The organism is Chryseobacterium sp. CS2K3, assembly GCF_059515185.1.
On record NZ_JCAKRW010000005.1, the window covers coordinates 345470 to 403140 of the forward strand.

49 protein-coding genes and 1 tRNA gene (2 of these 50 running past the window's edge) are annotated in these 57671 nt (G+C 35.1%); 17 read left to right on the forward strand and 33 right to left on the reverse strand.

Going from position 1 to position 57671, the window contains the following annotated elements; translation table 11 throughout:
- Positions 1–316, forward strand: partial view of a hypothetical protein gene (locus tag AC5YGG_RS11155; RefSeq protein ID WP_496144571.1) — the 3' portion only. The gene continues 167 nt to the left of window position 1, outside the view; 316 of the gene's 483 nt are visible here — the last part of the coding sequence; the start codon falls outside the window, past its left edge; its stop codon occupies positions 314–316.
- 877 nt (positions 317–1193) lie between these two features.
- Here AC5YGG_RS11155 and AC5YGG_RS11160 read toward each other — a convergent pair.
- The 3 genes from AC5YGG_RS11160 to AC5YGG_RS11170 all read right to left on the reverse strand — a co-directional run bounded on the left by AC5YGG_RS11160 (position 1194) and on the right by AC5YGG_RS11170 (position 4478).
- A tRNA-Phe gene (locus tag AC5YGG_RS11160) sits at positions 1194–1266 on the reverse strand.
- Positions 1267–1375: 109 nt separating this feature from the next.
- The gene (locus AC5YGG_RS11165; protein WP_496144572.1) at positions 1376–3217 is read right to left on the reverse strand and encodes a bifunctional lysophospholipid acyltransferase family protein/GNAT family N-acetyltransferase; all 1842 of its coding nucleotides are present in this window, start codon (positions 3215–3217) and stop codon (positions 1376–1378) included.
- A 22-nt stretch (positions 3218–3239) separates the two neighbouring features.
- Positions 3240–4478 (reverse strand): aspartate kinase, encoded by a 1239-nt coding sequence (locus tag AC5YGG_RS11170; RefSeq protein ID WP_496144573.1) that lies wholly within the window; start codon positions 4476–4478, stop codon positions 3240–3242.
- A 517-nt stretch (positions 4479–4995) separates the two neighbouring features.
- Here AC5YGG_RS11170 and fbp point away from each other — a divergent pair.
- Positions 4996–6012, forward strand: coding sequence for a class 1 fructose-bisphosphatase (gene fbp / locus AC5YGG_RS11175; RefSeq protein ID WP_045499772.1), 1017 nt, complete (start codon positions 4996–4998; stop codon positions 6010–6012).
- Positions 6012–7016 (forward strand): o-succinylbenzoate synthase, encoded by a 1005-nt coding sequence (gene menC / locus AC5YGG_RS11180; RefSeq protein WP_496144574.1) that lies wholly within the window; start codon positions 6012–6014, stop codon positions 7014–7016. Before fbp ends, menC begins: the two co-directional genes overlap by 1 nt.
- Positions 7017–7025: 9 nt before the next feature.
- On the opposite strand, the gene AC5YGG_RS11185 is transcribed toward menC, so the two are convergent.
- Together AC5YGG_RS11185 and AC5YGG_RS11190 are read right to left on the reverse strand one after the other, a co-directional pair.
- A complete protein-coding gene (locus AC5YGG_RS11185) occupies positions 7026–7178 on the reverse strand; it encodes a bacteriocin-like protein (RefSeq protein ID WP_496144575.1) in 153 nt (50 codons plus the stop codon).
- A 507-nt stretch (positions 7179–7685) separates the two neighbouring features.
- A complete protein-coding gene (locus tag AC5YGG_RS11190; protein ID WP_496144576.1) occupies positions 7686–8816 on the reverse strand; it encodes an alpha/beta hydrolase in 1131 nt (376 codons plus the stop codon).
- 154 nt (positions 8817–8970) lie between these two features.
- Between AC5YGG_RS11190 and AC5YGG_RS11195 the strand changes: the two genes are divergently transcribed.
- Positions 8971–10644 carry a glutamine--tRNA ligase/YqeY domain fusion protein gene (locus AC5YGG_RS11195; RefSeq protein ID WP_496144577.1) on the forward strand — a complete coding sequence of 558 codons (1674 nt, stop codon included), beginning with the start codon at positions 8971–8973 and terminating at the stop codon, positions 10642–10644.
- 862 nt (positions 10645–11506) lie between these two features.
- Here AC5YGG_RS11195 and AC5YGG_RS11200 read toward each other — a convergent pair.
- Both AC5YGG_RS11200 and AC5YGG_RS11205 read right to left on the reverse strand, forming a co-directional pair.
- On the reverse strand, positions 11507–13447 hold the full coding sequence (locus tag AC5YGG_RS11200; RefSeq protein ID WP_496144578.1) for an oleate hydratase: 1941 nt from the start codon (positions 13445–13447) through the stop codon (positions 11507–11509).
- An 89-nt stretch (positions 13448–13536) separates the two neighbouring features.
- A complete protein-coding gene (locus AC5YGG_RS11205) occupies positions 13537–14415 on the reverse strand; it encodes an AraC family transcriptional regulator (protein WP_496144579.1) in 879 nt (292 codons plus the stop codon).
- 306 nt (positions 14416–14721) lie between these two features.
- Between AC5YGG_RS11205 and AC5YGG_RS11210 the strand changes: the two genes are divergently transcribed.
- Positions 14722–15900: an MFS transporter gene (locus AC5YGG_RS11210; protein ID WP_496144653.1), complete on the forward strand. Its 1179-nt coding sequence runs from the start codon at positions 14722–14724 to the stop codon at positions 15898–15900.
- Positions 15901–15972: 72 nt separating this feature from the next.
- Here the strand turns inward: AC5YGG_RS11210 and AC5YGG_RS11215 are convergent, their stop codons facing one another.
- The 12 genes from AC5YGG_RS11215 to AC5YGG_RS11270 form a co-directional block, all read right to left on the reverse strand.
- On the reverse strand, positions 15973–16491 hold the full coding sequence (locus AC5YGG_RS11215) for a hypothetical protein (protein ID WP_496144580.1): 519 nt from the start codon (positions 16489–16491) through the stop codon (positions 15973–15975).
- Positions 16492–16522: 31 nt separating this feature from the next.
- Positions 16523–17299 carry a hypothetical protein gene (locus AC5YGG_RS11220; RefSeq protein WP_496144581.1) on the reverse strand — a complete coding sequence of 259 codons (777 nt, stop codon included), beginning with the start codon at positions 17297–17299 and terminating at the stop codon, positions 16523–16525.
- Positions 17300–17302: 3 nt separating this feature from the next.
- Entirely contained in the window at positions 17303–18022 is a 720-nt protein-coding gene (locus AC5YGG_RS11225; RefSeq protein ID WP_496144582.1) for a hypothetical protein, read from the reverse strand.
- Positions 18022–20226 carry a hypothetical protein gene (locus tag AC5YGG_RS11230; protein ID WP_496144583.1) on the reverse strand — a complete coding sequence of 735 codons (2205 nt, stop codon included), beginning with the start codon at positions 20224–20226 and terminating at the stop codon, positions 18022–18024. The genes AC5YGG_RS11225 and AC5YGG_RS11230 overlap by 1 nt, the downstream gene beginning before the upstream one ends.
- Before the next feature lie 9 nt (positions 20227–20235).
- A complete protein-coding gene (locus AC5YGG_RS11235; RefSeq protein WP_496144584.1) occupies positions 20236–20727 on the reverse strand; it encodes a DUF4280 domain-containing protein in 492 nt (163 codons plus the stop codon).
- Between the two features lie 42 nt (positions 20728–20769).
- Positions 20770–21726, reverse strand: a complete 957-nt coding sequence (locus AC5YGG_RS11240; RefSeq protein ID WP_496144585.1) for a hypothetical protein — start codon at positions 21724–21726, stop codon at positions 20770–20772.
- Between the two features lie 42 nt (positions 21727–21768).
- Positions 21769–22641, reverse strand: a complete 873-nt coding sequence (locus tag AC5YGG_RS11245) for a DUF7738 domain-containing protein (protein WP_496144586.1) — start codon at positions 22639–22641, stop codon at positions 21769–21771.
- Positions 22642–22788: 147 nt separating this feature from the next.
- Positions 22789–23760, reverse strand: coding sequence for a DUF7738 domain-containing protein (locus AC5YGG_RS11250; protein ID WP_496144587.1), 972 nt, complete (start codon positions 23758–23760; stop codon positions 22789–22791).
- Positions 23750–26839: an HET-C-related protein gene (locus tag AC5YGG_RS11255; protein WP_496144588.1), complete on the reverse strand. Its 3090-nt coding sequence runs from the start codon at positions 26837–26839 to the stop codon at positions 23750–23752. The genes AC5YGG_RS11250 and AC5YGG_RS11255 overlap by 11 nt, the downstream gene beginning before the upstream one ends.
- A gap of 2 nt (positions 26840–26841) precedes the next feature.
- Positions 26842–28776, reverse strand: coding sequence for a type VI secretion system Vgr family protein (locus tag AC5YGG_RS11260; RefSeq protein WP_496144589.1), 1935 nt, complete (start codon positions 28774–28776; stop codon positions 26842–26844).
- Positions 28777–28985: 209 nt separating this feature from the next.
- Positions 28986–29390 (reverse strand): type VI secretion system tube protein TssD, encoded by a 405-nt coding sequence (gene tssD / locus AC5YGG_RS11265; protein ID WP_047434135.1) that lies wholly within the window; start codon positions 29388–29390, stop codon positions 28986–28988.
- A 189-nt stretch (positions 29391–29579) separates the two neighbouring features.
- Positions 29580–30548 carry a YpdA family putative bacillithiol disulfide reductase gene (locus AC5YGG_RS11270; protein ID WP_496144590.1) on the reverse strand — a complete coding sequence of 323 codons (969 nt, stop codon included), beginning with the start codon at positions 30546–30548 and terminating at the stop codon, positions 29580–29582.
- Between the two features lie 160 nt (positions 30549–30708).
- Here AC5YGG_RS11270 and AC5YGG_RS11275 point away from each other — a divergent pair, with 160 nt between their 5' ends.
- Entirely contained in the window at positions 30709–31350 is a 642-nt protein-coding gene (locus tag AC5YGG_RS11275; RefSeq protein WP_496144591.1) for a hypothetical protein, read from the forward strand.
- 137 nt (positions 31351–31487) lie between these two features.
- Here the strand turns inward: AC5YGG_RS11275 and AC5YGG_RS11280 are convergent, their stop codons facing one another.
- The 7 genes from AC5YGG_RS11280 to AC5YGG_RS11310 all read right to left on the reverse strand — a co-directional run bounded on the left by AC5YGG_RS11280 (position 31488) and on the right by AC5YGG_RS11310 (position 39806).
- Entirely contained in the window at positions 31488–32783 is a 1296-nt protein-coding gene (locus AC5YGG_RS11280) for a glycosyltransferase family protein (RefSeq protein ID WP_496144592.1), read from the reverse strand.
- A gap of 115 nt (positions 32784–32898) precedes the next feature.
- The gene (locus tag AC5YGG_RS11285) at positions 32899–35439 is read right to left on the reverse strand and encodes a YfhO family protein (RefSeq protein WP_496144593.1); all 2541 of its coding nucleotides are present in this window, start codon (positions 35437–35439) and stop codon (positions 32899–32901) included.
- Positions 35440–35470: 31 nt separating this feature from the next.
- Positions 35471–35701 carry a hypothetical protein gene (locus AC5YGG_RS11290; protein WP_496144594.1) on the reverse strand — a complete coding sequence of 77 codons (231 nt, stop codon included), beginning with the start codon at positions 35699–35701 and terminating at the stop codon, positions 35471–35473.
- 70 nt (positions 35702–35771) lie between these two features.
- On the reverse strand, positions 35772–36821 hold the full coding sequence (locus tag AC5YGG_RS11295) for a DUF6263 family protein (protein ID WP_496144595.1): 1050 nt from the start codon (positions 36819–36821) through the stop codon (positions 35772–35774).
- A gap of 37 nt (positions 36822–36858) precedes the next feature.
- Positions 36859–37596, reverse strand: a complete 738-nt coding sequence (rlmB, locus tag AC5YGG_RS11300; RefSeq protein ID WP_065393313.1) for a 23S rRNA (guanosine(2251)-2'-O)-methyltransferase RlmB — start codon at positions 37594–37596, stop codon at positions 36859–36861.
- A gap of 103 nt (positions 37597–37699) precedes the next feature.
- Entirely contained in the window at positions 37700–38170 is a 471-nt protein-coding gene (locus AC5YGG_RS11305; RefSeq protein ID WP_047095244.1) for a DinB family protein, read from the reverse strand.
- Positions 38171–38468: 298 nt separating this feature from the next.
- The gene (locus AC5YGG_RS11310) at positions 38469–39806 is read right to left on the reverse strand and encodes a peptide-N-glycosidase F-related protein (RefSeq protein WP_496144596.1); all 1338 of its coding nucleotides are present in this window, start codon (positions 39804–39806) and stop codon (positions 38469–38471) included.
- Between the two features lie 230 nt (positions 39807–40036).
- Here AC5YGG_RS11310 and AC5YGG_RS11315 point away from each other — a divergent pair, with 230 nt between their 5' ends.
- The 11 genes from AC5YGG_RS11315 to AC5YGG_RS11365 all read left to right on the forward strand — a co-directional run bounded on the left by AC5YGG_RS11315 (position 40037) and on the right by AC5YGG_RS11365 (position 50364).
- The gene (locus AC5YGG_RS11315) at positions 40037–41338 is read left to right on the forward strand and encodes a hypothetical protein (RefSeq protein ID WP_496144597.1); all 1302 of its coding nucleotides are present in this window, start codon (positions 40037–40039) and stop codon (positions 41336–41338) included.
- A gap of 269 nt (positions 41339–41607) precedes the next feature.
- Positions 41608–42612 (forward strand): AAA family ATPase, encoded by a 1005-nt coding sequence (locus tag AC5YGG_RS11320; RefSeq protein WP_496144598.1) that lies wholly within the window; start codon positions 41608–41610, stop codon positions 42610–42612.
- Positions 42612–43067, forward strand: a complete 456-nt coding sequence (locus AC5YGG_RS11325; RefSeq protein ID WP_496144599.1) for a GNAT family N-acetyltransferase — start codon at positions 42612–42614, stop codon at positions 43065–43067. The genes AC5YGG_RS11320 and AC5YGG_RS11325 overlap by 1 nt, the downstream gene beginning before the upstream one ends.
- Before the next feature lie 58 nt (positions 43068–43125).
- Positions 43126–43989, forward strand: a complete 864-nt coding sequence (locus AC5YGG_RS11330; RefSeq protein WP_496144600.1) for a DUF58 domain-containing protein — start codon at positions 43126–43128, stop codon at positions 43987–43989.
- 55 nt (positions 43990–44044) lie between these two features.
- A complete protein-coding gene (locus AC5YGG_RS11335) occupies positions 44045–44941 on the forward strand; it encodes a BatD family protein (protein WP_496144601.1) in 897 nt (298 codons plus the stop codon).
- Positions 44934–45926 (forward strand): VWA domain-containing protein, encoded by a 993-nt coding sequence (locus AC5YGG_RS11340; protein ID WP_496144602.1) that lies wholly within the window; start codon positions 44934–44936, stop codon positions 45924–45926. Before AC5YGG_RS11335 ends, AC5YGG_RS11340 begins: the two co-directional genes overlap by 8 nt.
- Entirely contained in the window at positions 45926–46933 is a 1008-nt protein-coding gene (locus AC5YGG_RS11345) for a vWA domain-containing protein (protein WP_496144603.1), read from the forward strand. Before AC5YGG_RS11340 ends, AC5YGG_RS11345 begins: the two co-directional genes overlap by 1 nt.
- 98 nt (positions 46934–47031) lie before the next feature.
- Positions 47032–47775 carry a tetratricopeptide repeat protein gene (locus AC5YGG_RS11350; RefSeq protein ID WP_496144604.1) on the forward strand — a complete coding sequence of 248 codons (744 nt, stop codon included), beginning with the start codon at positions 47032–47034 and terminating at the stop codon, positions 47773–47775.
- Entirely contained in the window at positions 47775–49514 is a 1740-nt protein-coding gene (locus AC5YGG_RS11355; RefSeq protein WP_496144605.1) for a BatD family protein, read from the forward strand. Before AC5YGG_RS11350 ends, AC5YGG_RS11355 begins: the two co-directional genes overlap by 1 nt.
- Before the next feature lie 44 nt (positions 49515–49558).
- Positions 49559–50161 (forward strand): MarC family protein, encoded by a 603-nt coding sequence (locus AC5YGG_RS11360; RefSeq protein WP_496144606.1) that lies wholly within the window; start codon positions 49559–49561, stop codon positions 50159–50161.
- Positions 50162–50166: 5 nt separating this feature from the next.
- Complete coding sequence (locus AC5YGG_RS11365) at positions 50167–50364, forward strand: hypothetical protein (RefSeq protein WP_076549088.1); 198 nt, start codon at positions 50167–50169, stop codon at positions 50362–50364.
- Positions 50365–50653: 289 nt separating this feature from the next.
- Here AC5YGG_RS11365 and AC5YGG_RS11370 read toward each other — a convergent pair whose 3' ends face one another.
- The 7 genes from AC5YGG_RS11370 to AC5YGG_RS11400 form a co-directional block, all read right to left on the reverse strand.
- Complete coding sequence (locus AC5YGG_RS11370; protein WP_496144607.1) at positions 50654–51625, reverse strand: chorismate-binding protein; 972 nt, start codon at positions 51623–51625, stop codon at positions 50654–50656.
- Between the two features lie 23 nt (positions 51626–51648).
- Positions 51649–52548: a hypothetical protein gene (locus tag AC5YGG_RS11375; protein ID WP_496144608.1), complete on the reverse strand. Its 900-nt coding sequence runs from the start codon at positions 52546–52548 to the stop codon at positions 51649–51651.
- Complete coding sequence (locus AC5YGG_RS11380) at positions 52535–53608, reverse strand: RNA polymerase sigma factor (RefSeq protein ID WP_496144609.1); 1074 nt, start codon at positions 53606–53608, stop codon at positions 52535–52537. Before AC5YGG_RS11380 ends, AC5YGG_RS11375 begins: the two co-directional genes overlap by 14 nt.
- Positions 53609–53808: 200 nt before the next feature.
- Positions 53809–54876, reverse strand: coding sequence for a hypothetical protein (locus AC5YGG_RS11385; protein ID WP_496144610.1), 1068 nt, complete (start codon positions 54874–54876; stop codon positions 53809–53811).
- A gap of 102 nt (positions 54877–54978) precedes the next feature.
- Positions 54979–55407 carry a PaaI family thioesterase gene (locus tag AC5YGG_RS11390; RefSeq protein ID WP_496144611.1) on the reverse strand — a complete coding sequence of 143 codons (429 nt, stop codon included), beginning with the start codon at positions 55405–55407 and terminating at the stop codon, positions 54979–54981.
- A gap of 22 nt (positions 55408–55429) precedes the next feature.
- On the reverse strand, positions 55430–56026 hold the full coding sequence (locus AC5YGG_RS11395) for a 1-acyl-sn-glycerol-3-phosphate acyltransferase (RefSeq protein ID WP_496144612.1): 597 nt from the start codon (positions 56024–56026) through the stop codon (positions 55430–55432).
- 316 nt (positions 56027–56342) lie between these two features.
- Positions 56343–57671: the 3' portion of a PspC domain-containing protein gene (locus AC5YGG_RS11400; RefSeq protein ID WP_496144613.1), read on the reverse strand. Its footprint extends 393 nt past the window's final position; only the last 1329 of its 1722 coding nucleotides appear in the window; its start codon lies off the right edge, out of view; its stop codon occupies positions 56343–56345.

A 57671-nucleotide genomic window follows, 5' to 3' on the forward strand; every position in this document is an offset into this window, starting at 1 on the left:
TCTTGCAGGAAAACGATGTTATGTATTAACATATAATATATTTGAAAATCAGCATGAGCTCCAAGAAGAGCCTAGATTATGGCTTCAAGAAAATAATAAAATAATAAATCGCCCCTTCTATGTTATTGAAGCAAGAAATATTGAAGAGTCATTTTTATTTGTTTATTTAGATGAAGGAGATGATCCAATAGTTCGACAAGCATATTTATTTGATAGAAGTGATATGCAATTTATTAGCAGTTTATTAGAGAAAAAATTATCTCAATTGATAAAATATCATATTGATATAAAGAAGGAGGGATATAATCCTTTTTAATATACTTATTGGTTTATTTATTAGAAATAAGGTAGGGTGAATAAATCTAACAACCTACTTAATAAGGCTTTTGTTTGCCTAAACCAAAGCCTTCCACTCACCCAAACACAAAATTATTTTATGTCAAATCAGAAAAAGTTGGGAACTACTACAAAATCTATACTTTTTATTAAACCATAGATCATTCTCTAATGGCAAAAAAAGATGATTCAAATGCTTTACTTTAGGAAACTAAGAAGTCCGAGATTATCGATAAAGAAGTTTCATATAGATGCATTCGCTTCAAAAGAATCAATTTGATTGATTCCGTTCTTAGTACCCTTAAAAATATGGATAAAATCCTAAAAACTATGCGTTAAATTAACACAATATTATACTTTTGGGATCAAGCACAAAAGTTAGGGACTAAGAAAAAAGTTTGGTTAATCTGAAAAAAAAATAAATTATCTTTTTACTCCTCTAAGCTTTATACTTAAATTTTCTATAAACGCAAAGACATGATGGAATTGATTATTGATAAGGGGGCTAAGAAAGCGACAAAAGTCGCTGATGAAGCGATGTAGATACGCGTATGCTTAGAAAGAATCAATACAATTGATTCAAGCTTTGCTTCCTAAAATACAACACCAGATAATATAAATCCTTTGCGTTAAATTTTAAAATTAAACTGATCTAAATATTTTAAGCCCCACAACTTTTGCGCTTGATCCCTTAGAAGTTAATATATTTTGTAAAGAAGGTATGCTTTATTAAAGATTGAAATCTTTTTTAACTTTGTAAAGAGAGGTTAAGCTTTATGTTGCTCTCACTTCTGCATATTCTTTTAGAAGGTATTATTAAAAACAAAAAAACCTCTGAATAATCAGAGGTTTTAAAGTGGTTTCTCCAGGAATCGAACCAGGGACACATGGATTTTCAATCCATTGCTCTACCAACTGAGCTAAGAAACCATTGTATTTTTGTTTGTCTTACTTCGTTGTTTTAAAGTGATGCAAAAGTACTATGTTTTGCTATACAAAGCAAGTATTCATCGTACTTTTTTTACTTTTGGTGAAAAACTTATTGATTATCAGTCTGATTATTTTCCTGCTCTTTTCGAATCTGTTCACTCATTTCTTCCAATACAGGTTTGATCGTACTTTCCGGAAGATCACTAATTCGAATATACATCAATCCGTCGATGGCATCATTAAAATTTGGATCCACATTAAAAGCAATTACTTTCGCATTTTGCTTAATATATTTTTTGATCAAAACCGGTAATCTTAATTCTGGCTCAAGATCATCAATAATTTTATCCAGCTTATTAAGATCAGATTCCATTTCTTCAAAGAAAATATTCTTATCTCTGTCACGCAGTTTTACCTTATATTCATTCCTTGGAGTGATATACTGAGCTACTGCAGAGTCAAAATAATTGGAACGCATAAATTCAATCATCAGTGATTTTGAAAACTCTGAGAACTTGTTGGAGATACTTACCCCTCCCATCAGGAATTTATGATCCGGATTTCTCAGGCAGACATGTACAATTCCTCTCCATAAAAGGAAAAGTGGAAGAGGCTTCTGCTGATATTCCTGACAAATATAAGCACGTCCCATTTCAATAACCTTTTTAAAGAAAGGGTGAATATCCTGTTCAAATTCAAAAAGAGAACTTGTATAAAAGCCTTTAACACCATATTTTTTCATTACCTCTCTACCCAATGCCATTCTGTAGGCACCAGCCAGTTTTTTCTCACCATTATCCCAAAGGAAAAGATGATGGTAATGTTTATCATACTCATCAAGGTCAAACGGAAGATTACTTCCTTCACCCACAGCACGGAAAGTCAATTCTCTCTGACGTCCGATTTCCCTCATAATAGAAGGGATTTCTTCGTAGGTAGTAAAGTAGATCTCATAGTTTCCATTGCTGAAAAGCATTTTATCCGTTCCTCGTAATTTGTCAACATCCTTCACGATATCTTCCAAAGGAGTTTCGTCAATAATGTTCTGAACAATATTTTCTTCTTTTAATAAAGGGAATTTTACCGATAAATTCTGAAGATTGATGCTTTGTGCAAGGGATTTTCTCTTTTCATAATAAGATTTCATCATATACACCTTACGTTTCAGAAACTCACCAAGCTCTTCAATCGTTTCCATATCATCCATTGCCTTTACAGTGATAGGTCTTCCGATTCTGATTCTGATAGGTTTTTCCCTGTCATTCATCATTTCAGCCGGAAGCATCAATGTTTGTAAATTCGGATGAAGTTTTGCCACCTGATAAAATAAGCGGCTGTTTTTCGCATGGAAATACATAGGAACTACAGGTACTTTAGCCATTCTGATGAGCTTAAGTGCCGTTTTTTCCCATTCTTTATCTAAAATTTCTCCGTAAGGATTATTTTTATTAGAAACCTCTCCAGCCGGAAAAATACCCACGCAGCCTCCGTTTTGCAGATGCTTAAGCGTTTCACGCATTCCTGAAGAACTGCTGTATGCTTCTTTTCTGTTTTCAAAAGGATTTACAGAAATTACGAAGGGTTCCATAGGTTTTATTTTCTCCAAAAGGAAATTACCCATCACCTTAAAATCCGGACGAACTTCCGATAAGATTTTGCACATCAGAATTCCGTCAATAGCACCCAGAGGATGATTGGATACCAAGATAAATGGTCCTGTTTTCGGGATTTTTGCCAGATCCTCTTCAAAAGCTACATAGCTTAGGTTTCTTTCTCTTACAAATGAGTCGAAAAAGTCTTTGCCTTCCTTATCTTTTAATTTGTCGTATAATTTATTTACTTCGTTTATTTTGGCAATGCTCATCACGGCAGATGCTACTGGATTCTTTAGAAACCCAATTTTACTTAAGCCGGAAGCTTTGATCAGATCGTTTTTCGAAATTAAACTCATGTGTGTTTAGTCGCAATTAATATTATTGTGTTACCATTTGAAGCGTATTCTTAGAAATTTGTTCCAATAATACATTTTTTTCGTGGTAAAATCTATCAATGTGATCCATCTTCGCATTTCTTACTGTGAATAAAGATACATTTTTAATTGCTTTAGTTTTAAAAATTTTTTGAAGCTCTTCATTAAGTTCTTCAATATGATTAAATTTATCCTCCAGACATAATGCCAGTGAAATAGCAGAATTCTGCATCAGAGAAACTTTGATTTTATACTTGGATAAATACCCGAATATTAAGCTCATATGATCTTCTGCAATAAAAGAAAAGTCTCTGGTAGAAATTTTTAACAGAGCCTGGTTTTCTTTTAAAATATAAGATTCCTCCTGCTGATTTTTGTCTGAAGCGCCCACTTTTGTTCCTTCTTTTGTAGGATCCACGAAGGATTTAACGTAGAAAGGAATGTTTTTTTGTTGTAATGGCTGTAACGTTTTCGGGTGGATAACACTTGCACCGTAATACGCCATTTCAATAGCTTCTTCGTAAGAAATATTAGAAAGAAGAGATACATCACTGAATTTTCTGGGATCTCCTGTCATTACTCCAGGTACATCTTTCCAGATTGTCATTGTTTCTGCATTTAAACAATAAGCAAAAATAGCAGCAGAGTAGTCTGAACCCTCTCTTCCTAACGTTACGGTAAAGTTATTCTCGTCTGATCCGATGAAACCCTGAGTTACATAGCAGATTTCAGGATTTAATCTTGAAATAAACTCCTCTGTTTTTACCCAATCTACCGTACCTTCTCTGTATGAATTATCCGTTTTGATATAATCCCTGGCGTCAAGCCACTGGTTGGTAAATTGAATTTCGTTTAAGTATTCACTCACAATTTTGGTAGAAATCATTTCTCCACAACTTACTACCTGATCATAGACAAAGTTGTAATTAGGAGACTTGTTTCTTCTTAAAAAAGAATCAATGTCATCGAAAAACACATTGATTTCAGCAAAAACTGCATGGTTTTCAGGAAACAGACCGTCCGCAATCTCGATGTGTTTTTGTTTTATCTTTTTTATTTCAGGCTGATAATTATCTTTACTGAAATAAAGCTCTACAACCTTTTCTAATTCATTTGTTGTTTTTCCCATTGCTGAAATGACCAACAAACATTTGGCGAATCCCTGGCTTTTTAGAACCATTGACACATTTTTTACGCTCTCGGCATCCTTTACAGACGCTCCACCAAACTTGAAAATTTTCATTAAATTGTTAAAAATAAAATTGTTAGATAAAAAATGACATGAGTTTTTTACGGACGTCAAAATTATAAATTTACAACGAGATATGAAATAGCCCGACTCGCAGTTGAAATTAAGATTTCCTTAAAATAATCTAAATGTAGAAGGAAAGCAACAGTGGAAATACTAAAGCTTGCTGGCTTATAACACTCTAAGTAAAGATCTTTACGAATCCAATAATTAAAATGAAATGACGAAAAAAAATACATTTTTTATGCTATATTGATTAAAATCAGTTTCTTGTACTGTTTTCTGTAAAAAGAATTTTAAATTAAAGTTGAGCGTATTGTCTCAAAGTGAGTTTTAAAATTTTCATTCTTTTGAAACGATAAATTTGTAAAAAGAATTAATGGCACGTCTTTAATATTATGTTGAGTTAAATGTGTATTGTGTTGATAAACAGGTGTTAGTGTGTTTTGTAATTAAATTTTCTTAATGTGATAAATTTTCCGAAATTTGGGGAAAACGTAAAAAGAAAAATATGTCAAATCAGCCATTACAGACTTTAGGAGAATTTCTTATCGATAAACAGGACGATTTTCAGTATTCAACAGGGGAGTTTTCCCGTCTTTTGAGTGCAATAAGATTGGCTTCCAAAGTTGTAAACAGAGAAGTAAATAAAGCCGGAATTGTAGATATTACAGGAGCTGCAGGAAATCAGAATGTACAAGGTGAAGAGCAGCAGAAACTTGATGTAATTGCTAATGAGATTTTTATTACAGCTTTGTCTCAAAGAGAGGTTGTTTGTGGTATTGCTTCGGAAGAAAATGATGATTTCATTGATATCAAATGTGGCGAAAACGGACACCTGAGCAAGTATGTTGTATTGATTGATCCTTTGGACGGATCTTCAAATATTGATGTAAACGTTTCTGTAGGAACTATTTTCTCTATCTACAGAAGAGTTACCGAGCCGGGAACACCAGTACAGCTTGAAGATTTCTTACAAAAAGGAGTAAATCAGATTGCTGCAGGATACGTGATTTATGGTTCTTCTACCATGATTGTTTATACCACAGGAAACGGAGTAAACGGATTTACACTGGACCCATCGTTAGGAACATATTATCTTTCTCACCCCAATATGACTTTCCCTAAAACGGGTAAAATCTATTCTATTAACGAAGGAAATTATATCAAATTCCCTCAGGGAGTTAAAAATTATCTTAAATATTGCCAGATGGAAGAAGGTGATCGTCCATACACTTCCAGATATATTGGTTCATTGGTAGCTGATTTCCACAGAAATATGCTGAAGGGAGGAATTTATATTTATCCTTCCTATTCACAAGCTCCAAACGGTAAATTAAGATTATTGTATGAATGTAATCCAATGGCATTCCTGGCAGAACAGGCTGGGGGAAAAGCTACAGATGGTTTCAGAAGAATTCTGGAAGTAGAACCTACAGAACTTCACCAGAGAATTCCGTTTTTCTGCGGAAGTATTGATATGGTGGAAAAAGCAGAAGAATTTATGCGTATTGACAGCGTAAAATAATGAAAGCATCGTATTTAAAATATTTATTAGAATTCAAACGCCCGAGTGGAACATCTCGCGGCGTTTTGCTTGATAAGGAAACCTTTATTCTCGAAATTTCGGAAAACGGAAACAAAGGAATAGGAGAGTGTGCTATTTTCAGAGGACTGAGTTTTGATGATAGACCGGATTATGAAAAAAAACTGAAGTGGCTTTGTGAAAATATTACCCATAATCCAGAGATTTTAAAAGAAGAATTGAAAGATTTTCCGTCGATATGGTTTGGATACGAACAGGCTATTCAAAACTTGAAAAATGGAGAACATCTTTATTTTCCAAGTGAATTTACCGAAGGAAAAGCTGCTATTACAATTAATGGGTTGATCTGGATGGGAGATGCTGTTTATATGGAAGAACAGATTCAGGAAAAGCTGGAGAAAGGATTTCACTGTATTAAACTTAAGATCGGTGTAGACTGGAACTCGGAACATATCATTCTTCAAAAGCTGAGAGAAAAATTCTCTAAGGATCAACTCGAATTAAGGGTGGACGCTAATGGAGGATTCAATAGAGAAGAAGCGGTAACCGTTTTACAACAGCTTGCAGATTTACATATTCATTCTATAGAACAACCTATCAAAGCCGGGCATTGGGATGATATGGCTGAACTATGCACGACAACTCCCACTCCAATTGCTCTGGATGAAGAATTGATAGGAATTACCGATTTAAAAGAAAAGAAAAAGCTTTTAGAAACAATTCAACCACAATATATTATTCTAAAACCAGCTCTGGTAGGTGGATTTGCCGGTTCTGATGAATGGATTGCACTGGCTGAAGAACAGAATATTGGCTGGTGGATCACTTCTGCATTGGAAAGTAATATTGGTTTGAATGCCATTGCTCAATATACTTTTACTAAAAAAAATCCAATGCCTCAAGGATTAGGCACTGGAGCTTTATTTGTCAATAATTTTGAATCCAGCTTAGATCTTCGAAATGAGCTGCTTTGGTTCAAAAAATAAATAAATGAATTAACAAGTTGGGTTATTTGAATGCTCCCAATCCCATTCCCTGCAGCATCTGGCTTTCGCATCCCAGCTGTTGCAGCCTATAGGGACTACAGGAATATTTCCTCCATTGATTGTTTTCAATTCTCTTTTTTCTAATTTTCTTAAATTTTTCATAGTAATAATTTTTAGATTGGATATGTAAAATTTGAATGATCTTTCAATACCTTATTTTGCTTATATTGTGAATAGTAAGCAGTGAAAAATATGGCTTGTTTATTGAAATAAATCTGGAAAAAATAAAGGCCGAAATATAAAATGTGGTACTATTCCCAACTTGTACGTTTTATGTTGAATTCTGATCTATTTAATTTTAGCGTGTCCCTAAATAAATTCCTACAACTGATGCAGGAATTTTACTCTTTCCGCTTTGTTTTTTAAGGGATTAAATAGTCATAGTACCGAATGATCATAATTCTTTGGATTTGTGTTAATACTAAATTTCATCTTTTACAAAAATAGCTTTCTTTATATAGGTTAGTACATAAGAAAACTTTTCTTTAATCTTTTCCATGATAAAAAATTGTAATTCTCTAACATTTGAAATAGCAATATTTGTGCCATTTCAAAAATGGGTGAATAATTTTAATATGAGTTTGTTTTATAACGTTATTTTATGAATTGTTAAGAAATAATTGTAAATATATTTTCGTTATTCTTAATTCTGTTGGCGATAAGATTACGGTCGATTCCGTATAGATTTTGAAAAATATCATATTGAACCTGTGAACTGGAAAGATACCCCCAATGGTTTCCAATGTCAAATTTTAGTCCGGTGAGTAAATCATCCTTCACAAAAGTACAGTCGATAATGGATACAATATCTTTGTAAGATTCAAGACTGCTGGGACCATTTTTACCTAGTCGTGGAGTAAGGATATTTTTGGTAAATTGGGATATTCCAAGGATTGTATCCTGCCTGTTCAGATAAATAGAAATCTGATTGGCAAGTAAAGGAAGTTTATTAAATGATTCCTCCGAATCTTCAAATACTTTATAGGTAACATCGGCATTGAGAAGTATTACCTGATCAATTACTCTGAGAATGTTTTCTCTTTTAAGACTGTACAACATGCTTTGCAGAACTCTGTTTCCCATAGAATGTGCCATAAGATGAATTCGCTGATTGCATGGCATAAGGTCCCGATTGGAAAAAATATCCTTTAAAAACTGAGTGTAAAAGTAAAAAAGTCTTAATAAAGAAGTTCCGGAATTGATGCTTGATGCTTTATCATCAAAATACGTCAATGGTACGATACTGCTTGAAGCAGGCCAGCTTACAAATAGTATGTGTTCTACAGGAGATGCAGGATTATCAATGAATAATTTTTTAAGATCGATAATAGCCTTTAGCTCATCATCAAAATCATAAGCATAGCCATGAATGAATATCATTACATCACTCCTATCTTTTGTGCCGGACATATTTTTGTACAGCTCATAAAACATTCTTTGAGTGCCACCAAGATTATTGGCTGTAAGTGTAGATTTTTTAATTCCTTTTTCACTTAGAAGAACTTCAAGGACATCTTCATAACCTTGTTTTTCAGGCTCAGAGAAAAGTTGGTAATCTAAAATATTTCTGTTGGTATAATTTTTTGCTTTTCTGACTTGTGCAGTGGGTTCTTTATAATTTTCAAAATCACATTTTGCAATCCTGAAATTAGGGATTGAATATTCGTCATTGGAAAAAGAATCTACTTTTTCGCTTTTATGACGTACGATTTTCCGATTGCTTAAGATATAAACAGCCATGAGGAATAATTTGGTAAGATGGTTTTAGTTTTTGTAAAGGTAATTAAAAATACTGAGATACAATACTTTGTCTGTTGAAATTAAGATTTTTTAAAAAACTTATTTTTCCGTAACTTTGTGCAACTTTTTTTGCTAAAAAATAAAAGCTAATTTAATGGAAGAAGAAAAAAAATCACTCAATTTTATTGAGCAAATTATTGAAGATGATCTGGCAAACGGTTTGAACAAAGATCAGATCCGTTTCCGTTTTCCGCCTGAACCAAACGGTTATCTGCATGTAGGGCACACAAAAGCTATCTGCATCAACTTTGGGCTGGGTGAAAAATACAACGCGCCTGTAAACCTTCGTTTCGACGATACGAACCCTGAAAAAGAAGAGCAGGAATTCGTAGATTCTATCAAAAAAGACGTTGAATGGTTAGGGTTCAAATGGGACAAGGAATTGTACGCATCAGACTACTTCCAGCAGCTTTACGAATGGGCAGTACAATTGATCAAAGAAGGAAAAGCATATGTAGATGAGCAGCCTTCTGAAGTGATCTCTGAGCAGAGAAAGAATCCTACAGAACCGGGAGTAGAATCACCATACAGAAATCGTCCTGTTGAAGAATCTTTAGATTTGTTTGAAAGGATGAAAAACGGAGAATTTGAAAGTGGTTCAATGTCTCTTCGTGCAAAAATTGATATGGTTTCGCCCAATATGAATATGCGTGACCCTGTGATGTACAGAATTTTGAATAAACCTCACCACAGAACAGGTACAGCCTGGAAAATTTATCCAATGTACGACTGGGCTCATGGTGAATCTGATTACATAGAACAAGTTTCACACTCGCTTTGTTCTTTAGAGTTTGAAAATCACAGACCACTTTATAACTGGTATTTAGATCAGGTTTATGAAGAAGGAAAGGTAAAAAACAAGCAAAGAGAATTTGCAAGGATGAACGTTTCCTATATGATTACTTCAAAGAGAAAGCTTCAAAGACTTGTTGCTGAGGGGGTTGTAACAGGATGGGATGATCCTAGAATGCCTACTATTTCAGGAATGAGAAGAAAGGGGTTCACACCAACGGCTATCAGAAACTTTATTGATAAAGTAGGGGTAGCGAAAAGAGAAAACCTAATCGAAATTCAGTTGCTTGATTTCTGCGTACGTGAAGACCTTAATAAAGTAGCTAAACGTGTGATGACAGTAGTAGATCCTGTAAAATTAGTGATCGAAAACTACCCTGAAGATAAAGAGGAATGGGTAGAAACTGAAAACAATCCTGAACAGGAAAATGCAGGTACCAGAGAAATTCCTTTCTCAAGAGAATTATATATTGAGCGTGAAGATTTCAAAGAAGAAGCTAACAATAAGTTCTTCAGATTGAAATTAGGAGGTGAAGTTCGTTTAAAATCTGCATACATCATCAAAGCTGAAAGAGTAGAAAAAGACGAAAATGGTGAAATCACAACGATCTATGCTACTTACGATGATAAGAGTAAGTCTGGAAGCGGAACAGAAGAAAGTTTAAGAAAAGTAAAAGGAACACTTCACTGGGTGTCTGCTAAACATGCCATCCCTGTTGAGGTAAGAATTTACAACCAATTGTTCACTGTTGAGCAGCCGGATGCTGAGAAAGATGTAGACTTCTTAAACTTCATCAATCCTGAATCTGTAACCACTGTTCAAGGTTTTGCTGAGCCAAGTCTTAAAGATGTGGCGGTAGGAGAACCTCTTCAGTTCCAAAGAATCGGATATTTTACAAAGGATCAGGACTCTACGGATGCTACGCTGGTATTCAACCGTACAGTAACTTTAAAAGATTCTTATAAGCCTGAATAATCTTCGGGAATCTATAAAACAAAACAGGACTTAGAAATAAGTCCTGTTTTTTTATTTTTAGCCACGGATGCACGAATGAGCTTATTCTGTATAAAATCTATGTGACTTTTATGGTTCAAAAAACAGACATTTAGGAAAGAGTTCTTAAAATTCGTGCTCGAAAATGTAAATCTTTTATTTGGTATTAGTGCAAATCACTTAGAAGCTTTCTTGCTGAAAATCTTTGATTTTCTTGCGCCTTAAATATACGGAGCATAGATAGAAATCTTTGCGCCTTTGCGTATTCCAACCTGTTTAGCACAAAACAAAAGGGTTTTTTATGTTGTTGGAATACGCAAGGACGCGAAGAATTATAAAAATTATGTTTTAAGACGCAAGGATTTTATCTTAGATAAAATTGAATACTGCATATTTTGATGCCACGGATGCATGAATGAGCTTATTCTGTATAAAATCTATGTGACTTTTATGGTTCAAAAAACAGACATTTAGGAAAGAGTTCTTAAAATTCGTGCTCGAAAATGTAAATCTTTTATTGGTATTAGTGGCAAATCACTTAGAAGCTTTCTTGCTGAAAATCTTTGATTTTCTTGCGCCTTAAATATACGGAGCATGGATAGAAATCTTTGCGCCTTTGCGTATTCCAACCTGTTTAGCACAAAACAAAAGAGGTTTTCTCTGTTGTTGGAATACGCAAGGACGCGAAGAATTATAAAAATTATGTTTTAAGGCGCAAGGATTTTATCTTAGATAAAATTGAATACTGCATATTTTGATGCCACGGATACACGAATTATTTTATCTGTGCATTCGTGGGGGATAAAAAAATGCATTTTTATATTTTAGCAGAGTTCAATGTGTTCTAGCCTTTCACTCCTTTAATCCATTCCTGGAATTTTCCAACCTGCTCCATAAAGAATGATTCATGTTCTTCTTTTTCTTCAGGACGGTCAACCAGAATATGTTCAAAGTAAGTGTTTTTCAGAATTTTTCTTAAAATACCTTCCCCTAAGAACGGTTTATAGTCGTTCAAAGCCTGAGTAGCCTTTAATAAATGTCGGATGTCATATTGTAACGGGTTAATATCCGGAACCTGTTTGTTGAGGTTCAGTAGATTATATACCGCTATTCTTGCCGTTCTTACAGAGCTTTCCATAGTGAATACAACATCATTATTGGTTTCAACGAACTGTCCTACCAATCCTAAATTGGTACATCCTTCAGGAACTACTCTTGGGCGGTCACCTTTTGCTCTCGGCATAAACATAGAGGTGATATAAGGCATAAATGCTGTACGAACAATCGTATTTTCTACCACATTATCCAGCTGATCGGTTAATCCAAGATGATAACATAATTCTGCAAGAATTTCATTTCCGGTACATGCAGGCATTGCTTTTTTGATATAATTTCCTTCTTTATCCATTAATAAAGCATATACCCATACTACGAGAATATCATCAGGCTGAGTAGGGAAGTGCGGCTGTCTGTTGCAGGTAAAGCTCATTACCCAATTGGAGTCTGTGATGGTAATAATTCCTCCGGTAGCTGTTTTTCCTGAATATGGATCATTGACACATAATTCTTTTAATTTCTCTGTAAATGCAGATGGGCGGCAGGTTAAAGTTGCAGATTCCCATGATGATTTTTCAATATGACTACAGAATTTTTCCGGTTTTCCGAAGACTTCAGACTTTGCAGCCAGATTTTTCCACAATTTCCATCCGGCACTTTGTCCGGCACTGGTATTGTCAATAGTAACTTCCGGTACAGTATTATTATCTCCATAGAAAGTACTTTCCGTCATGGAACCTGTAGTTACGATTACATAATCATCTTTTCCAATCGGAATTTTTACTTCCTGTCCGTTTTGTTCGATAATGATACCTTCTACTGTTTTTCCTTCCGTATTGATTTGAATGTCAAGATCTTTTACTAATGTGTCAAATTGTATCTGTACTCCTTTTTCAACAAGGAAATTCTTCAGTGGAGTTACATAGGTGTCGTATTGGTTGTATTTAGGAAATACGAGGCATGAGAAATCTTTCATTCCGTCAATGGCGTGAAGGAATCTGTGCATATATAATTTCAGCTCCAGTAAACTGTGCCAGTTTTCAAATGCGAACATAGAGCGCCAGAAGAACCAGAAATTACTGTTTAAGAATGATTCTGCGAAATAATCTTCAATAGTCAGATCATCAAGCTCTTCTTTTTTCTTTAATAACAGCTTCACAATAGCAAGCTGATCTTTTTTCTCCAAACCGAATTTACTGAAATCTTTAATCTGTCCCTGATTGTGAATTAATCTGGCTTTTGAATAATTCGGGTCATTATCATTGATGAGACGATATTCATCCAGAACACTGTACGGTGCCGGCAATTCCAATGCCGGAATATCCTGGAACATATCCCAAAGGTTTTCATAGGTCATATCCATTTCACGTCCGCCTCGGATGATGTAACCGTCTTTGGCATTTCCTGCGCCATCCAGAGAACCTCCTTCTACATTAAGCTGATCCAGGAAAATGATATTTTTACCGGGAACATGCCCGTCACGAATGAAATAATAAGCCGCAGACATTCCTGCAATTCCGCTTCCTACAATGTATATTTTACTGTTTTCGTAAGATTGTAAGGGAATACCTTTATTTCTCTGATAGTTCCCGATCTGGTCTGAAAAAGGCATTGTTTTTTCAGGAGTGTTAATCTGGACTTCTTTACTGGAATCCGGTTCGTGGTTTACTTTACCAAACTGCTCAGAAGTATTTAAAACTTTTTCGAATTTTGAATTGATCATACTCATTTTGTAATGTTTTTAATTAACATTATAAAGGTAGCTCTATTCACAAAGCAGTATATATCCCTAATGTCAGAATTGTTATCCCCAAATTCCTAAGACTGAATATTCTCGTTGATTCTGTATTCTGAAGGAGGAATTGAAGTATGTTTTTTGAAAAAGCGTCCGAATGCAGAGGTGGAATTAAACTGAAGTTCAAAAGCTATTTCAGAAATCGTTATTTCCGAATTTCCAAGCATTACATAGGCTTCCTTTAATAAGGCTTCGTCAATGACTTCATGGGGTGTTTTTCCACTGGCTTTTTTGATGATTTCTATTAGATATTTGTTGGAAATACAAAGTTTATCGGCATAGAACTGTACGTTTCTGTGTTGGCGGATATTATCACGGATCAGCTTACTGAATTTAAGATAAAGATCTTTTTTCCCCTCTTCTTTTTCAGAGCGGGTTTGGTTTTTTCTTTCAATGATCTCTGCAGTTTCAAGTAAAAGATTGAAAATAATGGTGCGTACAATTTCTTCTGTAAATTTCCCTTGCTTTCTGGATTTTTTTTTAAGATAGTCTAATAGATTCTGAAGTAATGCAGAATTTTTTTCTGTAGTCTTTACGATATTATAAGAACCTTTGGAGAAAAGGTCCATTTTTTCAATGATAAACGGATTGGATATATTTTTGATCAGGAAGTTTTTATCAAAAAAGAGAAGTTTCATCATAAAGTCTTCACTGGTTTTCAGGAATTTTACAATGGTAGAAGGGGCTGCTATGAGAAAGCTGTCTGCATGTATGTTGTATTGGTGACGGTCAATTTCAATGTTTATTTCTCCGGCTGTACAGATGCATAAAGCATAATAATCCATCCGGAAAGGGGATTTTGGAAATTCAAAAATGGGTTTTCCTGATGAAATATAGTAGGATTGGTGGCAATCAATACTGTAAAAGGATAGGGTATCATGTAAATTTTCGTAGGTTACCATTTTTGTGATTCGGGTGAATTTTTGATGTGTATTTTGTTTGGGTGTAAGGTTAAAAACCTTGTTATTACTGCAATTTACGAATTTTGTAAAAGTATTTAACCTTTATATATCAAAAATATTCGTTTTTAAAGGATACAGATGATTGTATATTTTTATCAATTTCATTTATAATAAAAACGCGTTTTAATAAGGGTTTAGGGCTATTTTTGTCTACCTTTGCATTTTTAAATTCCCCCACCAAATATTATTGTGAAATTAATAAATATATACACGAGTTCTTTTAAAGGACTCTCGCAGGAGAGTTGGATGCTGGCGTTGGTAATGCTCATCAACAGGGCAGGTTCTATGGTACTTCCTTTTTTGGGAGTTTATATGACGAATCATTTACATTTTAGTATTGAAAATTCCGGAATTGTTCTGAGTTTCTTCGGAATAGGATCGGTTATTGGGTCATGGTTTGGAGGAATGGTCACGGATAAGATCGGTGAATATAAGGTACAGAGTCTTAGTTTATTATTTAGTGTACCTTTATTCTGTATGATTCCTTTTTTTAAAACAGAGGCTGGATTAGCCGGAATTATTTTGATCCAGAGTATTGTCAGTGAGACTTTCCGCCCGGCAAACTCTGTGGCTATTACAAAATATGCGAAGCCTGAGAATATTACCAGAGCTTTTTCTCTCAACAGAATGGCGGTAAACCTGGGATTCTCCATAGGTCCTGCATTGGGAGGTATTTTGTCTGCGATTTCCTATGAATTTCTTTTTTACAGTAACGCTTTAGCTGCTTTTCTGGCAGGGCTGATGTATATCTGGTTTTTCAGAGGGCGTGCAAAACTGGCAAAAAGGGAAGCTAAAAAGGTAAAGGAAGCCATTGTTATTAAAAAGGAAAATTCTCCATATCAGGACAATAAATTTTTAATTTTCTGTGGGTTATGTATGCTGTTTTCTATGTGTTTCTTCCAGTTATTCAGTACGTTGACGATCTTTTATAAGGATACTGCTCATCTGAGTCAGCAGAATATCGGATATATTCTGGGCTATAGTGGTTTTCTGATCGTATTGCTTGAGATGGGGTTTGTACAGCTTGCGGAAAAGTACTTTACACTGGCTTTTACGATGCTGATAGGAACATTTCTTTGCGGATTGTCTTATGCAATGCTTGCGTTTGATTACAGTATGGTCATGCTATTGGTTTCTATGACGCTACTTTGTATCGGAGAGATCTGGACGCTTCCTTTTATGGCTACAATTACAGCTTTACGTTCCGGAGAAAATAATAAAGGAGCCTATATGGGGCTGAATGGAATGTCTTTTTCCATTGCTTTCATCATTACGCCTTATATAGGAACATTGATTGCGGATAAGCTGGGATTCAATACGCTTTGGATTGGAACAGGAGTGCTTGCTACGGCTATTGCAATTGCATTTTATTTTGTGATTCCGTGGATGATTAAAGAAAAGAATAAAGTGGAAGAGGAGGTTTAAAAACGATCAAATTTTTAATACATAATAAAACCCAGCCAAAAGTATATGGCTGGGTTTTTATTTTGAATAGAATTAAATTCCTTTGTCTCTGTTATAAATATCTGCTATGGTTCTGTTGTCTCTGTCATAAACCATTTGCCATTTCAGGTCTGTTGTTTTTTCAGGTTTCCATCGTTCAGTTGTAATAACGGTATCGGCTTTTTTTACTTCTGTTCTTTTAATGAGATTTCCTTTTTTTTGATCGATATTGAGATTTCCTTCATTTACATTTTTAAGATATATTTTAGCCTGATCTATAAAATTTGCAAAATCACGGTTCCATTCATCAGAAATCCTGATTTTTCTAATGTGTTTATTTTTTAATCGAAAAGTAAGTTTGTTCAGCCACCATGCATTTTCTTTTAATCTGATTATAGGAGGTCTATTGAGATAAATAATAAATTCCGAATGATCATGATAAATGGTTTCCGGACCAAAAATAATAGTGTCTATAGAGTTCCATGATACAAAATGGGTTTCATCCAAAACAGGAATGTTTAAAGTATATCCTTCCTGATTAAATGTCATTGTTTTTAGCTTATCATCACTCATTCTTCTAATATTTCAGATTGATTGACAGGTTTTATCTTATAACTTCCAGAGGTGCTCCTTCCTTTTTCCTGTGAAAGAATAAAATTAAGCTTATCCCCAGACCATTTTCATCTTTCACTTTTGGATCAAAGGTAAACCCGGGAAGCTCATTGGGCAGCTTAACACTTGCCAGCTTTCCATCTGCATAGAGTACCAATTGATAAAGATCTTTCGGTAAAGCGATGAGGTTTTTAAATTTTGAATGAAAAACTTCAGGAGTATTTTCCTGATATTCGGTGTAATAGGCATTGGCAAACTCTTTTTCTCTTTCACCATAGATTACATTATATTCTTTAATATCTGATGAGGTATAAACATTTAAAAGCTTTGAGTTCCATTGAAGTAATTCCGACAGAAGCTTCTTTTCGTCTTCTTTTTTTAAATCAACTGAAGCTTTCCAACCATTGTTTTTGTAAGGTACGGTTGCTGAGAAAGAGCCTTTCTGAATATAAAACGGCAGTTCTGTTTTGTTGGGAATAGTGACTTCTTTCTTGTCTAATACTTCTATTCTGTCACTCCCGGATTCACTGATGGCATGAATACCAATCTCCAGCTGAGCCTTTTCTGAAAGGGTTTCCTGGTTTTTATAAGGTAATATTTTAACTTCATAGGATTGAATTCCGCTTTCCAGGATATATTGATTAATGGGCCAGTCAACCCAGATGCTGCCATTTTCCTCATAGTGAGAAAAAACTAAAACATCATTGATTGTTAATTCAACCAAACAGTAAAAAGCCTTTATTTCAAAATTGTAGATAGGATTGTTCATGGTTTATATTTTTATTGCATTCGCTCTATATTCTTTCAGTTTTTCATCATTGGTATGATCACCTTTGTCATATATTTTATAAAGCTCAAATGTTTTTAAAGATCTATTGGCAGGAAATTCTGTCGTTGTAGTATGGTCTTGTACGGAACGGACGTCATTTCCAAATTTCTTATGTAGATAATCTTCCGAAGTTTCTTTTTTGATCAAATATTTTTCTACAGCGGGGTGAAGCTTTTTAAAATCAATATTATCGTAATCATTAATTTTAAGTTCCAATGAATTGTTTTCTGATGAAACTAACTTATTGTACCACGATAAGTCTTTGTATTTCTCTGTTTTCGCTGGCTTCTTTAAGAATATTGAATACTCAAAATTATGATAAGTTCCGTCTAAAGGGATCATATTCAGACAATAAATAGCTTCTATAGTATTCCATTCTATGATCTGTTTATGTTCCATGACCGGAGAATTGATGATTAACTCTTTATCATTAAATTCTAATTTTTCTTTGTTCTTATCTATCGTACTGATTACTTTGTGAGAGGAAGGGATTCCTTTATTAATGGAGTACAAAATGAAAAGCAACAGTAGACTTGTGAATGCAGATGCTGAGATATAATAGATATTCATTCCGTTTTTTACCATAAAAACAGTCACAGCAATGGCAATTAAAAGGAATATGACAATTAAAATATTAAAAATAATGATCGGGTTTATTTTCATTAGACAGTATATTCTTTTTCTGATTCATACCAGGGTTTTTCCGGCTTTTCAATAATAGTAAAATCTTTTTTAAAACTTTCGTTGTATTTCATTCCGTTTTTGATGGAATAGACTACAATGGTTGCTTTTACTCCGGTGAATTCCAGTTTATGCTTGCTGTATTGCCCTTGTGAATCAGCATTTACTTCATAGGTATACAACATGGATGAAGCTCCTGAAGCTTCTCCTTTCCATTTTTCTACCTTTACTTTTTGTGGGGAACCATCGGCTTCCGGAACAACTATGGTAACGAATTCGGTACTTTTTACTCCTCCTTTAATTCCTACTCCGGCTTCAATTTGTAGTTTTCTTGGTCCCGGTGCAAATCCTTCAACTTTATTATAGGTTAGGGAAAGTTCGGCTCTTGCTTCTAAGGAAACTTCGAAAATAATATAAATTGTAAACTTGTACTTGGCTTCCAGAGTGTCTTTGATCCAGGATGCAATTTTACCACCTACACCCATGTATTGTAAAAGGCTGAGAAGATCTACCCCAATTTTTATTTTGGTAATAGGCTTTAAGGCAAGTGCTCCGGTAAACTGAGGAACTACCTGAAGGGTTCTTTCAACTTTTTTGTTTGTTATTCTTAAGGCTAAGGCAACATTGGGTGGTTCAATATCAAAGGTAACTTTCGGAAGTACTTTTCTGTCATAGGCAAGTGAGGCAGATTCTTTTCCTCTACCGTCGAATACAGACAACACTTCATTTACTTTGTAATAGAAACCGATTAATTTCTTAATCTGATTTCTGGTGTGCGCCAATTCAATAGATGATTCTACATTATCTACTTTTACTTTTGCCTGAAGCCCAAATCCTAAACCTCCTTTTGCATTGTACAGAATTTCAGTCTCATTTCTGATCAACTGCATGCTTTGCTTTTTATTATAATCCGTCAGTTTTTCCCTTGTTGAGAACTTCTGATTGACTTCTGCTCCAAAAGAAGGAAATAAGGTAAGTACAAAGGTTACTTCTCTTTCAATATTGGGATAGACATTGATCGTAAGCGGATTATTAGGCTGTGCACATGTTTTTGTGACAATTCTATAGGTATTGGCGGAGTCCGGGGTAACAAAGAATAAACTTGGGTTGGTTCTAAGAAGATAGGTATTTGCTCTCGCCTGAATAGGCAAAGTATATTTATCACCATTCACCACCTGAGTTTTCTGTTTCTGTCCATTGATGTAAATCTCAATCTCCTTTTTATGATTGGGCTGGGTGAAACAGCCTTTGTGGGTTATTTTTTCGAAGGTAAGATCAATGGTAGTACCAGCCTCATGTTTGGCTAATGTTTCATAAGTCGTGATATTTTTTCTCTGCAAAGGATCGTATACAACAATATCGAACGGTTTTTTATTGCTGTCCTTATCCCCGATGATGACTTTATCATATCTGCAGGGTTCATATCTTTTAAAACTGATTTCAGGCTTATCTACTTTGGTAGGGGTATGATTGGTAGGCGTTTCTGAATTTCTGCTAACAATATTATTTTTAATTCTCAGATAACGGGCATGCAATCTGTCTTTACCATCACTGATATATGTTCCGGAAGCATCTTTTACTTTTACATAGAACTCTTCGGTAGGATTTGGCTTTTTTATTTTACCATACCATTGATAGGTATTTCCCATCTTCAGGTTTATTTCGCCGTCTATAACTTGTACATGGGTAAATGCAGTGATATATTGGTCATCTTTGGAACCGCCTCCTCCGGGAACTCTTCTGTAGACTTCCACGGTTACCTGATCACCGTTCATTCCTTCGGTTTCAAGACCTAAATAAATAAGGTGTCCGTAAGAAAACTGTGATTTCCTTAGATCTTCCCCATCCGGTTTTGCGCACCATTTACTGGTAACTACTTTTTTGGCAGTGGTACCATAAACATATAACCCTGTATCTTTTAAAGGGTCCTTTTTTCCGGAAAAGCTTGCTTCTACATAATAGCGGTATGAACCTGCCAGTTTTGGCGGTATTTTGATGACATAGCTGTCTTTTGATTCTAGCTGACGGGTATCAAGCTGCTTCTTTTTATCCTGTGAAAAACAGAGCCAGGTTAATTTTTTACTTTTATCAAGTTCTGTTGTACCGTCATGCCATTGGTCTACGATCAGATATACGCTGGTACCTATTACCTGTTGCTGTTTTATACTTTTTATCCCTTTTGCCATGGCTTTCTGTTATTGGTTACCAAATTCTAATCCGTTATTCTCCGGCTGTTTCTTGTACATTTCCTCTGGATTTACCAAAGGATTAATTTGTTTCTGTACATCTTTATCGGAATTCTTAAAGCTCTGTTGGCTGGCTTCAGCTCTTTGTCCGTGGTCAATAATTTCAATGCAGGGAGTTCCGGCAATTGCACAGACAGCTTTACTGGTTTCTAAAATGATATATCCGCCATTGCTCAGCTGAACCTTATCATAGAAGTTTTGCCATTCGGTGACCATAATTTTGCAGGGCGGGGGTGGGCTGCCCATTTTTGTACAGTTCCCGAAAGTATTTTTTTCAAAGGTTGCTCCTCCTATTTCTTTGGTGGTAACAATCAGCTTTTTGGAAGCATTTTTATCATTGGCATACTCTTTCTGGTGGGTAAGTACCTTGAGTTTGTCCGGAGCTTGTCCAAACTGGCATTTGCAAAGAGCACCCTGTACTACGATGTGTTTTTCTGCCATATTATTATTTCTTTTTGGTGTTTGGTTTAATAATTTTTCTGGTTATTTTACGGATATTTTATAAATCTGTTCAGCATCAGTAAAATAGCCCTTGTTTTTTATTTTTGTGGGTATTGTATGTAAGCTGGGGCGGCTACCTCTTATTATTTTACATTTTCCTTTTTCATGATTAAAAAATATATCCAGATAATAATATCCTGCTTCAGCCATGAAAGGTAAGGAAGGGATATAATGATTTCCGCCGCCTAATGATACCCAGTTTTTACTTTTAAGTGCATAATCATATTCCTTAAAAAAGCTATCCGTATGCGCATAGTTTTTAAAAACCTGAAAGTTCCTTTTGAATTTGGGCACCATTTGTTTGGAAACGGGCTTCATTAAAGGATCTATAAATTTCTCTAAAGAATAAGGTGCATCAATCAGTAAAAACTCATCCTGCTCTGTCTTTACATAAAAGTCTTTTTTTCTCAGACTTCTTGTGAATGGGATTTTATCCTTGGGTAAATGATATTTTACAGCAAAATAATCGATGAATAATGAATCGGCTAATTGGCTTATTTCATATTCTGATTTTTTAGTAAAAACTTTACTTAAGCTATCATTCATTTTTTGATATTTCCCAGCTTCATTAATTGTTTTTATATTCTCTTTTTGTAAGGTAATATCGTTTAATGCTTCATATTCTCCGTCTTTGTTTTCTATAATGAAAATGCCATCTCCATAGGCGAATACCTTATTTTTAATAATTTTCTTTTTTTCCGATGCAGCAGAGTAAATACTGATACTATCGATATGTGTACAAACCAATACAGAATCATTAAATAATATTTCATTTACATTGTTCAGTACAGGCTCTATCACTATTTTAGGATTTGTAGTGGCAGGAAATTCCGGAATGTCCGGATGTTTATCCTGTCCTTTTTCCTCCTTGCAATTCAGTAACAGAAGCAAAAGTAATCCCCATAAAAAATGTTTGTTTTCTATACAATTGATTTTCATTTTATGCGCTTCCTTCTGTTATGATCCTATTTGCTTTTAAATCTATTTTCTGTCTTCGTCTGTAAATCTCCAAATTTCAATAGACAATACCCCGTCCATTTTTCCTACCTTATTTTTTATTGTAGTCCCATCGTTATTATATCTTCGGATATCTACCAGACAGTTATCATAGCTCAGCCATATTTTTCTTCCCCATGCTTTGGAATCTCCCGGAGGATCATAGCTGCTCCCTTCAATGTGTAGGTCTTTGACCATTTTGTTATAGTCTGTGTATCCTATTTTTGAAAAGTCTGCAGTATTTCCATCATAAGAAAAAGTTCCCTTAAATTCTGTTTTTGGCTGACGTTCCAGCATCACCTGGTAGTTTTCAACATCTGTTTTATCGTCAGTTAAAATATAATCATCACTTTCACGCATCGGAGGTCCCGGAATTCTTAATTTATATTCAGTTTCTCTTTTTGTAAAAGCAATTGGATAAAGGTTGATCTGTCCTACAGTGTTATCGTGAATAGCCACGTTAAACCCAAGTTTGTCCCATACATAGAAGGTCTGTTCCTGACCTGATACTTTTTCCTCTTTAAAATTTTCGTATTTACCTACTTTCTTAATAAGCTCTTCAATTGAATCGTATTCTTTTTCGAGAGAATCATCATTAGTATTTACGTTATAATATTTGATTTTACCACTATCATTTACATAGGCTTCTCCACCATCTTTCCAGGTCCATATTTTATCTGTTCGTCCTGGTATAGAATATTTTGCAACACGATATTCTGAGTTTACAATCTTTGCAAACTCCTCAATAGGCATTCCCAGATAGATTTTCTTGTCGTTATAAAAAATTTCTTTTTTATCTATTTGAAAACTATTGGTATTCTTGCTTGCTTTTTCCTGACAGCTGATTGTTTGTGTCATGATAATGATAAGTAATATTAGATTATTTATTTTTTTCAACATATCCTTTTTCTTTCTCAGCTCTCCTTATTCAGAATGTCCAGGTTTTTATCTTGTTCTATTTCCTATTTCTAAATTCTGTTAAGTTAAAAGATTTACTTTTAAAATTTATTTTTTGTCTTCATCTGTATTATGTTGCCATATTGAAATTTCTCCCACAGTATCATACTTTCCTATTTTCTTGACAGAGAGTTTTCCGGATTCTTCGGCATTTGAGAATCTGTTGATTGTAATATATAAATCATAGCTTTCTCTGATTTCTCTTGACCAGTTTTCGGAGTCTCCAGCCGGATCAAAATCACTTCCTGATATTTTTAATCCTGAAACCGCATTGTTCCAATCAGTATTGCCTATTTTGCTAAAATCAATAGTGTTTCCATTATAGCTGAATTTTCCTTTAAATTCCTGTTTAGGCATTCTGTCAAATATGGCTTTATCATTCTTTCTGTCTTCTAACATTTCTTGGGTAAGTTGAGCATTTCCTGCTCCGTCATAGAATGTCTTTCCTATTGCCAGATCAAGATCCATTGTTTTTAATACATGTAAAGGATATAAATTGACGGTACTGATAACACTATTTGCTTCTGCCGCGTTTATTCCCAGTTTGTCCCATACATAAAATGTACTGGTACGAGCTGAGGATTTATCTATAGAAATACTGTCATATTTTCCATACATTTTGATGACATCATTAATATTGGAGAATTCTTTATATTCACCATTATAATCTTCTACAGGTTTACCTGTTTCTTCATCAATTCGCATTTTGGCGAGGATGATTATCTCTTGCCCATTGTCATTGATGCTTGTGCTTGCTTTAAACATTTTTTTAGTCCAGAACCAATCGGAATGTTCGCCACCACCAGTAGAATATTCAACTTTTCTATCGTACTTTCCAAGTGCATCTACGAATTGATCAACAGGCATTCCCAAAGCAAGATTTTTTTGATTATAATACAGCTTTTTATCTTTTACATAGAAACCATCTTCCATGCCTTGTATGTTTTTATCCTGGCAACTCACTAATTGTGTCATGATGAATAATAGAAATATTAATTTGTATTTAAATTTATTGTCCATGTCCGCTTTCTTTTAATGCTTCCTGATAGCTTTCTTCAGCTGTTTTTAATTTTAGTTCAGGTAAGTCTCTTTGTTTTTCCCAAAGTCTTTTTAATTTATTCCAGCCTCTATGCCATTGATCTGGAAGTCCTGCCATAGCAGATTGAAATTCTTTTTGTTGGTCTGAACTTGTATTAAACTCACTAATAATTTTAATTTGATGATGCAATTCTGCAAGTTCCTGATACCCATGTTTTATTCCCCAAAGAACAACACTTGCTTCACGGGCAAGCTTGACTGAACGGGGATGATCATAACACCAGTCTATAACAGATTTATCCATCCAGTCAGTATACATAGGATGAGTAAAAATTTCTTCTCTTCCTATTTTTTTGATCTGTGTATTCCAGTCTTTACTTCCTGCAAATAACTTTCCTAGTTTTTCTACTCTGTTTTCAGCTAATTTTACTGCCAGATGATGTAATGGCTGCAGACCATTATCTTTGGCAAGCTGAGTATGAGTAGGTCCATAAGAATTTACTTTCCAGTTCCCTTGCTCAAGTAAGGTAAGTTCATTTTCAAGGTAAGTTTGATAATCATCTATCATATTAATGGCGGTTAAAGCTAAAAAATGATAGAAACTATTCTGGATAACTTTTATATATTGGGTTATAAAGTCAAATATACCAAATGCATTTGTAATATCTTTAAAGGAATATCCTAATACGCGTTCTTCCACCATAAAATCTCTGAATTTCAGGTATTTTAAGAAGGTTTCAGAGTAAAGATTGTCATCAGTTCCTTTATACGTTTCGTTTTTTTGTTTAGTATCTGAGGTTTGAGCTTTAGAAATATCTTTCAAAAGTTCGTAGATCAAAGCATCATTAAATGTTCTTTCCCCCGCTTTCAGATCCTCCTGTTTTTCAACTTTGATGGAAAAGATCTTATTATTTACTTTGGGGGCTATACTGGCAATTGTGTCCAAAGGTCCAAAACTTCCTGTCTGTACTATAGGGCACGCTGCATGAGAATAGTAATATCCTTTATTTTGAGCGTGTTTAAGATAGCTGTATGATTCATCTTTATAAAGACTTTGGTAATAATCGGCAGGATATCTTGTGTTGTGGGCTTCTGTAAAGTTCTTTACAGCTTGAGGCTGTAATTCTGTATTGGTAATTGTATAAAATTTGAATCTTTCTTTTTCTAAAATCGAATGAATAGCATGGGTATTAGATTTAGCACTACTGTCTGATGTATGGCTTTTTAATGTTCCTTTTACACAGCTGGCTTTTAAATTATCCCAAGGGAAAACTTCTGGGTCATATACTTTCATCACGGCAATTTCACAAAAATTGCTGTGCGCATAATAATCTTCAACAATGTGGAGTGCCGCACCAAAATTTATTCTTCCCTCTACCGTATTAGGATTGGACTTATCAATAAATTTATTAAAACATTCAAAAGCACTTTCAAATGGGACAGAACTGTTACCTCTGATATAATTTTTTGTTCCAAACTGTACATTAGGCTCCCACTGTTGATCTACAGGATCTTTTACAAAATCTGGATCCAATTTATGATTAAAATCGGGTGGTGGGCATGGTTTGTTTGTTCCTTTTTCTTTGTTCTTCTTTTTTATAGCGTCACAAATTAATTTAGGATGAAGAGCCGCAGGGTTGTCTATATGTTCCTGAGGTTTGTAAACTCCTAGCAATTCAGGAGTTATTTTAGCATATTTACTTCTGAAGTCCTGAATATATTTCATATAGTTCTCAGGTTTTCCATCTTCATTTGTAGCCTTTTTTTCTAATTCTCCAAATTCTTTTAACCCAAGGAATTCTACCAGAGTGGTAACGGCTTCTCTACTTAATTTTACAGGAGAAAATGCAGAAGGTTCCCATATAATTTTTGCTTCCGTCATTTTAAGTTCAAAGCCTACCGGAAGGTCATAAGTTCTCAGATCATTTTTTGTAACTCTGTTTTCTTCCAGTAATTTTTCTAAATCATCTAATAATTTTGAATTTTCCTCCTTATTCTGATGTTTATCTTTATATTCTTTACTGAGTATATCCAGAGCATTAGCCATGGGGCGTACAATCATAGGATCTACAAACTGTGAAAAGTCTCTGAGCCAGTTACCAAAATAAATCTGTTTTCTTTCTACATTTTTATCACTCTTATATCTTTCAATTTTACTTAGCGCATTCTTTTCAATGGCTTCGTGTCCCAGCCCATGAAGATCATCTCCCATACCAGCTCCGAAAAATTCAAAACCTGCAAAATAATGATCATCATATTCAGTACGGTTCTCAACGTATTCTTTTAATTGTGTATGCAGATCCGCAAAATCCCAAATCAGTTTTTTTTCTGCTCCTTTAATGGTTGCCGTGGCATAATGCTGTTCCTTTTGCTCAAAAGGATCAATAAAAAATCTTTTATATTTTGTATTGATATTGGAAGAATATTTTGCCCCTTCATCTCCTTCAGCATCTCCTTCTTGTGATGAATACTCAAATCTTAACAGATAATCCAGATGATGCCCGAATTCTTCCACTAAAGCAAGCATCAGTAATTTATGATGCCCATTACTTTTTATTGCATTATCTATAAAACCTTGGGATACAAGAATATGGTTGAAATACTTTTTATTCTCACCTGTGTAATAAGAAGCTCCTATACCGTCCAGTTCTTTGATAACTGTGATTTTCGGATTAATAGACTGTTTTTTATCACTGGCGTTTTTATATAACTTTTCGTAAGCTTCCAAAGGGATATCATTACCAAAGATGTCAGCCATCCAGAAACAGAACATAGCCATACTGTCTTTCTTGGCAAAAGAAAAAAGCTGTTCCAGAGCAAATGTACTTTCAAGGGTGTAGTCACTTTCCTCAATTGTGGGTTCATAAGGAGAATAAGATTGATGTTTTACTCCGCCATCATTGCCTTTCTGTTCTACTTTCTTGTTGCTGTTCAGACTCAGGTTATCCCTGTAAGATTCAATATTGATCTTGTTGGAGATTTCATTGATATCTCCAGCATGTACAACATAGTCCTTATTAACGGCTACCTTGATATTTTTTGCCTGTTTTACAATTGCCATGGCTAGAAGAATTTAGCTTTATCTGCACTGTTGTTCTCAATGATCTTTGCACTTTGCAGTGTCATATTCTCCTTATCACTGAACATGGAGATCTTACCAGCCAGTGACTGAGAAGTTTCCGATTGTCTGTGAATACCTTTCTCAGCCATTTCCTGCCTGTTATCAGAAGTCTCTCTGATGTCTCCGGCTGCATTTTGAATAATATCTGTTCCGGCAATCGAAGTGATATTTACATTGGCAGAGTTTGAAATATTTTCTCCTGCATTTAAGGTGAAATTCTTACCGGCAATCATATCTATATTTTCACCAGCCTTAAAATACATGTTTTTAGGTGCGGTTACGGTAATATTTCCTTTACCATCCATCAGATAAGTATTACCACTTGGGTCTTCAATGAAAATACTGCCTTCCTTATCATTAAAGATTACTTTATTTCCACTTCTTGTCTGAATAGATTTTATATGATTATTCACTCCACCACCAAGCGCTACCTGCCCGTGGAACATTCCTCCCATTGCAAAAGGAAAATCCGGGTGATGATATTCAAAACCTACCATAACCTGATCTCCCACTTCGGGAATAGCTACAAAACCTCTGTTTTGAGTAATGGCATCCGTTCCTCCGGCATCGGGGCTCATCATTCTGATAAAATGAGTAGTGTCTGGATTTCTCTGCCAGTCAAACCTTACCTGTATTCTTCCCTGATTAAGCGGATCGGTATTGGAGATCACAGTGGCAACCTGAGGTTCAGCATTGGGAATGATAAAATCCGGTTTCGGCATAAAACCAGTTCCTTCTGCTATCGCTTCAAAACTTCCTTTGTAATATCCTCTGGCATCTACTTCATGAGAGGTTTCAGTAATGGTGACTTTTGTAAAATATGCCGTCTCATTGCTATCGGGTTTACGCATCTGAATATCCGCAGTACAACCGGGATAGAGAAAAGGAACAGTTGTTTTTCCAGAAACGGTAAATACTTCTACAGCCGCACTTCCTGCTGCACTTTTTTGGGAATCATCCACATCCATGAACATATTGGCATTTACAGGAGCAGGAGAGAGGGATCGTGCCTTGAAAATGTTGCTGTTAAGCTCGTAAGCTTTAGCAGGAACCTCCCCAAGATGTCTGATACTGCTTTCCGATCCTGTCATTTTTGTATGTTCGCTGCTGTTGTATCCGAAGAATTCAGGTTTTGTGTGCACAGCTTTTAATTCTATCTGTACATCTGTGGCATTGCTTCCATAGATAAGACGTACCGGTTTTTCAGGAGTTGGAAGTTTTCCAAAGTGAAGAACTTCGCCATCATAATAAAACTGTTCCCCATAAGCTTCAGCAGTTCTTGCCAGATAGTTGTAATGGGTTTCGTTGTATTGTGAACTGTAGTTGATATAACTTCTATTCTGAGCATCTACTCTGAAATCAAATTTCTCAGAACCAAGCGTTTCTTTAATGATTTTATCTGCAATAATTCCTGTATTTACAGACTGGCTTCCACCGAAACTCTGCGTATGAGGAGCGGAATCCATAAGAATAGTAGGGCTGTGACCTTTCAGTACAATATTACCAAGACTCATTCTTTCCTGGCTGAAAGCTGCTTTTGTGATAACCCCTACAAAGGTTCTTTCCGGGCTTTCATTCTCATAATCTTTGTATTTAAAAACAACTGTTATTCGCTTACCGAGAAACATACGGGCTTCTTCAAGATTATGATTTTGAGCTTGTCCTAAAGTATCATGAGCCAGTGTAAGCTCAAACTGATGGTGACGTCTCGCACTTTGCTGCAAACGGAAATGTTTGAAATGTTTGATGGTCTTTCCTTCAATAATGATATCCAGTTTTACCACACGGTTGATCCCCGGAATATGATTTCCTGAAATCTTATCAGCGTTATCAGGTGCCTTATAACGATTCGGTTGAAATGAAAAATTACCCTCCATGATTAGTATTGTGTTTTTATTAGTTTGTTTTGCAGATTATCATTGAAATAATTTTTCTCTGTCAATTTTTTGATGTAATAATCTGCTGATTCTCATTGTTATCATTACCAAATACTTGAATTTATATAATGATAATCAAACTGACAAGACAGAATCCTTTGCTGAATTCTGCCCTGTTAGTTCTAATATTGTAAGTGATTTTCTTAAGATTAAGACGGCCACGCACCGAAATAAGAAGAATTACCAAGGTCAATCTGTTCTGCACTCACTACAAAGCTGATATACATACTGTTATCATCCACTGCATCGAAGTCTACTTCATGCTGGATTACATAACCGTTGTTCCACTTTAGTGTTGTTAACGTTCCTTCTTCGTGAGACTTGTTGAATGTAATTTCTCCTACTGTAGGTTTATATTTTCCGTTTAGTAAGCTTTCAAGAATGTCAGATTTATCAGTAGCTTCTACTGTAATTTTGATCAATGCATTTGAAGGGTCAGATGCCACACGTCCAGAAACGTCTGTAGATCTTGAAACGCTGTAATTAAGCTTTAGTAATTTTTGCCCTTCACCGTTGTTGAATTTTAAAATTCCTCTTGAATTTCTTTCTGCCATGATTAATAGTTTTTAATTAATATTATGTAATTTGATCTCTATACTGCCAAAAATAGAGGTATTTATAATATAATTAAAAGAAATATGAGAAAATTTGAAAAAGTGTAGTAGTTCTTCTACTAACAAGTGTTAGGTTTTTTATCTATGTGTATGTTTATTAGTGGCTTGTAGTCGTGGTTTCGTGATATTTTAAGAAATTTTAGAAAGAATAGAGTTGATAATCATATTCGCATGCACTCTTGAATTCTCAATGAACCAAAGGTGAGTATCTTTTCCCCCACAGACTACTCCAGCAAGATAAAGATCAGGAACATTTGTTTCCATGGTTTCAACATTATACTGTGGATTCAGGTAATCGCCATTCAGTTCTATTCCTGAATTTTTCAGAAAATCAAAATCAGGAAGATAGCCAGTCATTGCCAGTACAAAATCATTTTCAATTTCGTGAGTCTGCTGATTTTCATCTTTAAAAACGACAGAATTCTCCTTTACTTCTATAATTTCCGCATTAAAATGTGCCTTGATGCTGCCTTCGGAAATTCTGTTCTCAATATCAGGTTTTACCCAATATTTTACACTTTTTGAAATTTCAGAATGGCGAACGATCATAGTAACATCAGCCCCTTTTCTATAGGTTTCGAGGGCTGCATCTACGGCAGAATTGCTTGATCCTATGACTACAACCTTTTGTCTTGCGTAAGGATAAGGTTCAGTGTAGTAATGTTTTACTTTTGGAAGATTTTCTCCCGGAATATTCATTAGGTTTGGAATGTCATAAAATCCTGTAGCAATCACCACATTTTTAGCCTTGTAATTTCCCTTAGTGGTTTCAATTTTGAATAGAGTATGCTCTTTAGAAACTTTTAAAACCTTTTCATAAAGATGAATCTTGAGGTCTTTCTGCCTTGCAATACCCTGATAATATTCCAAAGCCTCTTGTCTGCCGGGTTTAGGAGCTGTAGAAATAAAAGGAACGTTGTCAATCTCAAGCTTCTCAGCTGTAGAAAAGAAACGCATATATAAAGGATAATTGTACAGAGAATTTACAATGGTTCCCTTTTCAATAATTAAATACTTCAGATTGTTTTTCTGAGCTTCAATAGCACAGTTTAAGCCGATAGGTCCTGCTCCGATAATAAGAATATCCAAAATTTCCATATAACAAAGGTACGACCTAATTAGGAAAAGGTGTTAATGAATCATTTAAATCTAAAATATCTATATTTTAATATTATAAAGCATAAACGAAGTATCTCGTACTCTATAAGCTGTGGCATTAGTTTTGGTGCTTTTTTAAACTATTATAAAGTTATAAATTATGAAAAGATTACTTATTTCAATGCTTGTGTTGGGTTTGGTGGTTGCCTGTAAGAAAGAGCCCGGAAAACCTGTTCCTAATGAAATAGACACTATTGCCAGAATAAATCCTGATAGTGCAAAAGTTGTAAAGAATGACACTTTGAAAATGGCAGCTTTGAAGAAGACGAACGATGAGGTTTTACAAACTTTAAAAACTAAGGATTATAAAACTTTTGCAACATTTATCCATCCTGAAAAAGGAATTAGTTTCTCTATGTATGCTTTTGTAGACCCTAAGAAGGACAAACATTTTTCTAAAGCAGAATTTGAAAAATACCAGCCTACAAAAACATTATTCACCTGGGGAGAAATGGATGGTTCTGGTGATCCTTACAAGGCTACAATCAATGATTATCTCGGGAAATGGGTTTTTTCAGGTGATTTTACGACCTCCCAATATTCTCAGGGTAAATTTATAGGTGGTGGGAATTCTCTGAATAATCTTGAAAAAATCTATCCTCATAAAGACTTTACAGAAAACTATATCAAAGGAACTGAAAAAACTAGTGAAATGGATTGGAAAACGCTGCGTTTTGTTTTTGAAGAATTTCAGGGAAAATATTATCTGATTGCTGTTGTGAATGATCAGTGGACCATTTAAAGGCTAGAAGCGGGATGCGGGAAGCAGGAAGTATTTTAGTGATGAAAGCATCTGTAGTTTGTAATTATTGAAGATGATAATTATAAATATTTTCTCGGTTCGATAACTTCCTTCTTCCAGCTTCTAACTCCCTTTTTTTATAAAATTTCGCTTAATTGCTTTGTAAGATTTTTTCGTGAAAACTGTTCAATGTGTTGAGTGTTTTCAGAGAGTTGCCCATTTTTCCAAAGCTCAAATTTCTCAAGAATGAATTTTTTTACCGTTTCGTAATCACTGTAGCCGAAGTGTTTTCCAGCCTGGGTTTCATCCAGTATTTTTGAAACATCAGCCTGATCAGGACCAAATGATAAAATCTGTTTTCCTGAAGCCAGATATTCGAATATTTTGCCGGGAATAATTCCTTTTGAAGATTCATTCGGGAAGTTGGTGATCAATAATATTTCTGAATTTTGCATTTCTTCCACAGCTTTACCATGCGCAAGATATCCAAGGTTCAGAATATGATTCTTTACACTTGAATTTTCAATAAAGTTTAAGATCTTATCATCAATTCTTCCGACAAATTTTAAACTGAAATACTTCGCAAAATCAATATTTTCTTTTACCAATTCGTCCAGAACTTTCCAAAGGTTTTCAGGGTTTCTGAGCTGTTCCAAAACACCGATATAGCTTAGGGTAAACTTATCTTTCAGTATGTTTTCAGTTTGTCCTTTTATTTTATCCGAGTCACTTTCATCAAATCCGTTGGTAATACAAACAGAATTAGCTCCTGTTTTACGGAAGTTTTCAGCATCCGTGTAACTTGTAGCAAGCGTAATGTCTGCATTTTTGAATACAGCGCTTTCCAGTTGACGGTGTTTCTTATCAGAGCTTTTGGTTAATTTCAGGTGCTTGTAATAGGAAATTTCAGTCCAGGGATCACGGAAGTCGGCAATCCATTTAAGATTGGGAAACTTATTTTTTAATCCTAATCCAATCAGGTGAAGAGAGTGGGGCGGACCGGAAGTTACAATGGTATCAATATTATTTTCTTGTATGTATTTCTCAAGAAACTGAATGGAAGGTTTTACCCAGAAAACTCTTGCGTCAGGAATGAAAAAGTTTCCTCTTACCCAAATGGATAATTTAGATTTCCAGCTTTGATTTTTACCGACATCAAATTGTCCTGCCTTGAATTTTTTATTGCTTTTATTAAGTTTTTCAGCCAGCTGATAAGGTTCCCAGATTTTAGTTCTGACGATTTCAATGTCTTCAGGAACATCTTTCATCAGCGTTTCATCCAGTAATGGATAACTTGGATTTTCAGGCGTATAAATGACCGGTTTCCAGCCGAATTCCGGCAGATATTTTGCAAATTTCAGCCATCTTTGAACACCAGGACCTCCCGCAGGAGGCCAGTAATAGGTGATGATCAATATTTTCTTTTGTTCCATTTTTTATGAATCGTCTATTATTCATTTGTCATTCTGAACGGAGCGAAGCGTAGTGAAGAACTCACTCTATCTCTTCATTCAGAATTACATATCGCAATATATAGCTTTATATAGATTAGACTTTCTCTTGTGCTACAATTTCTTTTTTCCTGTTTTTATTCATCCAGAAAATTCCAAAGGCAGCCAATGCGATGAATAATCCGAAGCTAAGAAGAGAGAGCCATTTTCCTTTTTCAATCACTTCAGGTTCGAAGACCATCCTGATTTGATGACTTCCTGCCGGTACATGAACTGCTCGCAATAAATAATCTGCTTTAATGTAAGGAACTTCTTTTCCGTCTACAGAAACCTTCCATCCGTGAGGATAATAAATTTCAGAGAAAACAGCAAGCTGAGGGGTTTTCGACTGAGATTTGAATTCCAGTTCATTCGGTTCATACTTTGTCAGGGTAAGGAATGCTGTAGAGTCTGGCTGAACAGGTTTATTATCAAAATAGGCTTTGTCCGAAGAAGCTACAACAGCTGTCTTCTTATTGTCAATTACTCCGATAGATTTTATTTCTTCGTTTGGAGTATCAACAAATTTAATGTCGCTTACAAACCATGCATTTCCGTTAGCTTTTGGATTGGGAACAACCTGTGGCTGCTCAGGACCTCCAAAGACCATATATTTTGCATTCAATAGGTTCAGAATGTTTGGTGTCTTCACACTATCGATGCTATTGATATACTCGTTAAGTACATCGTCATATCTTCTCAGTTTTACAGCGTGATAACCACCGATAGAAGCTTTGAAGTAGGAGGTATTTGTTTCACTTGTTACTCCTAAAGTCTGGTTATAGATTCTGTAGTGTGCTTTGTCTTTATCAGCAATTGTTTCTAAGGTCTTGTTGATATTTACTGTAGATAAAATAGATTCAAGGTTTGGATTTCCCTGTACTTTTTCCGCTAATAAGTCTGAGCTTTCGGTTTGGAAAGGGTTTTCAGCAAAGATCTTGTCTACATAATTTTCGTCATTTAAATAACGTTTGTTTACGGTCCACAGATCAAATAAACTTACAACACCAATCACAACCAAAGCAATATTCTGGTTAAGTTTTTTCTTTAAACTTAAGAATAATGCTGCTGCTGTAATGGCAACATAGATGAATGCTTTGATGGCATCTATTCTGAAGAGTTTATATCTTTCATCTACAAGGTAATCCAGTAGGAAAGGAGGGAAGTATGTCTTCTCATTAGCTGTAGAGAATCCCAATAATGATTTTCCGAATATTAAAAGAATTAATAATAATCCTAATGTTCCTCCACTTACATACATAAGGATCTTTTGTTTGTATTCCTCAGTAAGTTTTTCGTCTGTAAAGAATCTGTATAACCCTAAAATAGCAATTAAAGGGAATAGTAACTCAACCACTACAAGGATTGAAGATGGAGCTCTGAATTTGTTGTAAAACGGAACAAAATCAATAAAGAAGTCAGATAATGGCATAAAGTTGCTTCCCCAAGCCAAAAGAATGGTTAAGATTGAAGCTCCTAAGATCCAGTAACGGTATTTTTTCCATGCGAAGAAGAATCCTAGCAGGGCAAGGAAACATACAATGGCTCCCTGGTAAGCCGGTCCGGAAGTTCCGGGCTGATCTCCCCAATATGTCATTCCGCTGAAACCTTTTGAAATTCTATCCATTTCAGCCTGTGAACCTACATTTTCCTGAACAAGTTCCTGTACTCTGTTCATCATTGCTTTTCCTTCAGGTTCCTGGCTTCCGCCACCCATTAATCTTGGGATGAACAGGTTTAATGTTTCAAGTTGCCCGTAGCTCCACATCAGCATACTTTCTTTATCCATTCCGGATTTTCCTGAAGTATGGCTGTCGTTTGTTAAAATCTGTTTTCCACGTACGGTTTCTTTTACATACTCAGAATTTGCCATGATTCTTTGAGAGTTCATTCCAACTCCGATTATGCAAGATGCTGCAATGATTCCTGAAGAAATAAGGAAATGCTTCATCGGTGTCTTTTTCTGAATCGCTCTGATCAGTTCAGACAGGAATAAAAATCCTAAGGCAATAAACAGATAATAGGTCATCTGCGGGTGGTTCGCAGCAATTTGAAGACCCATAAAAAGGGTTGTTACAATGAATCCCCAGATGTATTGTTTTCGGATATAAACTAATAAAATTCCGGCTAAAAGCGGAGCAAAATATTCAATGGTATTTACTTTTCCGTTGTGTCCCGCCGCGATAATAATGTAAAAATAAGTGGAAAGACCAAAGAAGGTGGCACCAAGCAGGGCATACTTCCAGTTTCTGACCACTACCATTCCCAAAAGGAAAAAACCTGCAAAAAGCAGGAAGAGATAATTAACTGGTCTTGGCAGGAAATTCAGATTGCTGTCGATCTTTTTGATGATATCACCTTTAAATTGGCTACCCATCTGATAAGTCGGCATTCCCCCAAACATGGAGTCACTCCAATAGGTTTCATTTCCGGTATTGGCTCTATAGTCTAGCAGTTCTTTTGCCCCTCCTCGGTATTGTACAATATCATGCTGGAAAAGCTGTTTTCCTGAAAATACTGGAGTTGAATATAAAAATGCTAAAACTATAAATACTACTAATGAAATTGCAATATAAATTAAGTTTTTGTTTTTCGCCATGCTGGTTATTATCTTTTATTTCTTGGAATTCTTACCTTTTGTCATTACTCTCTTTTACCTCTTCATAGTCTACGGTTTCTGCATCCCATTTGAGGTTTTGTTTGTTATTCTTATTCGAGTTGTTGATATCCTGATGTTTGTTATTTTGGCTCTGATTATTGAACCTGTAGCTGTAAAAGGTCTTAAAGAAAATCCTTTTCAGAATATTCCAGACAAAGAAAATAACGATAGCAGAGAGTACTAACTCAAGAATGTACTTCATAACTTTTGAATTTAAAGCTTAAGGCTCAGCGTTACATTTTTATACTGAACCTTAAACGTTTTATTTTTAATTATTTTGCAGAAGGATTTACCATTACAGAAGAATTAGAAACACTTTTCATAGACTGTGATTGTTTTCCGTCAGAAAGCGTTTCAATCTGTGTTGTTTTTACAGTGATGTTCTGATTAGTAATCCATCCTGAATTTTCATCGAACTTAATCGTTCCGTTCTGAACCAACTCACTGCTTAAGCTATGCGTAACACCTCCTTGGGTTTTCTTATCCTCTTTTTTAGGAATACCACCTGTCACACCAATTTCAGCAACTCCGTTTCCTAAGCTTTTCAGGACATAGTTTGAAGTAACTTTAATACTTCCGCTTGGGTCAGCATTTTCAGAAGTTGTCCATTTTTCACCAATTTTTACTCCTTTTTTAGGAATAATAACAAGGTTTTTATTGAATTGGTCCTTCAATACTTTCTCATTGAAAGATTCTTTTAAGCTTGCCACAACGCTTGCTTTCTCATTAGCATCTTTGATAAGCATTCCCACAGCATTGGATACTTTTGTGTAAACAGCATCAAAACCTGTGATAGAAATTACATTCCCTTTATTGTCCATTTTCATGTCAAGCTTATTGCTTGTAAGGGCTCTGTTGATATTCCAGATCATTTTAAGCTCATCTTCTTTAGGAATAGGAAGTTTTGTATCTACTACAATTGTTTTTCCCTGTGCAGACTGCGAGCTTCTTTTAGCAACAAGATTAAGGGTCATTTCATAAACATTTCCTTTAATATCATTGACCGTGAAGTTCATTTCATCTGTAGATTCCGAAGTAGCCGTCATAGATTTCCCCTGAGGGTCAGTCATCGTTTTCGTATCTCTCTGATATGTTGTAAGAGGATATGTTTTTCCTTTTTCAAGCTTAAAAGTTTGTGTAACGATACCTGCTGAGTCTTTAATAGCTGGATTTTCTACAACTTTAGCCACAGAATCAGCCGGAACTTCTACTGTAACTGTTTTTCCGGTTTTAGGATCTACCTTGGTTACTTTTGCCGTTTCTTTTTTACAAGAAACAAGTGCTATAGATGAGATTAGCGCTAATGCTGCTATGTTTTTCATTTTCTAATTTTTTTAAGTGTTGTGTTATTGGTACTAATTATTTCAACATTTTCTGTCTTACAGCTTCATATAAGATTGCTCCACATGCAACAGAAACGTTCAGTGATTGAGTTTTTCCTTCAATAGGAAGTTTTATTTTTTCATCAGAATGATGCAGTACTTCCTTCGAAATTCCGGTTTCTTCATTACCCATAACAATAGCGCATGGTTCTGTAAAGTTGACATCATAGATCAGCTTTTGTGCTTTTTCAGATGCTGCAAACACCGTAATTCCACTTTGCTGTAAGAAATCTACAGTATGGGCAAGGTTGTTTTCTTTACAGATTTTGATATTATAAATACCTCCTGCAGAAGTCTTAATAGCATCAGAATTAATAGGAGCTGCTCCTTTTTCAGGAATAATCACAGCATCTACCCCTACACATTCAGCAGTTCTGCAGATAGCTCCGAAGTTTCTTACATCAGTAAGTCTGTCCAAAATCAATAAGAAAGGAGTTTTTCCTTCCTCAAATAATTGTGGTACAATATCCTCCACTTTATGAAACGGAACATCCGAAATAAAAGCAACCACACCCTGGTGGTTTTTTCTTGTAAAACGGTTCAGTTTTTCAACCGGAACATAGTTGGGACGGATTTTATTTTTTGCTAAAATTGCTTTCAGTTCAGCATAAATAGGACCCTGAAGTGCATTTTGCACAAAGATCTTGTCAATCGTTTTTCCCGCTTCAATTGCTTCAATCACGGGACGCAGCCCGAAAATAAAATCGTCTTTCATTGATTTGTCTAAAATTTTATGTTTAGGTTATCGGATTTCTGGATTTGAAAGTTCTTGGTTGGTGTGGACTACAAACTTCCGGACTCCTTTTTCCGGCTTCCTTTTAATATTTTTCTCCTAAAATTGCTCTTTTCTGCGCCATTACATAACCATAATGCAGGCTTTCATGCATATTATTAAAGATAATAGCATCCTGAATACTCTTCAAATCCATGCCAAAACTGGTTGTGTACGGAGTATAATCTGAAAAGAAATCGCTGTCGTAGTCTTTCATCAGGATTTTTGAGGTTTCCGTAAGTAAAAACTCAAGATCTTCCACTTCCGATTTTTGGACATTCAAATTAGGTAATGTTCCTTTTTTGTAAGTTTCAATCCAATACTTATCGATGCGGAAAGGATTTCCACTAAGGTAATAATGCAGCAGTTGTTGTGTAGCAACTGTATGGGCAATATTCCAGTAAATATTATTGTTGAAACCATCCGGAATCAGCAGAAGGTCCTCGTGAGAGGTGTTCTGTAGGATGTCTAAAAGATTTTTTCTTACCTGTCTGTGTGCTTGAAAATGATAATTCATTTTGCAGAAATTTTAATCTCCAAAAATAGTTTAATAATCTGGGAATGACAATTTTTTGCCTGAAGGATTAAAGCAAAAATTCCTGATCCATGAAAAAAAGCATTATTTATTATTTTGTTTTAATGAAAAAAAATGATGGGATTGTAATGGCTTTTAGAAAATTTAACTTTGATCGTCTATATAATTGTCTGTTTTTATGAATGAAAATCCCTCTCCTGAAAAATGTTCAAAAGAGGGAATTATATTAATTTATTGACTATTTTTTATGATTTTCTTTAGATTAATTTAAGAATTGAACTTATTTCTTGATAATCTTATGTTTAAAAGTAACTCCGTTTTTCAATACAATATTTAAAAAATAGACCTCTGAAGTGTAAGATGAAAGATTAATTTTATTTTCTCTGAAGGTTTCTGCTAATTTGCGCCCATCCATACTAAAAAGAGTCATTGAAGCCACGTCTTCTTTAGATTTTACATTAACAAAATCTGCGGTAGGGTTAGGGTATATATTCACATCTATTGTCTTAATATCCTGAACGTTCAGTGAAGCACTACTTTTTCCCTGCATATATACTGAAAGATAAACATCACCTTGTTGCTGGTTGAAAACAGCCGTTGGTATGCTGTGCTTTAATGTATGGTTTCCAGCCGATACATTAGGTAGTGTAAAGCTTCTGATAGGAACTGAATTTCCCGGGCACCAATTGTTCCACGAAGTCCATTCGGCAAATGATGATGGGGTGGTTCCATAGATTCCGTTGCCCTGAGTATTATAAACTCTGAAAGGCTCACAGGATGTTCCGCCGGGAGTGTAGGTAAGTACCTGTACATCGTCTAAATAAGTGAAATTCTGCCTTCTGATATATTCTTCACCACCACTATTGGCTCCATGAGGGGTGGAAATGACGAAAAACTTTGCATTGTTAACTGATTCCGGCAGATTGAAGTTTACAAGTCTTACCGTTTCACCAGTAACATCAGTGCTGTTATAATTGTTTAATCGGTTGTAGCTCAAGAGCGGGGCTAGAGTATTGTAGTCACTTGGAGTAGCACCATTATCTGTAGAGAAAAAAGTAAGTGTTCCCGAAAATACATCAATTCTGTTAGCGCATCCCTGAACCTGGGTTTGAGCAGCATAAGGAACTCCAAAAACATCCAGTTCCATATATAAATCATAAGTATTACGAAGCGTAGTATCATGAAATACGCTGTAAAGATTGCTGATGTCGTAGGTGTAAGGAACTTCAATCGGAGAACGGTTCTTGTTCATGAAAGGAGTGATGTATCTCCCGACCTCAATTCTTTTTACATTAGGATCATTCATCTCATAGGTAGCCTGGTTTTTTGGAACCATAGCCAGAAATACCTCTCCAAGCCGATCATAATTATCACATAAAGCACCTATTGTTACCCTCATGGCAATTTTTGCTTTAAAGGAATTTAATTCAGCATCTGTCAGTTTTCGCGCATATCTGGTATTTCCCAGTCTTATTAAACCCGTAGGAACAGGAGTAGATACGGTAGCTGCATAACCATCATAATATACAGCATCCGAAATCAGGTTGGTCATACTGGTAGATTGCGATTTGAACAGCCCGGATAATAAGAGCCCTGAAAAAAGTAATCTTTTAAACATATGATTGATATTTGTTGTAAATATATTAAAATATGCATTTGGATTTCCTTTTTTGGTTGTTATTTTTGTTATTTATGATGTTTTTATTGAATAAAAATCAAAATAATTAAATGTTTTCAAGTTGAAATATTATTTTATAATGAATTTAGAGAGTTAATATTTTTTTTATTATAGTGTTTTCTGTTTTTATTGTTAAATTAGCAAGGTAATTAGTGTTAATATTATTAATAATGAAAAGAATTTTACTTTTATCTTTCTTGTTTGTAGTGTTGAGTATAAATGCTCAGATCAATTTAAATATTGGAAGTTCAGCAGTGGGTAGTGCCCCTGTAAGTAGCTTTTTTTCCTATTCCTATGTTCAGCAGATATACCCTAAGCAGGAAATTAATGCTAATGCAGCCGGAAATATTACAGGATTTACCTTTTATGTTGATCCTTCTGCTACAATAAATGATTCCTCAAACTGGACAATTTACCTTGGGAATACCTCAAAAATGACTTTTGTAGCCGGTACAGACTGGATTCCCTCTTCGCAGCTTACTCAGGTATTTGCAGGGACAGTAACTAAGAATGGTAACAAAGTGGAAGTCGTTTTTACAACTCCATTTGCGTATAATAATACTGATAATTTGGTTATTGCGGTAAAAGAAAATTTGCCAAGTATTGATATTAATAATTTTGACGAAGCTTTCAAAGTTTATCCGTATTTACAAAATTCTACACTTGTTTATAAAGGTGATCGTGCTGTGGTAGATCCGGCGGCTCCTCCGGGTGGGATCAGGGTAGATTATAAATCTGCAATAAGTATTACCGGATTAACGGCTAACCTTGCTCCGGGATGTCCTATTGTTATTTATCCTGCTAATAATGCTCAATTTATTTCATTGTCACCTACCATTACCTGGCAGCAGGTTTCAGGGGCAGATTCTTATAGAATTTCTTTAGGCACAAGCCCAGGAGCCACAGATGTGATCAATCATCAGGCTGTAAATGGTACGAACTTTAGTCTTTCACCTTCTATTGTTCTTAATCGAAATACGAATTACTATTTAAAAGTTACGTCTGTTTCAGCTAATGGAGAATCTTCGGGTTGTATTGATTATACTTTTAAAACAATTCCTCCTATCCCTGCAAATGATGAGTGTTCGGGGGCTCTACAGGTTTCTGAATACCCTTATACGTACGTGCAGGCAGACGGAATGTCCTCTACTAATAATGGCGGATTTGCACTAGCTTGCGCAAACGACGGTATGAATGACGGTTTATGGTTTAAGTTTACAGGAAACGGAACCCCGTATACGATTAAAGTTAGTCCGGGGGTTGCTTCTTTTGATCCTAAAATAGGAGTGTATAGCGGAACGTGTACTAATTTAGTTTGTGTGGGAACAATGGATAATAACGGTGGCGGTTCTTCCGAAACAATTGTAGTTCAGACAACCGCAGGAACTGAATATTATGTAAACGTTGGTTCCTACGAAGATTCTGTAGATAAACCGGAAGATGTGTTTACAATAAATATTACAAGACCTTAATTTTTCATTTTAAGAAAAATTTTTAAAATCAAATAAAAATGTTGTGGTATACCGTATCACAACATTTTTTATAACAGATTGAATAATAATATAAAAGATGATAAAGAACTGCCGGACCTATGTCCTATAACTCGTATCATCCGTATGCTGAATTCTAAAAGGCTTGTTAAACCCGGAATTTTTAACAAACTTTAACTCAAATATGGCATTCATTGTGTTGATTAATGCAAGTATTTATCAGAAATTTACCACTTATTTTAAATCAAGCTATGTCAGATATACATCAAGCAGAAGATATCCGCCAGTTGACGGAAAAAGTAAAAGAAAAAAACTACTTATTCTCTCTTCTGAGACAAGAAATCAACAAGGTTATTATTGGGCAGGAATATATGATAGACCGTCTTTTGGTAGGGCTTTTAGGAAATGGTCACGTTCTTCTTGAAGGAGTTCCGGGGCTGGCGAAAACCTTAGCCATTAAAACCTTGGCGGATGCTGTTCATGGTGACTTCTCAAGAATTCAGTTTACTCCGGATTTACTTCCGGCAGACGTTGTGGGAACAATGATCTATAATATCAAAGACAATGATTTCTCTATAAAAAAAGGTCCTGTATTTGCCAATTTCGTACTTGCGGATGAGATCAACCGTGCTCCGGCAAAGGTACAGTCTGCGCTTTTAGAGGTAATGCAGGAAAAACAGGTGACTATCGGCGATGAAACCATGAAGCTTCCAAAACCATTCTTGGTGTTGGCAACGCAGAACCCTATCGATCAGGAAGGAACTTATTTATTACCGGAAGCACAAAGTGACCGTTTTATGCTGAAATGTACCATCGACTATCCTTCTTTTGAAGACGAAAGACAAGTGATGAGAATGGTTTCCACTTCCCATCAGCCAACGGTAAAACCGGTTATTTCACTTCAGGATATTGTAGAAGCAAAAGAGCTGATTAATCAGATTTATCTTGACGAAAAAATAGAAAAATATATTCTGGATATGGTGTTTGCAACACGTTACCCGGAAAACTACGGATTATCTGAGCTTAAAAATTATATCAGCTTCGGAGCATCTCCAAGAGCATCTATTAATCTTGCCATTGCTTCAAGAGCTTATGCATTCTTAAAAGGAAGAGCTTTCGTTATTCCGGAAGATGTAAAAGCTTTGGCAAAAGATGTTCTAAGACATAGAATGGGCTTAACATTCGAAGCAGAAGCGGAGGAAATTACAACAGAAGAAATTATCAACAGAATCTTAGCAAAAATTCAGGCGCCATAATGAGTGATGTAATAATCAGAAAAGCAACTCAGGAAGACTGTGGTGCAATGCTTGAACTAATTAAAGAACTTGCAGAATACGAAAAAGCATTACACGAAGTCACTGTAACCTTGGAAGAATTTACAGCAGACGGCTTTGGTGCATCTCCTGTTTGGGGTGCTTTTGTAGCAGAATTGAATGGTGAAATTGTTGGGATTTCCTTATATTATGACAGATATTCTACCTGGAAAGGAAGAAGATTATACCTTGAGGATCTTGTGGTAACAGAAAGAATGAGAGGGAAAAAGATCGGAAAGCTTTTGTTTGATGCTACTTTAGAATACGGAAAGTCAAACCAATACAGCGGAATGGTATTTCAGGTATTGAACTGGAACGAGCCTGCAATCAATTTTTATAAAAAATACAGCCCGAAGTTTGACGATGAATGGTTGAATGTATCCATTGAGTTTAAGTAAGAATTAAAAAAGGAAATCCCGAACTCAAATCCGGAGAACCCTTAAACATAAACCTTCTATGCAGATAAAAGATATTGTAAAAAAAGTAAAGCAGATAGAAATCCGTACCAGAAAAAAGACGGAGGCTGCTTTGATGGGGCAATATCATAGTGCCTTTAAAGGACAGGGAATGACTTTTTCAGAAGTGCGTCCTTACCAGTTTGGCGATGAGATCAGAAGAATCGACTGGAACAAGACAGCGCGTTTTCGTGAGCCTTTCGTAAAGGTTATGGAAGAAGAAAGAGAACTTACCATGATGATTTTGGTGGATATTTCCGCATCAATGGATTATGGAACCAAAGTTCAGTTGAAAAGAGAATACGTAGCCGAAATCGCAGCAAGCTTAGGATTTTCAGCAGCCGGAAATAACGATAAAGTAGGATTGATCCTTTTTGCAGATAAAGTATACAAAGTGATTCCTCCCCAAAAAGGAAGAAAACATATTCTTTCCATTATCAGTAATATTCTCACCGCAGATTATGTTCCTGCTGAATCCAAAATAGATAAAGCTATGGAATATATGATGGGAATTTTTAAAAGAAAATCTCTTGTTTTTTTATTTTCAGACTTTGAAGACGAATATGACTCCAAAATGCTGAGAGTAGCATCCAAGAAACATCAGCTGTTGGGAATGAGAATATTCGATGAAAAAGATAACGAAATTCCTGATGTAGGCTATACCTTATTATATGATGCCGAAACAGGAAAACAAATATGGGCAAATACATCTAGTGCAAGATGGAGGTATACTTTCGCAGAAGCTCAAAAACAGAAATTAAGAGCATTGGAAGAAGATTTTGTAAACAGTTCGGCTGGTTTTATGAATATTAATACAGGGTCGGATTATTCAAAATTGTTGTATAATTACTTTCAGAAAAAGTAAATCGGGGTTTACCCGCATAAAAACATAAGGTTTTACCTTTATTATTTATTAAACATTGAGAAAAATATTTTTAATACTATCTTTCCTGATCTGTGCAAATGCTTTTTCACAGATATTGTCTTCCAATGTAGAGAAGAAAACTATTGCGTTGGGAGAAATCAATCATCTTATCATTAAAGTTGATAACCTTCGTGGGCAGGAAGTGATTTCTGCACCTAAAAATGAATTGCTTCCTTTTCATTTTGAAGAAACTAAAGACAGTATAGGGCAGAATACCAATTTATACGAAAGAAAAATAGAATTCGCCGTTTTTGAAGAAGGAAAATTTACAATTCCCGAACTTGATTTCAAAGTAGGAGATAAAGTTCTTAAAACAATTCCTTATGAAATTGAAGTCATTAATACAGCCCAAAAAGCTGATCAGATTAATGACATTATGAAAAATAAAGAAGTAAAACTGGAAGCCAAAGACTATTGGGAGCTTTATAAATTCTATATTCTCGCTGCAATAGCTGCTATTGCACTCATCCTTGCCATCATTATGATTGTAAAATGGGGCAGAAAATCAAAAAGTACCCCTGCGGTAGCAACCAATCAGACTTTAAAAGAACTTGACTCCCTTAAAAAGAAAAAATATATAGAAGCTGGAAACTTCCGCTCATTTTATGTTGAACTGATTGATATTTCCAGAAATTTTATCACCAAACAATATCATCTTCCGGCAGATGTTCTTCTTACGGATGACCTTATTGATGTGATGAAAAAGAATAATACCATTTCTCAGGATAACGAAAAAGTTGTTGAAGACGTCTTCCTTAGAGGAGATCTGGTGAAGTTTGCCAAAACCTTTCCCGATCAGGAAACCATGGAGAAGGACTTTGCCAATATCAGAGAGTTTGTGAAAAGATCATCCAAGGACTTAGAATTTGAAAACTTAAGAAAAGATGTTTAATTTTGAGTTTTACAGTCCGTGGTTCTTATTACTTTTTCTGCTGTTTATTCCGCTTTTTATAAAAGATGTCAGAAAACAGAAAAGAAAAGGCATAAAAGTTCCTACCACAAAAAATATGGATTCCAGCGGGGGAATTCAAGGCGTGCTTTTTTTATTAAAAATATCAAAGTATATCATTCTTTCCGCTCTGATTATTGCCATGGCAAGACCCAGAACCTTTACCGTTTCACAAGACAGAGACGATACAAAAGGTGTGGATATAATGCTTTCTATTGATGTTTCCCTCAGTATGCTGGCGAAAGACCTTAATCCTGACCGTATCACTGCGTTAAAGGATATTGCCATAAAATTTGTACAGAAACGCCCCAATGATAGAATAGGAGTGGTAGCATATGCTGCAGAAGCCTTTACAAAAGTTCCGGTAACATCAGACCATCAGGTTGTTATTGATGAAATTAAAAACCTTAATTCTACAGGGCTTGAACCTGGAACAGCTATTGGAGAAGGACTTTCTGTTGCGGTAAACCACCTGGTTAAAAGTAAAGCTAAAAGTAAGGTGATCATTCTGATGACGGATGGAGTAAGTAATATTGAAAATGCTATCCCGCCACAACTTGCTGCCGAACTTGCAAAAAATAATGATATTAAAGTATACACCGTCGGTATCGGAACAAACGGATACGCATTAATGCCTACTGCGGTAGACTTTTTTGGTGATCTTATCTTTACTGAAACAGAAGTTGCCATTGATGAAAATACGTTAAGAGAAATTGCTGAAACTACAGGAGGCAAATACTTCAGAGCAACTTCAAACAGCAGTCTTGAAGAAGTATATGATGAAATCAACCAATTGGAAAAATCAGATGTAAAGGTTTCAAGGCTTTATAACTATCAGGAATACTTCACTGTTTTTCTTTGGATAGCATTGGGAGTCTTGTTTTTTGATGCGTTGTTGAGATGGGTATTTTATAAAATTTTAAGCTGATGAGTTGGTCGTTAGGAAATTATTGGTATTTATTTTTACTGTTGCTTCTGCCGCTGTTAGCTTCCTTTTTGATCCGTTTTTTAAAATGGAGAAAGAAAAAAAGAGACCTGTTTGCAGCAAGCCAGTTTCATGATAATTTATTTGAAAAAAATTCAGGATTTACAAAGTTTTTTCCTGCATTATATCTCTTGGGTACGCTATTCCTGATATTCTCTATTATTGATCTTCTGAATGGTTCGGAAGAAGTAAAGAGCAATCAGAAACTGAATAACGTGATCTTCATGCTGGATGTGTCCAATTCTATGAATGCGGAAGATATTGAACCAAGCCGTCTTACAGAGGCAAAAAATCTGATGATAAATACCATGCAGAAAATGAATAACGATAAAATTGGAATCGTAATTTTTGCAGGGCAGGCAACCTCTATTATGCCTTTGACAACAGATTATAATTCTGCTGAAACCTACATTTCCGGAGTTGAAACCAGTTCTATGAAAATTCAAGGGACAGACTTTCTGAAAGGAATGCAGGCAGCAGTAGAAAAATTTAAAAATGTAAGTAAAGGTTCACGAAAAGTTATATTGCTGAGCGATGGTGAAGATAATGAAGGAAATGATAACGCAGCTATAAGACTTGCTAATAAAGAAGGAATAACCATTACTTCCGTAGGAATAGGGTCAGATGAAGGCGCTCCTGTTCCTGAATATACAGCCGGACAGCTGATGGGTTACAAGTCTGATATGAACGGAAATACGGTAATTTCAAAAAGACAGACCGAAGCTTTAAATAAAATGGCAGGATCTACAGGTGGTACTTACATAGACGGAAATAATATCAATGAAGCACCTGACAGAATCATTGAAGCGATCAATAAAAAATCTTCAGGATCAGAAACGCTGGTAAAATCGCAGAATGCCAATCATTATTACCAATATTTTTTGGCTGTATCTATCCTGTTTTTCTTTTTAATTTATATTTTTAATCCTAAAAATGACTTTAATGTTTAGTCTCCCTATTATGAATAATGATTGTAAAGACTACTTTAACCGAATTTTAACAAATAAAACTCTGTTTCTTAACATATAAAGGAATAATTTTGCAAGTGATGAATACTAAAATCATATTTTTAGCGTTAATAGTTGCTTTCTCCTTCTCAGGCTTTATGTTTGGGCAGGAAAACTATAGAACATTGGTTCATGAAGGCAATCAGAAATTTGATGGTAAAGACTATGATGGAGCTTCTTCAAAATATATGGAAGCTGTAAAATCCAACGAAAAAGATTTTACGGCTCATTACAATATGGGGAATGCATTATATAAGAGCAAAAAATATGAAGAGGCAAAAGCAGAGTATGAAAAAGCAGAGCAGCTTTCACAGACCCTTCCTGATAAAGCAGCTGCACTTCATAATCTGGGAAATGCTTATATGCAGATGAACCAGCCGGAAAAAGCGGCAGATTATTATAAAAAGGCTCTGAAACAAAACCCATATAGCGAAGCAACCCGAAAAAATTATGAGATTGCTAAGCTGAAGGAAAAAGAGAAAGAACAGAAGAATAACCAGCAGAATAGCTCAGGAAAAGGCGGCGGTGGAAATGATCAGAACAAAGGTGAAGATCAGAAAGGAGATAAAGACCAAAAACAGGATCAGGGAAAAGGTCAGCAGAACGAAGGCAAAAGTGATCAGGGAAATAACCCTCAACAGAATCAGAATAATGAAGGAAAAATGCCAAAGAACCTCGAAGATGCTCTCTTGGATAAAATAAATAATAAGGAAAAAGAAACCGCCAAAAGAATTTTAAATAAGAATTCTTATTCGATGCCTGAAAGCAACGAGAAAGATTGGTGATGCAGAACAAATGGATTTACATATTGCTTACTCTGGCATCCGTAATTACTTACGGACAGGTAAATCTTTCTCTTGATGCAGATAAAAATGAATATGGTGGAAAGGATATTGTAAACCTTACCATTATTCTTGAACTTAACGGGAGCGATCTTGTTCAGCAAACAGGTTTCCAGCTTCCGGACCTTTCTAAATTTAATATTATAGGCAGTGGATCCGTTACCAATACCGTTATAGATCCGGCAACCAATACCCTGATTACTCAAAAAGTATCCAGAATTGCGCTTGAGCCAAAGAAAAAAGGTAAAATAAAGATCGGTTCCGTTCTGGTGACCGTTAATAATAAAATTTATAAAACAGAACCTTTTGACGTCAATATTCGTGATATTGTTGACAAGAGAGCGCTGGCAAGCAACACTTCCAATGAAGTATATCTGAATATGGAGATTGAAGACAGGGAAGTATACCAGGATCAGCCTACCGTTGCCGTGCTTAAAGTATATTCCAGAAATATTGATAATCTTCGTAAAGTAAAAAATATCCGTCTTCCTCAGCAGGATAATATTAACGTACATCCTATCAATTTCTCCAAATCGGAGATAGATCCTTCCGGTAACGGAAATATGGCATCTCAGGTATTGGCAATGTTCATGGTATTCCCGAATGAAGCAGGATATGTAGAAGTACCTGGAGTATCTGCTTCAGTAAGTACGTATTCTCACAAGAATAAAATTATTTCCAATAAGGTAAAACTGAATGTCAGAAAACTTCCAGAAGGCGCTCCCGAAAGCTTTAAAAATGCTGTAGGAATCTTTAATGTAAGTGTATACAGCACTTCAAAAGAAAAACCGGAAGCAAAAAAACCAATGAATGTTGTGGTAAAAGTAGCAGGGGAAGGAAATTTACCGGATCTTGAGCTTCCTAAAATTGCTGCATCACCGGATTATGAAATCTTTGCTCCTAAAATTACGTCTAAAGTATCTCCGGGTACTACAGGCATGAAGGGAGTCGTTCTTGCCAATTATGTCATCATTCCGAATAAATCAGGGGATATTTCAATTAAAACAGAACCATTTGCTTTTTTTGATCCTCAAGATCGAGACTATGTAGATGTCGGACAGAAGACGTTAGCTGTAAAAACTTTTTCTCATGATCAGATCATGGAATCACGAACTACGGTGGAGAAAGTAAATGAATACACCAATAATCTACTTGAAACGGTAAATACGCCTGTTTTAAAAACGACTTCATTTAAAGTAAAGGAAAAAAGTAAATTCCATTGGAGTATTCTTTTGACTAATATTGCTATTCTTTTAGGTTTATTTATTGCTTATGTTTTATTTAAAACTTGGCAAAAAAAACGTACATTAGTTAGGGAAACCGCATCTCAAAAACCATTGGGTTCTGTGGCGGAAACTGAAAAGGAAATCAGAGAGTTGATGAAAACAGACATCAATGATTATTTTGGATATCTTGAAAACCTTAAAGACAACAATGAATATGATAAGTTCTTTGTAACATTGGAGGAGTTGGATCAGGAGGTCAGAAATCAGTATTTCAAAGGCTCTGTTACGGAGTTTAAGACTTTTCTGGAAAAGCACAAAGGATCTTCAGTAGCAGAAGAATATGGAAATTTGCAGCAAAGAATTGAAATGGAGAAATATTCACCTGTGAAATCTTCGGAGGGAATTGAAGAACTTTTGAAAACTATTGTTAATTTCTATTCACAAATTAGCAAATAGTCAATTTATTTTCATATTTTTGCGAAATTTTTAATTACAAAGGGATGGAAATTCTTGATGGATTCTCTTTCAAAGAGATCGTTACCAGCTTTATGGTTCTTTTTGCCGTTATTGATATAATCGGTTCAGTTCCTATTATCGTAAGCCTTCAGCAAAAATTTGGAAAAATTGAGGCTGGTAAAGCAGCAGTTACTGCCGGAGCAATTATGATTGTTTTTCTGTTTGTAGGAAACAAAATTCTTAAACTGATCGGAGTGGATGTAAATTCCTTTGCCATTGCCGGAGCTTTTGTGATTTTTGTCATAGCTTTGGAAATGATTTTAGGAATTGAAATCAATAAAACAACAGAAGCAAAGGCTGCCTCCATTGTACCCATCGCATTTCCGCTGGTAGCAGGTGCCGGAACCTTAACAACTGCCTTATCCCTTAGAGCTGAATTTCATGATATTAATATTATTTGCGGAATTATTCTTAATACAATTTTCGTATATTTGGTGCTGAAATCAGCGAAATGGTTAGAGAAGAAAATTGGAGATGCTACATTGATGATTCTTCAGAAAGTTTTCGGTATTATCCTTTTAGCAATTTCAATTAAATTATTCACTGCAAATTTTGCCCAATTGGTGCTGAATTATGTTAATTTTTAAAAATTATGAAGAAGTTTTATAAAGTATTTTTAGTACTGTTCATCGTTTTCATCGCTATTAATTTGTATGCTATTAACTGGCAGAATGATCTTATTGCTGATGAAGACAACATTAAGTTTGTGTTTTCTGCAGCTGCAGCTGCAATAGGTCTTATCTTACTTTTTGTAATGGATACCTGGAGCAGAATCGGTGTGAAAAAATAATTTCATATACTGATATTATAGATATAGCCTCTTTCATTTTGAAGGAGGTTTTTTATGATTAAAAGTAAGGCTCTTAAGTAACTGTTTCGTTATCTAAGGGAGGATTAATATCAGATTAATAGAGGTGAGTTTTAGCCCGCCAAACAAAAATGCCCTATCAAACGGCTTTAGCCAAACCCTGATATTTCACAAAACAAATTCACACCAATATTCCCCGTGTTAATCACAAAAAAATACGCAAACATCGGAAGAAAGTTTGCGTAATTTATACCAAAAAAGACATTCTATTTTAAGAAGAAACCACAAGGTTTTTAAGGATTGCTTCAGATTTAAGCTCTGTTTCAATCCATTCCTTTTCCGGATTGCTTTGTGCCGTAATTCCACCTCCTACAAAAACATGTACAGAATCTTTGTAAAGTCTTGCACATCTAAGGTTCACAAAATATAAAATATTTTCTTCTGTTTCAATTTTAATATATCCTGCATAGAATTCACGTGGGAATTTTTCATACTTGCGAATATTTTCATTACAGAAATCTTTTGGAATACCACAAACAGCCGGAGTAGGGTGGAGATCCTTGATCAGACTGTCAAGATCTTCAGGTTTGATTACTGTTTTGAAATCCGTACGCAGGTGTTTTATATTTCCAGAAACATGATCATAGGTCTCAGATTGCTGAACTTGATCAGAATAGTTTTTAAGAATATCCTGAATATAGCTGGTCACAGGTTTTTGTTCTTCGATTTCCTTTTCAGACCATTCTTCCGTGACAGGAAGAGTACCCGCCAATGCCATAGTTTCAAATTGATGGGTTATCTTATCGAATTTCCCCAAAACCTCCGAAAAAGCTCCCATCCATGCGTTTTCTCCGTCATTAAATATATATCTGAATGCATTCGGATATGTTTGGCAAAGATTGTTGAAGCTTTCTTTATAATCAATCGTCTTAAAGTCTGTAAAAATCTTTCTTCTGGAATATACCAATTTGGGTAACTTATTTTCTTTGATCACCTCAATCACGCGTTGTAATGTATCACAATACTCTTCCCTGGTTTCAGGAATAAAGTTGGTGGCATCATGTATCAGTTGTTCATTGGTTATTGAATAACTGTTAAATTCATTAGTATTGACTTCAATAATGTTTCCTTTGAAACTTATTTGATTAAGGCTGTTATATGAAAAAAAATCGACAGCATTGGTATTGGTTTCTTCGTTTACAGAATATAATCCTTCGTTAAAGGGAAATTTGAAATAAATCATTAGCTATGAATGGATTTTGAAAATCAATGTCCGGAAATAATATAGGAAATTCCCATGTTGATTTTCCTTTCTGCAAAGGTATTACTACTCTGAAAAATGTCAAAATTATAAGAGCTGTTTTTTAATGAAACATTTCTCATTTTGTATTCCTGATATTCAAGTGATAAGAGAATTTTTTTCATAATCTGATATTGGACACCTAAAGAAAATCCTACATTAACTTGTTGGGATGTAAAGTTATCCAATTTGCTCATGATCATATTGTCAGGGGCTAAGAATTGCATTTTATAGATGTTTTTATTAATCAAAGCACCTATAAAAGGGCGGAAATTTTTCCATTTATACTGTAGTTTCACTTGCATGGCATATTCAATATGCTTATTATTAAATTGTTGGAAGAGTAAAGGCTGTGCATCTTCAGAAAAATAATAGCCGTTGAGCCAAGTGTCTTCCTTATTACCATTCAGATCAAAGGTGGAGTTCCATTGATAGATATGAGCAGATAGCATCAATGAAAAATTATTGAAAATAGGTTTCGAAACCCATAGCCCCAGATTAAATCCTGTCTGCGTATCTTTTTGTTCATCTTTAGCCCAGGAGCTTTTTTTAAACCCGAATCCTGTTTCTACACCTAGTTGAATCTTTTTATTGATATATACAGCCGTTCCCGAAATTTCATCTTTTATGGGAGTTATTTCTTTAATTTCCTTTGAGGGTATATCAAGTGTTCTTATAAATATTCCTCTTGGTTGTAGTTTTAATGCTTTTTCCAGGTAAATTGTGTCGTAAACAATTACCTTTTCGTACACATATATAGTATCTGCCTTTTTTCTCTGAGCATTAAAGGTTTGTAAAAAAATAAGGAAAAAAATATAGACAATTTTCTTTACAGGCATCGTTTGTTTCAGTTTATCTTTCCACATATATTGTATCTCTCTGTATGATTTTCTTTACCACAATGACTTTTTGAGGAGAATCATCTTTAGCTGTATCTTTTGTAGCGGTGTAATGTTCTTTTTGTTTTATTTTGATGGCTTTTTCTTCCTGAATTTTCTCTTTTTCATAAATGGTTTCTTTGGCGACAAACTCTTTGTTTTGAGGGTGCTGATCTTCCGTATTTTTCAATAAATTTTCTTCTTTTTTCTGTTCTGTTTCTCCCTTTTTATCAGAATTTATATTGTTTGGAATAGGACTATTACGTGGAAGTAAAATAATAAAAGCACTCACTGTAACCACTACAAGTGCAATGCTTCCTGTAATAATACCAATTTTGGGAAGAAATCCTGAACTGATGGGAACCGTAAAGTTTTGAGAGGGAATCTGATCCGGTATTTCAAAATTTCGGGACGGAGATACTGAAAAATCTGAAAATTTACTTTTAAAAGTCTGTGCCCATAATAATCCTCCAAATCCAAAGAAAATGAGTAATTGAGTAAGTTTTTTGCTGTTTTTCGGGGTTTCAGCATTTACTGTATTGAGTAGAAAATTTTGCACTGCTTTTTTAGCTCTTAACAGGTGAGACTTTGAAGTATTTACAGTGATTCCCAATTGGCTGGCTATTTCTGAATGGGTATAGTTTTCAATAAAATATAAATTAAAAACAGATTTATGATGATGAGGAAGACTGTCAATAGAAGACAAAAGTTCTTCCTGAGTAAAATCATAGGAAAGAACATGGTTTTTTTCTTCATTACTGTTCATAGCAAATGATGTTTCAGTGATTTCTGACGGTTCTTCTGTAATAAATATTTCTTTACTGCCTTTTCGGAGGTATTGTAACGCATTATTTACCACAATTTTTTTTAACCAGGCAAAAAGCATCTTTTCATCCTTCAGTTGATGTACATTTTGAATTGCTGCTACAAAACTGTCCTGAAGAATGTCTTCCGCTGCATGCGTATCCTGTATATATCTACGGCAAATCCCCAGTAATTTTGGGGAGTATTCACTGTAAATCTTTTGCCAGTCATTGGTTTTTACCATCAAATATCTAGTTTTTTACTGCCAGTATAGAGATGAATCTACTTTAACAGTTGAGTTATTGATCTGTTTTCTAAAGTAAAGTTGTTTCATAATATGGTTTATAAATAGTAAAATAATTTGAGCAAACAATGAAACCTTATAGCAAAATTTCCGATGTTTACAGCAGTGCTGCTATAAGGTTTCAGTCTGAATGAGAATGTTTAATTGTTTTTGACAACAAAAATTGAATTAAAGCAGCCTTTGGAAATGTCCGGCAGGCTCTGTGCTTCCACATCATTAATATAAAACTTTACCGAACCCATAGAAGGATGTAGTCTTGTTGTATAAATATTTTGATCTTTAACGGCAAAATGGGAAATAGTATTGAATCCGTTTGAATTATTCATTTGAACAAGCGTATTGTTTTTGTAATAGAAATCTTTTCCTATATAATATTTATCTGCACCTTCAGCATACATATTTATTATGCCACTTTGGATAATATTAGCGGGGATTTGTATATCATTCCCTGAAATAACATCTTTTACAGCATAAATATTTTGAGAAGAATTGGAGAGTGCTGGGTTTCTTGTTGACAAGTAAAATTCAGAAGAGTTAGACGAATTTTTAATGAAATTCTGAAAGATAAGAGAATGTGAAACAATATGGAATGTATTGTTTTTGTAATAACCGAAGTCCCAGGTAATAGGATTGGTGTACTGGAAATTTTTGCGGGAAGCTACATAGACATCGTTATTAAAGATTTCAAGACCACCTGAAAAAATAGAATTTGCATGAGAATCCAGAATAGTTTTTACTCCGTTCTTCCAATAGCAATGCTGGTAAGTATTCTGTCCTGTAGTTGGGTTATGCTGTCTGATGACTCCTGAAAAATAGACATCTCCATTATTTACTTTGATCTGACTTGACAGAGATAGCTTATCATTGTCTACCGCTGTATTAGGTTCTACATTCAAGTATTCTGCAACATTGTGTTTTACTCCATTCTTCCAGAAATACCATTCTTTTGCCTGGCTGACAGGCTCAATATTAGTTGCGAGCAGATAAATATCATTGTTATCTACTACGATCTGTATTCCATTCAGATTTTCTCCTCCCGGAACAAAGGTTTGTTGTCCGTTTTTCCAGTAGCAGGCTTTGTAGTTATCAGTTCCTCCCAGATAGACATCATAGGAAGCGGTCCTTTTTTCTAAAGGATCAGAATTCTCATTACTGCAGGACATGCAGAATAAGAAGAGGATGAAGAATGTTAAAATTTGAGTTTTCATGGTTATTGTTTCTTATAAGATGCAGAAAAGTAAAAAGGTTGCAGCAAGAATATAAAAAAAGACTCAAAAAAATTGAGTCTCGTATTTCTTATCGGTTTCTGATTACCTCAAAATGATGTTGTTGGTCATCGTTGTATGATTGATAAGGGTACCTTTCTCATCCCTGATCTCAATTTCAGAAACATGCATTGTCTTTCCTTTTCTGATGAAACGTGCAGTAGCGGTTACTATTCCGTCTTTTTTACTTCTCAGGTGATTGGAATTGATATTGGTTCCTACTCCATAATATTTATCACCATCAATAAAGATATTGGATAGGCTAGAACCTAAAGTCTCTGCCAAAACACAGCTTGCCCCTCCATGCATGATTCCAAAGGGTTGGTGTGTTCTGGGAAGTACAGGCATTGTTGCTGTAAGCGTTTCATTTTCAAGATCAATATCTATGAATTTTATTTCAAGGGTTTTTGCAAGAGTTACATCACCCCAGTTATTGATGAATTCTAATATTTCTTCTTTTGTCTTACCTTTCATTTTCAATAATTATAATTAATGATTAGTTTCCTGCTTCTTCTCCGTTCCCCATAATGTTTGGATTCCAGTTGGCTGGAACCTTAGGCGTAATATCATTCTTTATATAATATTCCTGAATTTCCTGCATGATCTCTGAGAAAGGAGCTGTTGCAAGTCTTTCATAAGGAATAGTATAGCCTAAATAAACAATATTTCTTTTAAAATCTCCTGCCGCCAATACAATCGGAACTTTTGCCGCCAAAGCCATATGATAGAATCCTTTTCTCCATTTCGGAACCCAGCTTCTGGTACCTTCAGGAGTAATCACAAGGCTGAAGTCTTCTTTTTCAAATTGCTTTGCAACGAAGTTAACAAGGTCATTTTTCTGGCTTCTGTCAATTCCGATTCCGCCAAGCCCTCTCACAATACTTCCGTACCATGCTTTGGTATGTGCGTCTTTAATAATAATTTTTATCGGTTTTTCTAAGGACCAATAGGCAAGGTTTCCTAAAATGTATTCCATATTGTGTGTATGGGGAGCAACCACAAGGATACACCTGTTCAGGTTGTTAACGTCGCCCTGTAGCACGACTTTCCACCCTAATAATTTTAACATCAGTTTGCCTATCAGCTTTTTCATAGATTCTTGGATTAAAAACAAAAAAAGTATAACCAAATATTGGTTATACTTTTACAAATATATTGAAATATTATTGCTCTTAAAACAAACCGTTAATTAAATCTACGATTTTCATTACGAATTCCATTGCAAATTGTATCATGATAAGAGTGTGTTTTTGGTTGATTGGTTATTAAATTTTTAACAATACGAAATTAAAACAATTTTTTCACATGAAGAACTAAATATGGATCTTTTTCACTTTTCTGAGAGAAGAAGGATGTGAATTTCAAACATTTGCCATCCATTCACATCTTCTACCACTCTCTGAAGTTAATTATTTAGTTTGTATGGAAATTTCGTTTTTTCCGTCTTTGATTTTGATGTCTACATCCTTGTTGATTTTTTTAATATCGGATGCTACAGAATCAATAACTTTCTTAGCCTGATTATTAGGGACTTTCTTTCCGTTGATAATGATGCTGTCTTTATCATCAGAATTGTATTCTATGCTTGAACCATTTACTGTGATCTTGTTTTTTTCAATTCTGATCCCGTTATGATTTTCATATTCATAGTTATCGTCATCATCTATTCCGTCTCCGTTAAGATCTCCATCAAAGCTGATATGGTCTTTTTTCACAGGAATTACGACTGTTTTCTGAGGAACTACAAGTTCATAATCTACTCTGTAATCTCTGAATCTTTGATCATAAGGATACTTGATGAAGTTGGGAAGCATTACCTTATTTCCGATGATCTCTACAGGAACTGTTACCTGAACAGGAATGTTGTATCCGTCACCTTCTTTCTTAATGATTAGATAAGGAGTTTTAATATCTGTCTTTCTGATCACATCTACAGAAATATAGTCTTCTTCGTACACTGTCTTCTTATCAGAATAGATATCATCATCATACGCTTTGAAGTTCTGAGGAATCACTACCTGTTTTACATCTACATAAAGAGTATCTGATGTCGTATTGATTGCGATGTTCTCTGTATCTTCCTTGCTGCCTTTGTAGATTAGATTTTTCTTTGCCATGCTTACCCCGAAATAAGCTCCCAGCCCAAGTAATAAAAGGAATACACCTCCTAATACCCAGCCAATGTTTCTTAATTTCGTCTTTGGTGAAAAGATTTTGATACTTAATAAGCTGAAGATGATTGCCGGAATTAAACTTCCTAAGATCATGATTGCTACTAAAACCTTATCAAGTCCGTTTTCACCCATGTAGAATTCAATCTTATTCGCTCCAGGGAAATCTGCCCCTGTTCCGAATAGTCCGAAGATGACAAAGATTCCGATAATGCTGCTTACTGCCATCAATACGAAGATTCCTCCTATGATATACTTTAGAATATTCCAAACTCCGCTTCCTGCATTGCTGATGTGGGGTTTGCTTTCGTTGTATATCTCTCCGACCCTCTGAGTAGATTCATTGGCAAACTGTACCAATTTATTAGACTCATTCTTAAGATTGTCGAAGTTCATAGGCTTTCCCTGCATTTTCAGGAAATCTGCCGCTGTTTCAGCTTTTGGAAGTACGATCCAAAGGATGATATATAAAAGACCGATCAATGAAGAAGAGATGGCTGCCGTGAAAATTCCCAGGACGAAAATTCCCAACCAGATAGCTCTCATTGCCGTAATATCCATTCCTAC

Bases quoted from the DNA above. Each gene is read 5' to 3' on its own strand.
- AC5YGG_RS11165 (WP_496144572.1), bottom strand. From the start codon at position 3,217: ATGAGTTTAATTTCGAAAAACGATCTGATCAAAGCTTCCGGCTTAAGT.
- AC5YGG_RS11170 (WP_496144573.1), bottom strand. From the start codon at position 4,478: ATGAAAATTTTCAAGTTTGGTGGAGCGTCTGTAAAGGATGCCGAGAGC.
- fbp (WP_045499772.1), top strand. From the start codon at position 4,996: ATGTCAAATCAGCCATTACAGACTTTAGGAGAATTTCTTATCGATAAA.
- menC (WP_496144574.1), top strand. From the start codon at position 6,012: ATGAAAGCATCGTATTTAAAATATTTATTAGAATTCAAACGCCCGAGT.
- AC5YGG_RS11185 (WP_496144575.1), bottom strand. From the start codon at position 7,178: ATGAAAAATTTAAGAAAATTAGAAAAAAGAGAATTGAAAACAATCAAT.
- AC5YGG_RS11190 (WP_496144576.1), bottom strand. From the start codon at position 8,816: ATGGCTGTTTATATCTTAAGCAATCGGAAAATCGTACGTCATAAAAGC.
- AC5YGG_RS11195 (WP_496144577.1), top strand. From the start codon at position 8,971: ATGGAAGAAGAAAAAAAATCACTCAATTTTATTGAGCAAATTATTGAA.
- AC5YGG_RS11200 (WP_496144578.1), bottom strand. From the start codon at position 13,447: ATGAGTATGATCAATTCAAAATTCGAAAAAGTTTTAAATACTTCTGAG.
- AC5YGG_RS11205 (WP_496144579.1), bottom strand. From the start codon at position 14,415: ATGGTAACCTACGAAAATTTACATGATACCCTATCCTTTTACAGTATT.
- AC5YGG_RS11210 (WP_496144653.1), top strand. From the start codon at position 14,722: ATGCTGGCGTTGGTAATGCTCATCAACAGGGCAGGTTCTATGGTACTT.
- AC5YGG_RS11215 (WP_496144580.1), bottom strand. From the start codon at position 16,491: ATGAGTGATGATAAGCTAAAAACAATGACATTTAATCAGGAAGGATAT.
- AC5YGG_RS11220 (WP_496144581.1), bottom strand. From the start codon at position 17,299: ATGAACAATCCTATCTACAATTTTGAAATAAAGGCTTTTTACTGTTTG.
- AC5YGG_RS11225 (WP_496144582.1), bottom strand. From the start codon at position 18,022: ATGAAAATAAACCCGATCATTATTTTTAATATTTTAATTGTCATATTC.
- AC5YGG_RS11230 (WP_496144583.1), bottom strand. From the start codon at position 20,226: ATGGCAAAAGGGATAAAAAGTATAAAACAGCAACAGGTAATAGGTACC.
- AC5YGG_RS11235 (WP_496144584.1), bottom strand. From the start codon at position 20,727: ATGGCAGAAAAACACATCGTAGTACAGGGTGCTCTTTGCAAATGCCAG.
- AC5YGG_RS11240 (WP_496144585.1), bottom strand. From the start codon at position 21,726: ATGAAAATCAATTGTATAGAAAACAAACATTTTTTATGGGGATTACTT.
- AC5YGG_RS11245 (WP_496144586.1), bottom strand. From the start codon at position 22,641: ATGACACAAACAATCAGCTGTCAGGAAAAAGCAAGCAAGAATACCAAT.
- AC5YGG_RS11250 (WP_496144587.1), bottom strand. From the start codon at position 23,760: ATGGACAATAAATTTAAATACAAATTAATATTTCTATTATTCATCATG.
- AC5YGG_RS11255 (WP_496144588.1), bottom strand. From the start codon at position 26,839: ATGGCAATTGTAAAACAGGCAAAAAATATCAAGGTAGCCGTTAATAAG.
- AC5YGG_RS11260 (WP_496144589.1), bottom strand. From the start codon at position 28,776: ATGGAGGGTAATTTTTCATTTCAACCGAATCGTTATAAGGCACCTGAT.
- tssD (WP_047434135.1), bottom strand. From the start codon at position 29,390: ATGGCAGAAAGAAATTCAAGAGGAATTTTAAAATTCAACAACGGTGAA.
- AC5YGG_RS11270 (WP_496144590.1), bottom strand. From the start codon at position 30,548: ATGGAAATTTTGGATATTCTTATTATCGGAGCAGGACCTATCGGCTTA.
- AC5YGG_RS11275 (WP_496144591.1), top strand. From the start codon at position 30,709: ATGAAAAGATTACTTATTTCAATGCTTGTGTTGGGTTTGGTGGTTGCC.
- AC5YGG_RS11280 (WP_496144592.1), bottom strand. From the start codon at position 32,783: ATGGAACAAAAGAAAATATTGATCATCACCTATTACTGGCCTCCTGCG.
- AC5YGG_RS11285 (WP_496144593.1), bottom strand. From the start codon at position 35,439: ATGGCGAAAAACAAAAACTTAATTTATATTGCAATTTCATTAGTAGTA.
- AC5YGG_RS11290 (WP_496144594.1), bottom strand. From the start codon at position 35,701: ATGAAGTACATTCTTGAGTTAGTACTCTCTGCTATCGTTATTTTCTTT.
- AC5YGG_RS11295 (WP_496144595.1), bottom strand. From the start codon at position 36,821: ATGAAAAACATAGCAGCATTAGCGCTAATCTCATCTATAGCACTTGTT.
- rlmB (WP_065393313.1), bottom strand. From the start codon at position 37,596: ATGAAAGACGATTTTATTTTCGGGCTGCGTCCCGTGATTGAAGCAATT.
- AC5YGG_RS11305 (WP_047095244.1), bottom strand. From the start codon at position 38,170: ATGAATTATCATTTTCAAGCACACAGACAGGTAAGAAAAAATCTTTTA.
- AC5YGG_RS11310 (WP_496144596.1), bottom strand. From the start codon at position 39,806: ATGTTTAAAAGATTACTTTTTTCAGGGCTCTTATTATCCGGGCTGTTC.
- AC5YGG_RS11315 (WP_496144597.1), top strand. From the start codon at position 40,037: ATGAAAAGAATTTTACTTTTATCTTTCTTGTTTGTAGTGTTGAGTATA.
- AC5YGG_RS11320 (WP_496144598.1), top strand. From the start codon at position 41,608: ATGTCAGATATACATCAAGCAGAAGATATCCGCCAGTTGACGGAAAAA.
- AC5YGG_RS11325 (WP_496144599.1), top strand. From the start codon at position 42,612: ATGAGTGATGTAATAATCAGAAAAGCAACTCAGGAAGACTGTGGTGCA.
- AC5YGG_RS11330 (WP_496144600.1), top strand. From the start codon at position 43,126: ATGCAGATAAAAGATATTGTAAAAAAAGTAAAGCAGATAGAAATCCGT.
- AC5YGG_RS11340 (WP_496144602.1), top strand. From the start codon at position 44,934: ATGTTTAATTTTGAGTTTTACAGTCCGTGGTTCTTATTACTTTTTCTG.
- AC5YGG_RS11345 (WP_496144603.1), top strand. From the start codon at position 45,926: ATGAGTTGGTCGTTAGGAAATTATTGGTATTTATTTTTACTGTTGCTT.
- AC5YGG_RS11350 (WP_496144604.1), top strand. From the start codon at position 47,032: ATGAATACTAAAATCATATTTTTAGCGTTAATAGTTGCTTTCTCCTTC.
- AC5YGG_RS11355 (WP_496144605.1), top strand. From the start codon at position 47,775: ATGCAGAACAAATGGATTTACATATTGCTTACTCTGGCATCCGTAATT.
- AC5YGG_RS11360 (WP_496144606.1), top strand. From the start codon at position 49,559: ATGGAAATTCTTGATGGATTCTCTTTCAAAGAGATCGTTACCAGCTTT.
- AC5YGG_RS11365 (WP_076549088.1), top strand. From the start codon at position 50,167: ATGAAGAAGTTTTATAAAGTATTTTTAGTACTGTTCATCGTTTTCATC.
- AC5YGG_RS11370 (WP_496144607.1), bottom strand. From the start codon at position 51,625: ATGATTTATTTCAAATTTCCCTTTAACGAAGGATTATATTCTGTAAAC.
- AC5YGG_RS11375 (WP_496144608.1), bottom strand. From the start codon at position 52,548: ATGTGGAAAGATAAACTGAAACAAACGATGCCTGTAAAGAAAATTGTC.
- AC5YGG_RS11380 (WP_496144609.1), bottom strand. From the start codon at position 53,608: ATGGTAAAAACCAATGACTGGCAAAAGATTTACAGTGAATACTCCCCA.
- AC5YGG_RS11385 (WP_496144610.1), bottom strand. From the start codon at position 54,876: ATGAAAACTCAAATTTTAACATTCTTCATCCTCTTCTTATTCTGCATG.
- AC5YGG_RS11390 (WP_496144611.1), bottom strand. From the start codon at position 55,407: ATGAAAGGTAAGACAAAAGAAGAAATATTAGAATTCATCAATAACTGG.
- AC5YGG_RS11395 (WP_496144612.1), bottom strand. From the start codon at position 56,026: ATGAAAAAGCTGATAGGCAAACTGATGTTAAAATTATTAGGGTGGAAA.